The sequence below is a fragment of the Kitasatospora sp. MAP12-44 genome, from assembly GCF_029892095.1.
Taxonomy (GTDB): domain Bacteria; phylum Actinomycetota; class Actinomycetes; order Streptomycetales; family Streptomycetaceae; genus Kitasatospora.
This window is the reverse complement of sequence record NZ_JARZAE010000004.1, coordinates 1,953,136-2,009,016: the sequence shown is the minus strand read 5'-3', so window position 1 is coordinate 2,009,016 and position 55,881 is coordinate 1,953,136. Positions and strand designations below refer to the sequence as shown.

Genomic DNA, 55,881 nt, shown 5'->3' with positions numbered 1-55,881 from the left:
CAGCCCTACCGACGGGCCCCCGCCGCGCGTTGCGAGCGGGATCGTCCCCGTTTCGCCAGGGCACGACCCGGCTGTCGGCCGCCCGGGCCCTGCCCATTGCCTCCGAGAGGCAGTCCGCGATGAGTACACCCTGCCCGAGGGCACCCCTGCCCGCCGTGCGGACGACCGCATGCTGCGCCGCGCAGGCGACCGAGCAGGCGATCGAGCAGGCGATCGCGCCGGCACCCGACACACCGTCAGCCCGGTGGTCCCGGCCCGTGACGAGGCCCGCAACATCCGCTGGGTGTTCCGGCTCTACGGCGCCCGGCCCACCGACCTCTGCTACGGCTACTGCGCCTTCCGGCGCAGCTTCCTGCAGACCCTTGACCTGCGCGCCACCGGCTTCGAGATCGAGGCCGAGATGGTCGCGCACGCGCTGCGCTCGGGACTTCGCCTCGCCGAGGTCCCGAGCCTCGAACTCCCCCGCCGCAACGGGCGATCCCACCTGTATGCGGCCTCCGACGGCCGACGGGTACTGCGGACCCTCATCGCCGAGCGCCCCCAGCAACGGGGTGACGCCCGGCCCGCACAGACCACGGCCGTGGGGGAGCGATGAACGGCTCCGACCGGCGCGCCGACGCGGCCTGTCCCCGCCTCGCCGCCCGTGACTCGCTCTACACCCCCGTCCACGTCGTCGAACTGACCTGGAGGCCCCCGGTGAGCTCCGCTCGCCCGGTGGCCTCGGGCCAGTGGACCCGGACGGACGCGTGTTGGCGTTGGTGCGGCTGCATGGACACCCGCTCGGACTGGTCCGTGCCAGCGGCGCACCCGGCGATCGTGCCGGACTGCGCCGGGCGCTGGTCGAAGCCGCCCGTCGCGACCTGCCCCTCACCCTGACCCACTGCGGTACCCAAGCCACCGCGACGCCCGAGGCGCTGCCCTGTCGGGTGGGCAGCACCCGGGCGCCGGCGGGTCCGCTCCCGGTCAGCGTCATCGTCGCCACCCACAACCGGGTGGGCCGGCTGCGGCAGTGCCTCGACTCCCTGCTGCGGAACGGCTATCCGCGCTACGAGGTGATCGTCGTGGACAACGCCCCGTCGAGCGACGACGCGACGACGCTGATCGCCGAGCGCTACGGGTAGCTGTGGCCGTCGGTGCCCTGGGTGGTCCGGCGCTCAGCCGTCAGGGTCAACGCGCCGTTGCCGACGCTCACTTGGCCGGGCAGGCGCCACTGCTGAGGGCCTCTCACCGCCGGCCCGAGGCCACGACCGCGGCGCTGATCCGACGCGCGGCGAAGCCGGTCCCGCAGACGAAGCGCAGCACCGGACCGAAGGTGGCGGCGGCCGACAGGCCGGTGAAGTACAGCCCGGGCACCGAGGATTCGAACTCCGCCGAGAGCAGCGGCGCACCGCGTGTGCAGGTCAGCGCCCGGCGCAGCGCCGGGTCGAGCAGCTCCAGCCGGTCCACGTCCACCCGGTAGCCGGTGGCCGCGAGCACATGGTCGACCTCCAGCACCTCCTCGTGCCCGGCCGCGCCGCGCAGCTCCAGCCGGACGCTGCTGTCGCCGCTGCCGCTGCCGCTGCCGTCGGCCACGGCGCGCTGCAGGCTGCGCCCGGTCAGCTGGGCGAACCGGCCGTCCACCCGATCGCGCAGCCACCACGCGCCGGAGGGCCCGAGCACGGAGTGCAGCAGCCTGGCCCGGGTCTCCTGCGGCAGGTAGCGGTAGGCGTGCGGCGCGTGCGCGAAGGCCACCAGTGACCAGCCGGGCCCCAGCGGCGAGGCGGGCTTGACCAGGCGCACCGGCAGCGGCCGATCGGTGGGGCTGTCGGTGGGCGGCGGCTCGCCGAAGAGCAGCCGCCGGGTGCGGGCCACCAGGGTGGGCTGGGCGCCCGCCTCGTGCAGCAGGGCGGCGCTCTCCAGGGCCGACTGGCCCGCGCCGACCACCGCGACCCGGCGGCCCGCGAAAACGCGCAGGTCGGGGTGGTGCGCCGAGTGCGAGACCCGGCCGTCGGCGAGCAGTGGCTCCAGCACGGGGGGCAGGTACGGGTAGGGGCCCAGGCCGGTGGCCAGCACGACCCGGCGGCTGCCGAAGGTCTCGCCGGAACCGAGTGTGATCGTGAAGCCGGACTGCCGGTAGCTGATCCGCTGGACCGTCTCGCGCTCCAGCTCGGGCACCTGGTTCTGCTGGAACCACTGCCCGTAGCGGATGAACTCGTCGATCGGCACCGGGTGCTGGTCCTCGCCGGAGGGGCGGCCCTCCTCGGCGCGGAAGTCCTGCAGCCGCCCGTACGGGCCGGGGGCGGCGATCGAGGAGGCGCGCGGGGTGGACTTCAGGAACATCCCGACCGGCATCCTGGCGACCCAGCTGTCCATCGGCTCGCCGAACACCCGCAGCGGGACCTTGCGCGCGCGCAGGTGGGCGGCGGTCGCCAGGCCGTACGGGCCCGCCCCGACGACGGTGACGGGGATGTCCGGCTGCTTGCCCATCTGGCGTCCTCCTCACATCCGGCCCCCAGGGCCTGCCACAGCGCCCTCGTACCAGAATGCGCCGTCCCGGGCCGCACAGCACGTCACCGGCTCGGCCAGGCGCGCTGCGGGGGAGCTGGCGGGAATGGCAGCAGGGCCCCAGGGCCCGGCGAATCGAGGTCGCCATGGACGCCCGCGGGCCTGAGCTGGACCGCACGGTCCCCGCGCTGCCGGTCAAGGTCAGCCGCTATCCGCAGCACCACGGCGGTCTCGGCGCGATCCGCACGCTGGGCCGGTGCGGGGTGCCGGTGTACGCGATGGTCGAGCGCAACTTACGGGCGGTGAAAACTAGTTGCGCGGCCGGATCGCCCGGGCGCTGAGCTGGCGGGACTGCTGCCAGGGCCCTGCTGTCAGGGCCTTTGCTGCCAGGACCCTTGACACCTCGTCATGTCCAGGTCAAATTTGCAGAACACTTGCGCGAGCCTCCACATGACCCTTTGCGCGAGCCTCTGCACGACCTTCCGTAGGACATCGACGACGAGGGGCCCCCACACGTGAAGAACTCCCTGCTCGGCGCGCTGGTCGCAACCCTGCTCGCCGGCACCGGCGCCCTGGCCGGCGCGGCGGCGCCCGCCCAGGCCGCGACGCCCGCGGTGACCGTCAGCTACGCCGGAACGGTCGCGCTGAGCGACTGCTCCGGCTCGGTGGTGCGGATGCCCAACTCGGTGAGCACCGATCCCGCTCTGGTGCTCACCAACGGCCACTGCCTGGAGACCGGTATGCCCAACCCGGGCCAGGTCATCGTCAACCAGCCCTCCACGCGCAGCTTCACGCTGCTGAGCGCCTCGGGCGGCCGGCTCGGCACTCTGCGGGCCACCAAGGTGGTCTATGCCACCATGACCGACACGGATGTGACGCTGTATCAGTTGAACACCAGCTACGCGGCGATACAACAGCGCTACCACATCAGTCCGTTGACCATCTCCGCCAGCCACCCGGTGGCCGGCGACTCGATCAAGGTGGTCTCCGGCTACTGGAAGACCACCTACTCGTGCTCGATCGACGGATTTGTCTACAACCTCGATGAGGCCGGCTGGACCTGGAAGGACTCGGTTCGCTACACCTCCACCTGCAACACCATCGGCGGGACGTCCGGTTCCCCGGTGATCGACACCGCCACCGGCCTGCTGGTCGCGGTCAACAACACCGGCAATGAGAACGGCGAGACCTGCACCCTCGACAACCCGTGCGAGGTCGACCAGAACGGCAATGTGACGGTCCATCAGGGAACCAACTATGCCGAGGAGACCTACCTGCTGACCGCCTGCTTCGCACCCGGCAATCAGCTCCAACTGGACCTGCCGGGCTGCGCGCTGCCCACCCCCTGACGCCGAGGTTCAGGCCGCGCTCGCGCCGAGCATCCGCAGGACCAGGACCCCGTAGCGCTCGCCGAGCTGCTGCGGGGTCTCGCTGCTGCGCTCGCTGTACCAGCGCGCCACGTCGATCCCCAGCGAGGTCACCGCGCGGGCGGCCGTACGGGGCTCGGGGGTGTTGAAGACGCCGGCCGCCACGCCGTCCTCGATCACCTTCTTGACGGTGTCCTCGATCCGTCGGCGCAGCTCGGCGACCACCTCGAAGTCCTCGGCCGGCAGCGCGCGCAGCTCGTAGTTCACGATTCGCCCGACCGTGTGGCCGCGGGCGTGCCAGGCCGTGAACTCCTCCACCAGGCGTCGCATCCGGCACAGCGGGTCGTCGCTGTGCGCGGCGGCCTCCTCGACCAGGGCGAGCGTGGCGGCGTGCCCCTGGCGGCTGATCTCGGCGAGCAGCGCGGCCTTGGAGGGGTAGTGGATGTAGAGCGCGGCCGGGCTCATGCCGGCGGCGGTGGCGATGTCACGGGTGGTGGTGGCATGGAAGCCGCGGGTGGCGAAGGACTCCACGGCGGCGAGCAGCAGGCGCCGCGCGGCCTCGGGACGCTCCCCGGACCACAGGTCGGCGTGCTGCTGGCTGGTCATGTCGTCATCCTCGCATGGGCGATTCGGGCTGTTGACAGTGTGGCCTGCGGCCAACATGCTAAGCAAGCGCTTAGTTACCTTCAGGTCAGGAGTTGAGGACGGCGATGACGGATTCGTTCAAGGGGCAGGTGGCACTGGTCACCGGGGCCAGCCGGGGAATCGGGTTGGGCATCGCCAGGGAGCTGGTGAGCCGCGGGGCCAAGGTCTGCATCACCGCGCGCAACCCCGAGCCGCTCGCCGAGGCGGTGCGCGACCTGGGTGGCCCCGAGCACGCGATCGCGGTGGCGGGCAAGGCGGACGACCCGGCCCACCAGCAGGATGCCGTCGACCGGACCCTCGCGGCCTTCGGCCGGCTCGACCTGCTGGTCAACAACACCGGCATCAACCCGATCTTCGGCCCGGTGCTGGAGACCGACCCGGCCGCCGCCGCCAAGATCCTGGCGGTCAACGTGCTGGGCCCGCTCGCCTGGACCCGGCTCGCGCACGCCGCCTGGATGGGCGAGCACGGCGGCGCGATCGTCAACGTCTCCTCCATCGCCGGGCTGCGCACCTCGCCCGGGATCGGCATGTACGGCGTCAGCAAGGCGGCGCTCTCCCGGCTGACCATGGAGCTGGCCGGCGAGCTCGGTCCGGGCATCCGGGTCAACGCGGTGGCGCCCGCGGTGGTCAAGACCCGCTTCGCCGAGGCGCTGTACGTCGGGCGTGAGGAGGAGGCGGCCGCGCCGTACCCGCTCAAGCGCCTGGGCGTGCCCGAGGACGTCGCGGGCGCGGTGGCCTTCCTGCTCTCCGCCGACGCCGCCTGGATCACCGGCCAGACCCTGGTGGTCGACGGCGGCGTGACGCTGGGCGGTGGGCTGTGACCGGCGCCTATGGTGATCAGCGGATCGTCGTCACCGGCGCCGGGAACGGCATCGGGGCCGCGCTGGCCGCCGCGTTCGCCGCCGAGGGCGCCCGCGTGGTGGTCAACGACCTGGACGCCGACGCCGCTCGCCACACCGCCGCTGAGATCGGCGCGCTCGCCGTCGCCGTCCCCGGGGACGCCGCGACCCGCGAGGGCGTCACCGCGCTGATCGAGGCGGCCCGCGCCGAGCTCGGCGGCATCGACGTCTACTGCGCCAACGCGGGCGTCCCCGTGGGCGGTGGGCCCGAGGCGGCCGAGTCCGTCTGGGCGGCAGCCTGGGAGGTCAACGTGATGGCGCACGTACGCGCCGCCGACCTGCTGCTCCCCGACTGGCTGGAGCGCGGCTCCGGCCGCTTCGTCTCCACCGTCTCGGCCGCCGGGCTGCTCACCATGCTGGGCGCGGCGCCGTACTCGGTCTCCAAGCATGCCGCGCTGGCCTTCGCCGAGTGGCTCAGCGCCACCTACCGCCACCGCGGCATCAAGGTGCACGCGCTCTGCCCGCTCGGCGTGCGGACCCAGATCCTCACGGACGCCGGCGAGTGGGGCCAGGCGCTGCTTGCGGCCGACGCCATCGAGCCGGACGACGTCGCCCGGGCCGTGCTGGCGGCGCTGGCGGCCGAGCAGTTCCTGATCCTGCCGCACCCCGAGGTGGCCGACTACTACGCGGGCAAGGCCGCCGACCCCGGCCGCTGGCTGGGCGCGATGAACCACCTGCAGCAGAAGATCACCGGCCAGAAGACCATCGGCCAAAAGGTCATCGGGGAGAGCGTGTGAAGGCCTGGCAGGTAGGCGAGTTGGGGTTGCCGCGGGAGGTCATGCGGCTGGTCGAGGACGTCCCGGTGCCCACGCCCGGGCCCGGGCAGCTACTGGTACGGGTGCGCGCGGCCGCGGTGAACTTCCCGGACGCGCTGATGTGCCTGGGGATGTACCAGGTCAAGCCGCCGCTGCCGTTCACCCCCGGCGTCGAGCTCTGCGGTGAACTGGCCAGTGGGGAAAGGGTGATCGGCAACCCGGTGCTGCCCGGCGGCGCCTTCGCCGAGTACGCGCTGATGGACGCCGGCGCGGTCTTCGCTGCGCCCGCGGCACTCGACGACGCGCAGGCGGCCGCGCTGCACATCGGCTACCAGACCGCCTGGTTCGCCCTGCACCGGCGCGCGGCGCTGCGTCCGGGGGAGACCCTGCTGGTGCACGCCGCCGCCGGCGGGGTCGGCAGCGCGGCCGTGCAACTCGGCAAGGCCGCCGGGGCGACCGTCATCGGCGTCGTCGGCGGCCCCGAAAAGGCGGCGGTGGCCCGCGAGTTGGGCGCGGACCTGGTGATCGACCGGAAGAGTGAGGACTTCGTCGCGGCGGTCAAGCAGGCCACCGGCGGGCGCGGCGCGGACGTGGTCTTCGACCCGGTGGGCGGCGACGCCTACACCGGCTCGACCCGCTGCGTGGCCTTCGAGGGCCGGATCGTGGTGGTCGGCTTCGCCAGCGGCACCATCCCGGAGCCCTCACTCGGGCACGCGCTGGTGAAGAACTACTCGGTGCTGGGCCTGCATTGGGGCCTCTACAACACCAAGGACCCGCAGGCCGTGCGTGCGGTCCACGAGGAGCTCGGCAAGCTCGCCGAACAGGGCGTGGTCCGCCCGCTGGTGAGCGAGCGCCTCCCGTTCGACCAGGCGCGGCGGACGGCGTCCAGCGCGTCGCCGAGGGCACCACGACCGGCCGCGTGGTGATCCTGACCTGACCTGACCGTATCGACATGGGCGGAGAAGGCAGGATTCGAACCTGCGTGGGCTTGCGCCCGACCAGAGCCAGAGCCCTGGTCCCCGATAAACCACTCCGGGCACCTCTCCTCGTGCGCCGGAGCCCCGATCCTGCGGGCTCCTCCGCACACCTATGACTATTCACTACGGCCCTGACCCCACCCTGACCCGCCGCTGACACCACGACAGCCTCCGCGCCACACCGGCCGGAGGCGGCAGGCTGCGCCGTGTCAGCGGACTGAACTCCTCGCGGGTGGTCCGCTGACCTCCCGCGAGGAGTTCAGTTCAGTTCCTGGCTCAGACCGTCGCTTCGAGGGTGACGGAGATGTTCCCTCGGGTGGCGTTGGAGTACGGGCACACCTGGTGGGTTGTCTCCACGAGCTGGTCGGCGGTGGCCTGGTCCAGGCCGGGCAGGTGCGCCGACAGGGCGACCTGCAGCGAGAAGCCTCCGTTGTCCAGGGCGATCAGGCTCACCGTGGACCTGACGGTTGACTCGCCCAGCTTCAGCTTCTGCTGACCTGCTATCAGGCGCATCCCGTTGTGGAAGCACGCGGCGTAGCCGGCGGCGAAGAGCTGCTCGGGGTTGGTCTTGTCGCCGCCGGGGCCGCCCATCTCCTTCGGGACCGCGAGGAGTTCGTCGAGCACTCCGTCGGAGGTGCGGACCTCGCCGTTGCGGCCGTCGCCGGTCGAGAGTGCTTCGGTGGTGTAGAGCGTGGACATGGGGTCTCCATTCACAGGTGTTCAGGAAGGGTGGGCTGGTTCTCGGTTGCCGGACGAGTGTGTCCGACAACGGCAGGGGTGGTGGCAGGGGTGATGGCTTGGGCGAGCAGGGTCAGCGCGGCCTGCGAGGCGGAACCCGCCACGGCGGTGACAGCGACGAGTCGCTGTCCTTGCTCGTTCGGGACCGCCATGGCCTGCTGGGTGACATCCATCGCTCCGACGAGCGGATGCCGCATCCGGTAGGCCGCGATGTCCCAGGCGCGGACCCGGTGCTCGGACCACAGGTCGGTGAACTCCTGGCTATGCATGACCAGTTCACCGATCAGTGCGGCCAGCAGTGGATCGTCGGGGTACCGGCCTACGGCCAGTCGCAGTCTCCCTACCGCGTCTCTGGCCTTCTTCGGCCAGTCCTCGTACAGCTCCCGGGTGTGGGCGTCCCGGAAGACCAGCCGTGCTGTGTTCGGACGCCGGGCCGGGTCCTGCGGGCTGCTGGGGTCGAGGTGCCCGGCGAAGAGCGCATGCCCGGTGCGGTTCCAGGCCAGTACGTCGCTGCTGCGACCGAGCACGACGACCGGAGTGTCCCCGAAGGCGTCGATCAGCTGCTGGGTCGTCCTGGTGACGCGCTCGGGTGTCGACGGCTTGCGGGTTCGGTCATGACCGCCTTTCCGCCCGACACCGGCGAGGTCGTACAGGTGACGCTGCTCGGTGTCGTCCAGGCGAAGTGCCCTGGCGAGCGCATCCAGTACCTCCGTCGACGCGCCCCGCGACAGCCCCTGCTCCAGCCGCGTGTAGTACGACTCGCTCACCCCCGCCAACCGGGCGAGCTCGTCCCGGCGCAGTCCCGGCACCCGCCGCCGCTCGTCGAACTCCGGCAACCCGACGTCCGACGGCTGTAGTTGCGCCCGACGCGTCCGCAGGAACCGTCCCAACTGCGACTTGCTCTTCATGGACTCGAGTATGGACACGGGCAGCGGCGCGTGCCTGCCCCTGCCAGTGTCAGGCAACGCGGCTTGAGATGGCGGGCTGGGCATCCGTTCGAGAACCCGGCTGACCTAACAACCGGCCATCCGGGACCGCTGCCGTTCATCCCCGGCGTCGAGCACTGCGGTGAACTGGCCTCGGGTGAACGGGTGATCGGCAATCCCGTGCTGCCCGGCGGCGCCTTCGCCGGCTCGACCCGCTGCGTGGCCCCGACCGGGCGCATGGTGATCCTGACCTGACGTGTGGTCCTTGCGGAGAAGGCAGGATTCGAACCTGCGTGGGCTTGCGCCCGACCAGGACCAGAGCCCCGGTCCCCGATAAGCCACTCCGGGCACCTCTCCTCGTGCGCTGGAGCCGCGATCCTGCGGGCTCCTCCGCACACCCATGACTATCCACCCCGCCTCTGACCCCGCCCTGACCCGCCGCTGATACCACGACAGCCTCCGCGCCGCATCGGCCGGAGGCTGTCGTGCTACCCGCAGGTCAGCAGCTGGCGGGGCCGTCCGTGCTTGCCTCGGATCGGTGGCAGGAGCTGGGTGACGTCTTTGCGGTTGCCGCCGGTGCGCTGGCAGATCGGCGCCGCTTCGCTGATCAAGGCCCGCTGCCACGCGAATGTCCGACTGGGCCTCGTATGGACGGCCTGCACAGTGATCCCGGATTGCCGTGTCAGGTCAGATGGTCCAGCTGACGGGGTAGGTGGCGATCGGGGTGAACGTCACGCCGACCGCCTCCATCTCCCCGCGCGCGACGACGACCATCTCCTTGAGGTGATTCAGCTGAGCTGCATGCTCTTCGCAGTCCCAGACGCTGACGTGCAGCATCGAGCCGTCCGGCGAGACGCCCGCGTAGAAGTGGATGAGCCCCGGTAGTTGCTTGACAGCAGGGATCAGGTACTCCGAGGTCTTCGTGTTCATGGCGTCGACCTCGGTGAACCGGCTCGGGTCGAACGTGGCGCGCGAGGCGCGGACGACTGCGGTCGCGGGCAGCGACTCGGTCATGGCAATCCCCTCCGTGGATGAATTACGCTTCCATCAACATCAACGAGGATTGACACACCGTCATTCCCGGCAGCCCAGAAGCCTCATTTCTCTCGTCAAGTCCCTCGGGCTGCAGTGGGGTTGCTGCCCCGGCGTGACATCGGGAAGATCATCTGGCGCGAGGTCGGCGCGGTATGCCGACGGCTGGGCCCTGGTGCAACTGCGGCGCAGACCACCGCCCGGACCGGGACTTGTCCTCCTGATCCGAGCCGCACCACGACGGCCTCTCCGAGCCCCCGACGGTCTTTGCCGATGGCTACACCGGTTACCTCTACCTGGGCAAGCCCAACGAACTCGAATGCTACGACGGCGACGCGAACTGTGTAGAAGCCGCCTTCATCGGTCCGGAAATCATGCCGGTCCGTGACTCCAAGGACCCGGACGGGCCCGCGCTGCTCTTCTCCGCCAACGCGTGGCAGGCGTTCGTGGACGGCTTGCGCGCCGGGGACTTCCCCGCCGACTGCTGACCCAGCCCGACCCAACAGCCCCCGGTCGCCGCGCGGCACGGGGGTTGTTGCATGGGCTCTCGCGTCGACCGGTCGCCCGCGCAAGGGTGCCGGATGGGGTGATCGGTTCTTTTACCGCTGTTCCAAGGGCTTGGTCCAGCGGCGCCACTGGGGCTCGGGGGCGTATCCGGCGGCTTGCCAGGTGTGTTGGCCGAGTTCGTTGTGTTCCAGGACCATTGCGTCGGCTCGGCGGCCGCCGAGAGTGGTGAAGCGTTGCTCTGCCGCTGCCAGCAGGGCGCTGGCGATGCCCTGGCGGCGGGCGGCGGGGTCCACGGCGAGGCGGTAGAGGTGGCAGCGCCAGCCGTCCCAGCCTGCGATGACCGTGCCGACCATCCGGCCGGCGTGCTCGGCGATGAGCATGGCGTCGGCGTCGCGGGCGATCAGGCGGCCGACGCCGGCTTCGTCGTCGCTGATGCTCGTCCCCTCGGCGGCGGACTTCCAGAAGTCCAGCAGCGCATGGACGTCGTCGGGGGTGGCGGAGCGGATGGTCAACTCGGTCATGGGTAGAGACTGGCAGACCCGCTGACCTGCGGGTCCACCAGTCTCAGATATCAGACGTGCTCTATGCCGGGAGGTCCACCAACTCGGCCAGGACGGCGCGGTGGTGGGCCGGGGTGCCGAGGGCGAGGTGGTCGGCCTTGGCGCGCTTGAGGTAGAGGTGGGCCGGGTGCTCCCAGGTCATGCCGATGCCGCCGTGGAGCTGGATGCACTCCTCGGCCGCGCGGACCGCCGCCGTGCCGCAGTGCGAGGCCGCGACCGCCACGGCGACCGGTGCGTCCGCGCTCGCGGTGGCGAGGGCGTCGGCGGCGGATCGGGCCGCGGCGCGGGCGCCGACCACGTCGAGCCAGAGGTCGGCGAGCCGGTGCTTGAGGGCCTGGAAGGAGCCCAGTGGACGGTTGAACTGGCGCCGCTCGCGCAGGTATCCGACCGTGCTGGTCAGGCACCACTCGGCGATGCCCAGCTGCTCGGAGGCGAGCAGGCCGGCGCCGGTGAGCAGGGTGTGCGCCAGGACGGCGGGGTCGGCGGTGAGTGGGCGGGCCGGGGTGCGGTCGAAGGTGAGGTCGGCGAGTGGGCGGGTGAGGTCCAGCGAGGTGCGGGCGGTGAGCTCGTAGCCGGTCTCGACCAGGTGCAGCGAGCCGTCGGCGGCGGGCACCACGAGCAGGTCGGCCGAGCGGGCGTCGGCCACCGAGGTGACCCGGCCGCTGAGCGTTCCGCCCGGGCCCAGTGTCACCGACGAGGTGAACGGCCGACCGGGGGCGGTGGAGAAGGGGGCGGTGGAGAAGGGGACGGCGAGGGTGCCGGTCCGCGAGCCGTCCGCGAGCGAGCGGACGGCGTCGTCGCCGGCCAGCAGCAGGGCGGTGGTGGCGAGCACCGCGCTGCCGAGGAACGGTACCGGCGCCACCGAGCGCCCCAACTCCTCCAGCACGACGGCGGTTTCGCGAAGGGAGGCGCCGGCCCCACCGTGTGACTCGGGCACCTGGAGCCCGGCGGCGCCGAGGTCGGCGGCCAACTTCCGCCAGAGCGCCGGGTCGTAGCCGTCCGAGCCCTCGATGCGGGCCAGTACGGCGGAGACCGGGCTGTGGTCCGCGAGCAGGTCGCGCACGCTGGCGCGCAGCTCCTCCTCGATCTCGGAGTAGAGCAGGTTCGGGTCGGCGGTCATTGCGCGAGGTCCTTCCAGGGCACGTCCTTGTCGGTGCGCGGCTCCGCGGGCAGGCCGAGGACGCGTTCGGCGATGATGTTGCGCAGGATCTCCGAGGTGCCGCCCTCGATGGAGTTCCCCTTGGCGCGCAGGTAGCGGTAGCCGGCCTCGCGGCCGTTGAAGTCGACCAGTTCGGGGCGGACCATCGTCCAGTCGTCGTAACTCAGCCCCTCCTCGGCCAGCAGCTCGACCTCGAAGCCGGTCAACTCCTGGGCCAGCCGGGCGAATCCGAGCTTGGTGCCCGCTCCCTCCGGGCCCGGTTGGCCCACCGTCAGCTGCTGGCGCAGGCGTTCGCCGGTGAGCCGCAGCACCTCGGCGTCCACCCAGTGCTTGAGCAGGCGCTGGTGCAGCTCGGGGGTGCGCAGCTCGGGGCGGCTGCGCCAGGTGTCGGAGACGATGCCGACCAGGCCGCCCTCGCGCGGGGTGCGCTGGCCGCCGATGGAGACGCGTTCGTTGTTGAGGGTGGTCTGCGCGACCTGCCAGCCCTCGCCGACGGCGCCGAGCCGGTGGCTGTCCGGGATCCTGACGCCGGTCAGGAAGACCTCGTTGAACTCGGCCTCGCCGGTGATCTGGCGCAGCGGGCGGACCTCGACGCCGGGGTCGGTCATGTCGCAGACGAAGTAGGTGATGCCCTGGTGCTTGGGCAGCGCCGGGTCGGTGCGGGCGATCAGGATGGCCCAGCGGGCGGTGTGGGCGCTGGAGGTCCACACCTTCTGGCCGTCCACCGTCCAGACGCCCTCCGCGCTGGGGACCGCGCGGGTGGCGAGGGCGGCCAGGTCGGAGCCGGCGCCGGGCTCGCTGAAGAGCTGGCACCAGACCTCCTCGCCGGTCCAGAGCGGGCGCAGCCAGCGGGCCTGCTGCGCGGCGGTGCCGTAGCGCAGGATGGTCGGGGCGGCCATGCCCAGGCCGATGCCGATCCGGCGCGGGTCGTTGTCGGGGGCGTCGGCGGCCGCCAGCTCGGCGTCCACCGCGGCCTGCAGGGCGCGCGGCGCACCGAGGCCGCCGAGGCCGACGGGGAAGTGCACCCAGGCGAGGCCCGCGTCGAAGCGGGCGCGCAGGAAGTCGAGCGGGTCGGTGGTGGCGGGGTCGTGTTCCGAGAGCAGTGCTCTCGTTCGAGAGCGAAGCTCTTCGATGGAAGCGGTGCTCACGCCCGGCCCTCCTGGTACTTCTTCAGCTCGCGACGGGCCAGCGAGCGGCGGTGCACCTCGTCCGGTCCGTCGGCCAGCCGCAGGGTGCGGATGCCGGCCCAGAGGTGGGCGAGCGGGGTGTCCTGGCTGACCCCCGCGGCGCCGTGAGCCTGGACGGCCTTGTCGAGGATCCACTCGACCGTCTGCGGGACGATGATCTTGATGGCCTGGATCTCGGTGTGCGCACCCCGGTTGCCCACCGTGTCCATCAGCCAGGCGGTCTTCAGCACCAGCAGCCGCGCCTGCTCGATCCGCACCCGGGACTCCGCGATCCAGTCCTGGATCACCCCCTGCGCGGCCAGCGGACGCCCGAACGCCACCCGCTCGCCGACCCGCCGGCACATCAACTCCAGCGCCCGCTCGGCCATCCCGATCGCCCGCATGCAGTGGTGGATCCGCCCCGGCCCGAGCCGCGCCTGTGCGATCGCGAAGCCGGAGCCCGCCTCGCCGATCAGGTTGCCCACCGGCACCCGGGCGCCCTCGAAGAGCACCTCGGCATGCCCGCCGTGGTCACTGTCGTCGTAGCCGAAGACGGTCATCCCGCGCTTGACGACGACCCCGGGCGTGTCGCGCGGCACCAGGATCATCGACTGCTGCCGGCGCGGGTCGGCCGTGGGATCGGTCTTGCCCATCACGATGAAGATCCGGCACTCGGGGTTCATTGCACCGGTGATGTACCACTTGCGGCCGGTGACCACGTACGAGTCGCCGTCGCGCTCGATCCGGGTCTCGATGTTGCTCGCGTCCGAGGAGGCGACCTCCGGCTCGGTCATCGCGAAGGCGGAGCGGATCTCGCCGGCCAGCAGAGGCTCCAGCCACTGCTTGCGCTGGGCCTCGTCGCCGAACTGGGCCAGCACCTCCATGTTCCCGGTGTCGGGGGCGGCGCAGTTGAGCGCGGCCGGCGCGAGTTGCACGCTGCGGCCGGTCAGTTCGGCCAGCGGCGCGTACTGGAGGTTGGTCAGGCCCGCGCCCAACTCCCCGGGCAGGAACAGATTCCACAGTCCGCGCCGCTTGGCCTCCTGCTGCAGCTCGCCGAAGACCGCCGGCACCGCCCACGGATCCCGTGCGGGGTCGGCGAGTTGGGCGGTGAGCAGTGGCTCGGCCGGATACACGTGCTCGTCCAGGAAGGCGGTGAGCCGCCCCCGAAGCTCCTCGGTGCGGGCGTCGTAGCCGAAGTCCATGGTCAGCGCTCCTTCAGGGCGGTCAGTCCGTGGTCGACGAAGAGCGGCACCAGCGCGCCGACCCGGTCGAAGCCGGAGCCGACGGTTCGGCCCTGGCTGTAGCGGTAGTGGATGCCCTCCAGCACCACGGCGAGCTTGAACGAGGCGAAGGCGACGTACCAGTTGACGGCCGCGATGTCGCGCCCCGAGCCCTGCGCGTAGCGGGCGGCGAGCTCCCGGCCGGTCGGGAACCCGGGGGCCAGCGCCACCCCGGGCAGCACACCGGCGAAGCGGTCGGCCAGCTCGGTGTAGGTCACCAGCAGCCCGAGGTCGGTGAGCGGGTCGCCGAGGGTGGACATCTCCCAGTCCAGCACGGCGGTGATCCGGTCGTCCGGCCCGACCAGCACGTTGTCCAGCCGGTAGTCACCGTGCACCAGCGTCGGCGCGGGGGAGGCGGGCAGCGCCTCGGCCAGCAGGCCGCGCAGTTCGTCGATCCCCGCCACCTCGCGGCTGCGGGAGGCGTCCAGCTGCTGCCCCCAGCGTCGGACCTGGCGCTGCAGAAAGCCGTCGGGCCGCCCGAAGTCGGCCAGCCCGACTTCCTGCGGGTCGATCGCATGCAACGCGACGAGCGTGTCGAGCAGGTGCTCGGCCAGCGCGCGGACCCGGATCGGTCCGAGCGCGGCCAGGGCGGCGCTGTCGCGGTGCGCGGTGCCGTCCACGAACTCCATCAGGTAGAACGGCGCGCCGATCACCTCCGGGTCGGTGGTCAGCCGCACGGTGCGCGGCACCGGCACGGCCGAGCCGTGCAGCGCGCTGATCACGCGGAACTCGCGCCCCATGTCGTGCGCGGTGGCCAGGACGTGCCCCAGCGGCGGCCGGCGCAGCACCCAGCGCGTCGTGCCGTCGGTGAGCCGGTAGGTGAGGTTGGAGCGGCCGCCCTCGATCAGCTCGGCATGCAGCGGCCCGGTCCCGAGGTGGGCTTGCAGTCGTGCGAGGTCGAGCCCGGGGGGAGTGTCCGTCATAGGGTCCTCGGCAGGAGTGGGAGATGACTGACTAAGCGCTTGCTTAGCTTCCCGCCGACGGATCGCGATGTCAACGGCGACGGCTCTCGGCGGCTGGAGGGAACGCGAAAGCCGCGCCCACCCTGCGGGGGTGGACGCGGCCGGCCGGGGTCTGGCTCAGTGGCCGTCGGAGCGCCGGCGGTGCAGCACGAAGGTCTCCAACGGGCTGATGGCGCCGTCGGGTTGAGCAACCGTGTAGTAGGTGACGTGGATGCTGGTGGTCGCGCCGGGGCCGGTGCCCGGGTCGACGGTGAAGGCCGCGAAGCCGTACGAGTGGTCCTGGTCGCGCACGCCCACCCACGGGGCATCCTCGTAGACGTAGACCGGCGGGCGCTTGCCGGTGCTCGCCACCGGGCCGACGCCGGTGATCACCTTGGCCTTGGCCGGCGCGAAGAACTTCTCGTTGGTCGGGGAGGAGGTCCCGCCGCCGCCGAGCACCATGTGCACGGTGCCCTGCGAGGTGTCTATCACGTCGGTCGCGGTGGAGACCGGGTTGGGCGTCAGGGTCTCCGAGCCCGACACGGTGCCGCGAACGGCCAGCGAGCGCTCGTAGTTGTGCTCATGGCCGCAGACCACCAGATCGACCTGGTAGCGGTCGAAGAGCGGCCCCCACTGCTCGCGCACGCCGCGGTCGGCGCCGTTGGCGTCGGAGGAGCTGATCACCACTTGATGCATGCAGACCACCACCCAGTCGATCGACCTGTCGGCCCGCGCCTTGCGCAAGTCCTGCTCCAGCCAACGCTGTTGGGCTCCGCCGCTGTAGCCGTGCACATAGGCGTCACCGGCGTCCTGGTAGGCGACGTCGTCGTTCTGCAGCACCACGACGTGCACCGAGCCGACGGTGAACGAGTACCAGAGGCCGGCGAATTCGGCGTCGCCGCCGTTGCCGGGCAGGTCGAAGCGGGTCTGGAAGGACGAGAAGCCGATCGGGCCGTTGCCCTTCTCGTTCTCGTGGTTGCCGGCCGCCGGCATCCATGCGCGGTAGCGGGCCGAGCGGGTGTTGTTGGCGAAGAAGCCCTGCCAGGTGCGCAGCCGGTCGGGGCTGATGTTGGCGTAGCAGAGGTCGCCGTTGAGCAGGTGGAACAGCGGGTCGACCTGCTCGATGCCCGCCACGATGTCCGCCGAGGCCGGCGAGGCGATGCCACTGGGGACGACGGTGTAGCCGCCCTTGCCGTCGGGCTGCCAGGTGGTGTCCGGCACGGCCTGGTCGCCGAAGCTGGTGAAGGTGAACGGGTGCCGGCCGTGCGGCGCGGTGCGGAAGGTGCCCGCGTCCGGGCGGCCGCCGTCGTGCAGCGCGGCGTAGGTGTAGGCGGTGTCCGGGCTGAGGTTCTGCAGCCGGGCGTGGTGGGTGTAGACCGTGCGGCCGCTGGCGCCGTCGGTGTAGGTGCGCGTCTCGGCGTTCACGCTGCGCCCGAACCCGCCGTCCAGCGTGCCGAATTGGACGTGCGGGTGGCGCACCGGGCTGTCCGTGCTCCAGGAGGCCGTCATCGCACGGGCCGGGTCGGCGCCGAAGGTCAGGTGCAGGCCCTCGACCGGCGGGGCGCCCAGCGCCTCGGGCCGGGTGAGCAGCAGCGGCGAGTTCTGTGCAGACGGAGCCGGGGTGTCGGCCGCCGCGTCCGGGGCGGCGGCGAGCAGCGGCACCGCCGTCAGCGCTCCGCCGACTCCGGCGAGCCGCAGGGCCGTACGGCGGCTCAGACCGCCCGCCTCGGCGGAGTCGGGGGTGCCGTCCGCCGGGGTGGCAGGGGTGTCAAACGGGGCATTGGAGGCATTCTCCATGCGAACTCCTCAAGTCCTGATCACCGATGGCCGCCCACGGTAGGGGACTTGGCCAGCAATCCGGTGAACTGCGCCCAGCGCTGCCCTGAACGGTTACAGTGTCCTCATGCGCACACTGCTGCCGATCAGCTGGTGGCCGTCCTAGGACGGCCGCGCATTTCCGATGCCCAGGGTCGTCCGGACGGACGGCCCTTCGTCATCTCCACTGGCAGGGCCCGCCGGACGGCCCGCACCCAGTCAGGAGAGACCGATGAGCAGCTTCCCGATGAGCCCCACCAGCGTTCCGCGCGTACTGACCGGCGACCGCCCGACCGGTCCGCTGCACCTCGGCCACTACTTCGGCACCCTGCAGAACCGGGTCCGCCTGCAGGCCGAGGGCGCCGAGCTGTTCGTGGTGATCCCCGACTACCAGGTGCTCACCGATCGAGACGTGGCCGACCGACTCGCGTTGCACGTCGAGGAGTTGGTGGTCGACTACCTGGCCGTCGGGCTCGACCCCGAACGCACCGTGATCTTCACGCACAGTGCGGTGCCGGCCCTGAACCAACTGCTGCTGCCCTTCCTCGGCCTGGTCAGCGTGGCCGAGTTGCAGCGCAACCCGACGGTCAAGGATGAGATCACGCACTCCCGGCAGTCGGCGGTGAGCGGTCTGATGCTCACCTACCCGGTGCACCAGGCGGCCGACATCCTGTTCTGCAAAGCCCAGTTGGTGCCGGTCGGGCAGGACCAGCTGCCGCACCTGGAGGCCACCCGGACCATCGCGCGCCGCTTCAACGCCCGCTTCGCGCCGGAGGGTTCGCCGATCTTCCCGGAGCCGCGCGCACTGCTCTCGCAGGCCCCACTGCTGCTCGGCACGGACGGCGACAAGATGAGCAAGAGCCGCGGCAATGCCATCGCGCTCGGCGCGAGCGAGGACGAGACGGCGCGGCTGATCCGCGGCGCCGTCACCGACGGCGAGCGTCGGATCAGTTACGACCCGGTGGGCCGTCCCGAGATCTCCAGCCTGCTCCAACTCGCGGCGCTCTGCCGGCAGTCGGACCCGCATACGGTGGCAGCCGAGATCGGCGACGGCGGGGCGAGCCGACTCAAGAGCGTGGTCACCGAGGCGGTCAACGAGTACCTGCGCCCGATCCGGGCCCGGCGCGCCGCGTTCGCCGAGGACCGCGGTTACCTTCGCAAGGTGCTGGCCCGGGGCAACGCGCGGGCCGTGGAGATCGCGGATGCGACGCTGGCCGAGGTGCTGGAGGCGATGGGGATGCGCTACTGACCGGATGGGGATGCGCTACTGACAGTCGGGCACTCTGGCGGCCCCCGGGGCTGGAGGAACATCCAGCCCGGGGGCCGTCGTGATCTCCGGTACCCGGAGCTATTGACTACCGGAGGCGCTCTTTCTACATTTTGTGCAACGCGAAAATGAATTTCCGCGATACGGATTCTCGCCCATCCGCCAGGTGGGGTGAGGCCCGTGTGTGAGCTCATGGGCCGGACCTGTCGCCGCAGGGACCGGTAGGCGAACGGTACCCCCGCCGATCGCCAGGGTCGTCCCAGCGTCACCCGTGCCCCGTCCCGCAATCGGTCGTCGTTCCCGGACCCGAAGCCATCCGTGGTGTGCCACCCAGCTGTGGAGGACGGAAACTCATGAGTCGACAGAACACCGCGAGCACCGCGAGCGCCGCGTCGCAAGCCGGTACGCCGGCGCTGCACCCCGTGGACGAGATGCTGCCGGCCGGCAAGATGACCGCCGTCGCGTTGCAGCACGTGGCCAGCATGTACGCCGGAGTCGCCGCGCCGCCGCTGATCATCGGCGGCGCGGCGGGTCTGACTCCGGCCCAGCTGACGACGCTGCTCGCGGCCAACCTCTTCATCGCGGGGGTTGCCACGCTGCTCCAGACGCTGGGCTTCTGGAAGGTGGGCTCGCGGCTGCCGTTCGTCAACGGCGTCTCGTTCGCCACCGTCTCGCCGATCCTGGCGGTGATCGCGGCCAAGCAGGGCGCCGCGCTGCCGCTGATCTTCGGCTCGACCATCGTCGCCGGCCTGTGCTGCTTCCTGTTCGCTCCGGTCTTCTGTCGACTCGTCAGATACTTCCCGCCCGTGGTCAGTGGCACGGTGATCACCCTGATCGGCGTCTCGCTGCTGCCGGTCGCGGGCAACTGGGCGCAGGGCGGCAACGCCCACGCGCCCGGCTACGGCTCACTGGCGAACCTCGGCCTGGCCGGGCTGACGCTGCTCTCCGTGCTGCTCTTCAACCGCTTCCTCACCGGCTTCCTGCAGCGGATCTCGATCCTCTTCGGCCTGCTGGTCGGCACCCTGGCGGCGATCCCGCTCGGCCGGGTCGACTTCCACGCGCTGCGCAGCCTGCCGGTCTTCGAGCTGCCGCACCCGTTCGCCTTCGGCGCCCCGAAGTTCGAGATCGCCTCGATCGTGGCGATGCTGGTGGTGATGGTGGTCTCGATGACCGAGTCCACCGCCGACATGATCGCGCTCGGCGAGGTGGTCGAACGCCCGGTCGACGACCGGACCATCGCCGGGGGCTTGCGCGCGGACGGCCTGGCGACGGCCTTCGGCGGTGTCTTCAACGGCTTCATCTGCTCGGCCTTCGCGCAGAACATCGGCCTGGTCGCGCTGACGAAGATCCGCAGCCGCTTCGTGGTCGCGCTCAGCGGCGGCTTCCTGATCCTGATGGGACTGATGCCGGTGGTCGGCGGCCTCGTCTCGCTGGTCCCGCAGCCGGTCCTCGGCGGCGCGGGCGTGGTGCTCTTCGGCTCGGTGGCCGTCGCGGGCGTCCGTACGCTGGGCAAGGCCGACCTGAGCGCCGGGTCCAACGCGGTCATCGTGGCCGTCAGCCTGGCCTTCGGCATCTTCCCGATCGCCTACCCCGACTTCTACCATGCCCTCCCGCAGCAGCTCGCGACCGTCCTCAGCTCCGGCATCTCGGCCGGCTGCCTGCTGGCCGTCACCCTCAACCTGCTCTTCAACCACCTCGGCCGCGGCCGCGAGATCCCCCCGGCGCACGTGCCGGAGGAGCAGATCACGGCACTCGGCCGGGTCGAGCAACTGAGCGAGCAGGCCTAGTACTTGCAGCGGACCCGCCGCTCGGGTGCGGGTGCGGGTGCGGGTGCGGCGGCCGGCGCCGGCAGCTCGAAGCACTGGCTGCCCGCTGCCCGTCAGATGGCGGAGTCGGCGGCCCGCAGCTCCCGTACCAGAGCGCGCACGACGGCGGAGCCGGCGAGCTCCGGTGCGGTCACGTAGCCGACGCGGCGCGTCGGGCGCTCCGGACCGAGATCGGTGATCTCGATTGAGTCCGGTGCTCCGACCAGGGAGAGTGCGGGCATGATCGCCATTCCGTGCCCCCCGCTCACAAGCGAGAGCACTGCTCCGTCGTCCTCGGCCTCGATCGTGGCCCTGGGGATCCAGTCCTGCGCGCCCCACCAGGCGCGGGTGTACGAGCCGCAGTTCTCGGCCCAATCGACGAGCGGCAGCGAGCGCGGAGCCGGGTGTCCGGCCGGATGCACCAGGGAGTAGCTCTCCTCGAAGAGTCCGCTCGCCACCAGCCCCGCCGGCAGCTGCGCTCCGTCCAAGGTGGCGATGGCGAGATCCGCCCTCCCGTCGGTCACCTCGCCCGCCGTGCCGCGCCCGAGCTCGCGGACGATCCGCACCTGCGGCTCGATCCCGGGATACCGCGCGTGCAGCCGCTGCAGGACCGGCGGCAGCAGGTGCAGTGCGGTGCTGCGGAAGGCGGCGATCCGCAGCGGGCCCTCCGGCCCCTGCGTCGCCTCGGACCGGGCGGCTCCCCGCGCCTCGGCGACGAGCACGTCCAGCAGGCGCAGGATGCGGCGCGCATGCGCCACAGCCTTCTCGCCCGCCGGAGTGGGTCTGGCACCGCTGCGGCCGCGTTCGAACAGAACGGTGCCGATCTTGCGCTCGCTGCCGCGCACCGAGTGGGAGACCGCGGACTGTGTCAGGCCGAGCGCCTCGGCCCCGGCAGAGAAGCCGCCGGCGTCCGCGACCGCCACCAGGACGCGCAGTTCGTGCGGTGCGAGATCGGTGTCGGTCGTGCGGGCCACAGGGCGCTCACCTCAGGGTATGAGAACTGCTCATGGAACGGGGCGTCACATGAGCCCAACCGCCTGCCCGAGGGGGCCATTCCCGTTCTACGGTCCCGTCATGACCGAGAACGCGATCACCGTCCAGCAGACCACCCGCCCCCACGGCTTCCCCACCAGCAAGGATTTCGCCTTCGTCGAGTCCGCGATTCCCGATCCTGTGGTCGGCACCGCGCTCGTGGAGAACCTCTACTGGTCCGTCGACCCGTACCACCGCGAGATGATGGACGACGTGCCCGGCGGCTTCGCGCTCCACACACCGCTCGAGGGCCGGACCCTGGGGCGCGTCGTCGCCTCGCGGACGCCGGAGCTGACCGAGGGCGAAATCGTGTTCCACCGGCAGGGCTGGCGCACGCACTCCGTGGTCCGACCCGAGGAGATCCGCAAACTCCCCCGCTTCGACGGGGTCCCCCTGACGGCCTACCTGAGCGTCCTCGGCGGCACCGGACTGACCGCCTACGTGGGCCTCACCCGCATCGCCCGGCTGCGCGAGGGCGACGACCTCTTCGTCTCCGCCGCGGCCGGCGGCGTCGGCACGGCCACCGGCCGGTTCGCCCGGCTGATGGGCGCCGGCCGGCTGGTGGGCAGCGCGGGCTCGGCGGCCAAGGTCGACCACCTGACCCGGGAGGTGGGGTACGACGCCGCGTTCGACTACCACGACGGCCTCGCCGCTGAACTGCTCGCCAAGGCTGCACCGGACGGCATCGACGTCTTCGTCGACAACGTCGGCGGCGAGCAACTGGCCGCCGCGGTGGGCGCACTGCGCGAGTTCGGGTGCATCGTCCGGATCGGCACCATCAGCCGATACAACACCCCGGACGCGCCCCCGCCGCACTTCAACTACTCGGACATCGTCGAGAAGAGCCTCCGCATGGAGGGCTTCCTGGTCAGCAATTACCGCGACCTGCAGGACGAGCTGTACGAGTTCGCGGTCCCCCATCTGCAGAGCGGCCGGCTCGCGCTGGACCAGACGGTGGTGGACGGGTTCGAGCACATCGTGGACGCGTTCCTGGGCATGCTGAAGGGCGAGAACACCGGAAAGATCATCGTGCGGGGCCACGCATAGGCCTGCGTCGTCTCCGACGTCACCACTCACCTCCGGGCGGCGCTCCGCTCGGCCCGCAGCTGCTTCAGGCGGGCCACGTCGGCGGCGTGGCCGAAGCCCTCGGCGGCGCTGCGGTCGGGGGTTTCCAGGATCAGCGGCACGCCCTCGGTGGCGGGGTGGGCGAAGAGCTCGCCGAAGGGGTCCGCGCCGATGTGGCCGTCGCCGATGTTGGCGTGCCGGTCCTTGCGGGCGCCGACCACGTCCTTGGAGTCGTTGGCGTGGATCAGCCGCAGCCGGCCGGGGCCCATCGAGGCCTCCAGCGCGTCCAGCGCGGCCGCGACCCCGCCGGGGGCGGCCAGGTCGTGCCCGGCGGCGAAGGCATGGCAGGTGTCCAGGCAGACGCCGACCCGCGGGTGGCGGTCCAGGGCCTCGGCGTACGCGGCGAGGTCCTCCATCCGCGAGCAGAGCGAGCGGCCCTGCCCGGCGGTGGGCTCCAGCAGCAGCCAGGGCGCGTCGGCGCCGAGCGCGTCCAGTTCGTCCAGCAGCGGGCGGACGTCCGCGCGGACCTGGGCCATCGCCTCGGCGTAGCGCGAGCCGCCGTCCGGCGCGCTGCCGACGGCTGAGCCGGTGTGCACGACGACGCCCAGCGCGCCGATCGCGTGGGCGCGCAGCAGCGAGTGGCGCAGCGAGGCGGTGGAGCGCTCGCGGGTGGCGGGGCTGTCCGAGCCGAAGTTGATCAGGTAGGGCGCGTGCACATAGGAGGGGATCGAGCGCTCGGCGCAGGCCGCGCGGAACGCCTCGTCCTGCGCGGGGTTGCCGGCCGGGGTGGCCCAGCCGCGCGGGTTGGCGACGAAGACCTGCACCGCCTCGCCGCCGATCTGCTCCGCGTAGGCGAGCCCGGTGCCGACCAGGCCGCGCCCGGCGACCGGGACGTGCGCGCCGATCGGGTTGCGAGCGGTCGGCGACACGGGACTCGGCGACATAGGACCAGGTGCGGCGTTCATCCGGAGAGGATGTCACGCGGGGCCGGACGTGGCCGAGGCCGCCCCGGTCTCCCGGGACGGCCTCGACTGTGGAGCTGGTGGAGCTGGTACTGCCAGGTGGAACTAGTTGACCGTGTAGCTGTACGGGATCTGGGCGAGAACCGAGCCCGTGGTCCCGAGGAAGCTGTTCGAGGTCGCCACCCCGGCCGGGCCGGAGACCACGTACAGCACACCGTGAACGGTGCTGCCCTTGGCGCCGGTCGGCGTGATGGTGACCTGCAGGCTGCCGGTCGCGCCGGGCGCGACGACCACCGGGGTCGGCTGCGCGGCGGTGGCGTTCACCGCGACGGCGAACGGGTCGCCGGCGTTGGAGGTGAGCGCCGGGTCGAACGCCAGGGTGTGGGCGGTCGCGGTGATCGTCGACGTACCGGCCGGGGCTCCGGCGTCGGAGAACGGGCCGATCTGCTGGACGTAGGTGCCCCAGAGGCCGTTGATGATCGGCTGGGAGGCGCTGCCGTTGTCCGTGACGACCGAGATGGTCGAGCCGTCCTGGGCCTTCTTGAGGTCACCGAAGAGGTCCGGCGAGCCGGCCGTTCCGGAGAGCTCCAGCTGGGCGGTGGTGGACGAGGCGGCCACGCCGGTCAGCTTGGTGGTGCCCGGGGGGACCATGAAGCTGGGGACGGCGGAGGTCGGGGTCAGCGGCAGGGCCACCGTGCCCGAGACACCCTGCGGGACGAGCGGGAGGTCGACCAGGTTGTTCAGTCGGCCCTCCGCGCCCAGCTGCTGGGTGGCACCGGTGTTGTTGGTGTACTGCACGTTGACCGAGACCGGCTGACCGGCCTTCAGCTTGGTGCCGGCGCTGTTCGGCAGGCCGGCCGCGGTGGCCGCGTCCTGGTCGAAGCCGATCTTGCCGGTGTAGGTCTGGCTGAGCTCGGAGCCGCTGACCGGGTTGAGCACGACCACGACGAAGCGCCAGCGGCCGGCGGCCGGGTTGACCGTGGTGGTCGAGACGCCCAGGCCCGTGCTGGTGACGGTGCCCTGGGCGTTGATCACGCCGTTGCTCTCGATGTCGGCCGGGGTGCCGTTGGGCGTGACCAGGGTGCCCTGCAGGAGCAGGTTCGGGTCCTGGCCGAGGGTCAGGCCGACCTGGATGTCCTTCTTGCCCTTCGGCACGTCGAACGCGTAGGTGAAGCTCTGCGCGGGCGACGAGGCGCGGCCGTTGCCACCGGTGATCGTGCCGCTGAAGGTGCCCGAGTTGTTGGAGACGGGAACCAGGCTGCGCAGGATGACCGGGACGCTGGTGGTGTAGCCGTTCGAGCTCGACACGGTGATCGACTGGGCGGCGTCACCGCCGGTGGCCGGGGTGGTGAGCTGGACCTTGAGGGTCTTGCTCTGGCCCGGGTTCAGCGTGGTGACCTGCGGGCTGACGTTGCCCGCGGGGACCGCGCGCTGGGTGGCGGTGTCCAGCTGGACGTTGCCGGTGAAGCCCGCGGTGCCGGCCGGGGTGTAGAGGATCCCGGTCCAGGTGCCCGCGGCCGGGCTCGGGACGTCGACCAGGCCGAAGTTCGGCGACACGGCGCCGCCCTGCGGACGGGTGTTGGTCTCGTAGCGGCCGGACGGGTCGAGCAGCGTCAGGCGGACCACCGGGGTGACCGTGTTGGCGCCGTTCTGCTGCGCCGCACCGGGCCACGCTATTGACGCGGCCAGTCGGTCGGCGCCGGCCGGGACGTTGAACGTCACCTTGTGCGAGACCCAGGGGGCGCCGTTGGTGGCGTAGCTGAACTGCGGGTCGGTGGACGAGTTGAGCGCCACCGTCTGCGTCGCGTCCGACTGCGGGACGAACGTGCGGGTCGCGCCGCTGACGGTCGCCTGCTTGCTGCCGGTGTTCACCACCGTGACGTTCGCGGTGTGGGTCGAGCCGGGCTGGCCGGTGATGTCGACCTGGCCGGAGGTGACGGCGACGGTCGAGCTCAGGTTGGCGTTGGTGCCCGCCTGGTAGCCGGAGGCGGCCTCGGCCGCGGCCCGGACGTTCAGCAGACCCGCGCCCTGCTCCTGGGCCGGCAGGCCGAGGTCCTGGGCGGTGCCGGTGAGCAGGGCCTTGACGACCGCGGGGGTCGGCGAGGCGCCGTGGTGGCCGTTGCGGTAGGCCTCGATGACGACGGCGGCAGCGCCGGCGGTCATCGGGGCGGCCTGGCTGGTCCCGCCGAAGGGCTGGATCGAGGCCGGGCCACCGTTGTAGTTGGTGCACTCGGTGTACTTGGTGGTGTCGGGCGAGCAGAGCGCCCAGTCCGACTCACCCGGCGCGACCAGGTCCACGGTCTTGCCGGCCTGCGTGATGCCGCCGGAGGAGAGCGCGGAGATCCGGTTGTTGGCCCAGGTGCCGTTGGAGAACTGCGCGGCGCCGTAACCGGTCTGCTGGTAGTTCTCGTTGTCGGTCGACGCACCGGCGGAGATCACCAGCGGGTCGGTCGACGGGGTGCCGATGGTGCCGTTGACACCGGCGTCACCGCTGGAGACCGTCACCGTGACGCCGGCCTTGACCGCCATGTCGTTGAAGAGCGAGATGGTGTCGTGCGCGCCGCTGTCCGGAACGATGTTGCTGCCGAACGACTCGTTGAGCACGTCGACATGGGCCACCGAGACGGCGTAGTCGATGGACTGCAGGATCGCCGAGTTCGGGAACAGGTCGCCGCCGGCCTTGAGGGCCACCAGCGAGGCGCCGGGCGCGATGCCCTGGACGCGGATGTTGCAGCCCGCCGGGAGCGGGTGGCTGGCGTTGACGAACTTCGAGACGTCGTACACCTGCCGGCCCTGCGCGATCATCGCGGAGGCGTCACCGAAGGCCTCGGCCGCGCCGCTGGGTGCGTCCCAGCCGTCGCCCGAGAAGTCCTGGTGGTCGACGATGGCGCTGGTGCCGTCGGCCCGCTTGAAGTCCGGGTTGTTGACGTCCAGTCCGTCGGCGATGTAGGCGACCTTGACGCCCGTGCCGTCGGCGATCTGGTCGGCGCCGGGGGCGCCGGCGGTGCTCGCCACGTGGGTGGAGTACAGCGCCTCCGGCTCCAGCAGCGGCTTCGACGGGTCGGTCGGGCAGACCGTGTTCGTCGCGTTCTCGGCGCTCGGCGCGACGTCCGCCTTGGCGGCGGGCGCGGCGGGCGCGGCCTTGGCGGCGGCCGCCTTGCCGTCAGCGGTCGTGGTGGCGGCGGTCGGCGGGGTGACGGTGACCGTCTGGTCCGCGACCACGGAGGCGACCGCGGGGTTGGCCGCCAGCGCGGCGCGCAGCGCCGGGCTGACCGTGGCGGAGAACGCGTTCCCGACCACGAAGCTCTTGATGTCGGTGCCGCCGTTGGCCTTCACCTGTGCGAGCAGGGGGGCCTGCGCGGACTTGGCGGCCTGCTTGCGCGCACCGAGGTGGCCGGCGTCGGCCGGGGTGCTGGTGAGCTGGTCCTTCATAATCACGATCACACCTGCCGGTGCGCCACTCTCCGAGAGCGTCTGAGCGCTCGGAAGGGTGGGCAGCGGAGCGCCGTTCGCGCTGGTCCCGATGGCGAGGACCACGGAGGCTGCGGTGAGAGTGACGGCTGCTAGCTGAGCTTTACGCCAGCCGATCATGAACATCCCTTCGTCTGATAAGACGTCAGGGGGCCTGCTCCAGAGCACGCATCCGGGGTCGGAAGCGTGTGTGCTCCTGGAACGCCCGTCCCGACAAGCTCACGCATTCCAGCGCATGTACAGCAAGCTGACAAGGGGGTAAAGAGGGCAAAGATCGGCCGCTTGACGCCCGTTCCCGTCCGATAAACGGTCAGGTGCAGGTCAGAAGGGGTGCGATGCCCCCACGGGCAGTGTTTCAATTTGATCAAGCCGACACGCCACGTTCACACCTGTGATGGATTGTCGACAGGTCGCCAAGGTCACCTGCGGGGGGTCTGACGTGCGTCGGGAGGCTTGGGCCGCAGGCGCCCCCGGGGCCTGGGCCTCCACCGCATCAGCACGATCGGCGGGTGTCAGTCCGAGCCGGCCGGGAGCTCCAGCTCGAACCAGACCACCTTGCCGTGCCGGGTGCCGCGGCTGCCCCAGCGGTGCGCCAACTCGTTGACCAGGTGCATCCCGCGGCCCCCCTCGTCGTCCTCCAGTGCCCGGCGCATCCGCGGCGCGTGGCCGTCCGCGTCGGCCACCTCCACGGTCAGCACCCGGTTGCGGAAGAGCCGCAGCTGGGTGGGCGCGCCGGCGTGCACCAGGGCGTTGGTGATCAGCTCACTGGTCAGCAGCTCGGTGTGGTCGATCAGCGCGGACAGGCCCCAGGAGGCCAGCGTGCGGCGGGTGAACCGCCGGGCGTGGCCGACCATCTTGCGGTCGCCGGTGAGCGACAGGGTCGCCAGCCGGTCGGCGCCGATCGGACGGGCCTGCGCCATGATCACCGCGATGTCGTCCTCCCTGGTCCCGGTCACCAGGGTCGACAGCACCGCGTCGCAGCTTTCCTCCAGGCTGCCGTGCTGCTCGGCCACCGTGCGCCGCAGCACCTCCATGCCGACGTCCAGATCGCGGTCCCGGCGCTCCACCAGGCCGTCGGTGTAGAGCACCAGCAGGCCGTGCTCGGGGAGGGTGAACTCGACGGTTTCGAACGGGACTCCGCCGACCCCGAGCGGCGCGCCGGTGGGCAGGTCGAGCACCCGGAAGGTCCCCTTCGGCCCGCTCACCACCGGCGGTAGATGGCCCGCGCAGCAGGCCGTGCAGACCCGGTCGACCGGGTCGAAGACCACGCACACGCAGGTCGCGAACTGGCCCTCGCCGACCGCCGCCGCGGCCTCGTCCAGCCGCCGCATGACCCGCGCCGGGTCCATGTCCAGGGTGATCAACGTCTGTGCCACCGTGCGCAGTTGGCCCATCGTCGCGGCGGCCCGCAGACCGTGCCCGGTGACGTCGCCGACCACCAGTGCGACCCGCCCGCAGGAGAGCGGTATGACATCGAACCAGTCCCCGCCCACCTCGCTCAACTCGCTGCTGGGCAGGTAGCGGTAGGCGATGTCCAGGCCGAGCGTGGGGTGCACCTCCTGCGGCAGCAGGCTGCGCTGCAGGGTCAGCGCGGTGTCGCGCTCGCGCCGGTAGAGGCGCGCGTTGTCGATGCAGACCGCGGCCCGCGCGGCCAACTCCTCGGCCAGCGCCACATCCGAGGGGCCGAACGGCTGCGGGTTGTTGCGCAGCCGCATGAACTCCGCGCCGCCCAGCACCGCGCCGCGGGCCAGCAGCGGCACCATCAGGTACGAGTGCAGGCCCGACTCCAGCGCCGGCTGCACCCGGTCCGGGGAGGCGACGATCCGCGCCAGGTTCTCCTCGTTCACCTGCGCGACCAGGATCGATCGGCCGCTGCGCAGGCTCTCCGCGTACAGCCGGGCCGACTGCGACAGCCCGCCGACCGGGTCGGCGGCGCCGGTCAGCAGGCCCCCGGGGCTGTACTCGCCGACCGCCACTGCGCGCATCGTGACCGACCCGGAGGGCGGCACCGGCGCGGTCTCCTCACCCGCGAGCACGGACTCCATCAGGTCGACCGTGACGAAGTCGGCCAAACGGGGGATGACCACCTCCACCAGCTCCTCGGCGGTGCGCCGCAGGTCCAGCGTGGCGCCGATCCGGGTGCTCGCCTCGGCCAGCAGCGCCAGCCGCTGCTGGGCGGCGTGCGCCTCGTCCAGCGCCTGCTGGCGGGCCTTGGCGGCGTCCCGCTCCAGGGTGTAGAGCCGGGCGTTGTCGATCGCGACGGCGGCCCGGGTGGCCAGCTCCGCACCGAGCGTGACGTCCTCCACGGCCAGTGACTCCCGGTCGCCGCGACGCGAGTAGACCACCATGCCGAGCACCACGCCGCGGGCCACCAGCGGGGTGACGTGCACCGAGCGTGAGCGGTTGCGCAGATAGGCCCGCATGCGCTCGACGTGTGCCTCGTCGGTGAGCGGCGGCAGCTCCCAGGAGGGCACCACGACGGTCTGCCCGCTGCTCATCGCCCGGGCGTACGGCGAGTCGGGCGGGATCTCGTAGACCGCGTCGGGCGGCAGGTCCGCCAGCGGGTAGGTGGAGTCGGTGGTGGCCACCGCCAGCCGGCGCACCCGGTCGCCCGGGCCCGCCTGCTCGCCGCTGACCAGCCGCTCAAGCACGAAGACCCCGCTGACGTCCGCCACCCGCGGGACCATCGCGTCGGCCAGCTCCCGCGCGGTGCGCCGCAGGTCCAGCGTGGTGCCGATGGCGGCCGTCACGTCCACCAGCAGGGCGAGGCGCTCGGTCGCCCTGGCCGCGCGCTCCTCGGCCAGAAAGCGCTGGGTGACGTCCACGATGGTCGAGCTGACGCCGAGCACCTGCCCCGGCGGCTCCTCCAGCCGGAAGTACGAGGCCGACCACGCGTGGTCCCGGGTCAGGTCACCGGGCGTACGGCCGTGCGAGCGGGCGTCGATCACCGGCTCGCCGGTCTCCAGCACGTGCCGCATCACGTCCTCGACCTCGGCGCCGTTGATCCCCGGCAGGACCTCGGTCACCCGGCGGCCCAGGTGGTCGGCGACCGGGATCCCGTTGACCTCGGCCAGCGCCTCGTTGAGCCGTACGAAGCGCAGCTGGGGGTCGTAGACCGCCATGCCGATCGGGGACTGCGTGAAGAAGCTGTTCAGCAGCGCCAGGTCCGACTGGAGGCGGCGCACCGCGCTGACGTCCGAGACCACCGCCAGCACCAGCGGGCGCCCGTCCAGGCCGCTCACCAGATGGGTGCGGAAGGCCAGCAGCACATGGTGCCCGTCGCGGTGGCGCACCGGGAAGACCCCCGACCAGGGGCGCCCGTGCAGGATCTGCTCGAACAGCGCGAGCACCTGCGGACGGCGACTCTCGGCGACCAGCAGCTGGGCGGCCGACGAGCCGACGGCCTCCTGCGCGGTGTAGCCGAGCAGCTCCTCGGCCTCGGCGCTCCAGTGCAGGATCCGCCCGTTGGCCTCGACCAGGGCCGTGCCGATGGGCACGATCAGACTGTTGTCCAACTGCTCCGCGACCGTCGGCAGCTGGCCCGGCAGCTGGTCGGCGTCCGTCGGCAGCTGGTCCGGGTCCGTCCAGGGGCGCCCGGGATCGGCGTCCGTCGCAGGGCGACGAGCGCTCGCGCCATCCTTCGGCCGATCTGCCTGCATCCCAGGACCCCGCTCGGAGGTGACCGCCCCGCCCCGCCCAGCCATTTTCGCACGGGATCCCGCTCCCGCAGGGTGGTGCGGCGGCGGGCCCGGGCCCGCCGCCGCACCACCGGTCACACCCCCGGACGGCGCAAACGGCGCGGGTGGCGGGTGATGCTGTAGCCCGCCACCCCGGCCAGGGCGGCCAGCGCCCCGCCGGCCAGGGTCCAGCCCCAGCGGGTGTTCCACCGCGAGAACCAGCCGGAGTACCAGTGCGAGACGGCGGCCACCGGCGCGGCGGCCGACAGCTGCCCCGCCGCGGTCGGGCTCGGGACGGCGGTCGGCGCCGCCGTCGCGTCCGGCGCCAGGGTGGCGCCGGCGTTCACCGGTGGCACCAGGGCGGCCTTCAGCGCGCCGCCCTCGGGCTGCGCGTCGTCCGCGCTGCCGGTGCTGGTGATGTGCAGCTGGGCGTGGGCTGACAGACCGAGGTCCTGGGCCGGCGCGTCGGTCAGCGAGACCTTGACGTAGTACGTGCCCGGCAGCGGGTCGCCGGACCACGGTTCGGCCCACGAGCGGATCTGACGCAGCGTGCAACTGGCCGTCACGGTGGCCGTGGTGGGCGCCGCGATGGCGTTCTGGGTGCCCGCGGTGCAGGCCTGGCGGCGGCGCAGGCCGTCGAAGACCTCCGCCGTCCAGGTCTGCGGCCCGTGCCGGTCGGCGGCGGCCGGCAGGGTGACCGTCACTGTGACGCTCGGGGTCTGGCCCTCGGAGGCGGCGAAGGCCCAGTACAGGTAGTCGCCGGTGGAGACGTCGACCGAGGCGTCCTGGCCGGGGAGCAGCGAGGTCGCGGTCAGGAACGAGCTGCCGGCGGTGGCCGCCGGGGTGCTGGCTCCAGCGCTCGCGGACGGGGTGGGGGTGGGAGAAGGGGTGTCCGCCAGGGCCGGGGCGGCCGGGGCGAGGGCCAGCAGGCCGCCCGTCAGCAGGGTGGTCCAGGTGGTGGTACGCATCGTGGTACGCATCGTCAGTTCTCCCGCCAGACAGCGACCCGCCAGCGTGCCAGCCAGCCGAAGAGCAACCCGCAGAGCAGGCCGGCGCCGGTCAGCACCAGCAGCAGCGTCCAGCCGCGGCCGAGGCCGAGCACCGGGCCCTGCGGCGCGGGCGAGTCCGCGGTGAGGCCGACGGTCAACTCCAGCGGCAGGCCGGGGTCGGTGGCCACGCCCGCCTGCGGGGCGAGCGAGTTGCTGACGACCAGGCAGACGTCATTTCCGCCGGTGGAGCCGGTGGTGGGCACCGCGGTGGGCACCGCGGTGGCGGCGGTGGTGGCCGCCCAGCGCAGGCCGGTGGAGATCACGTCGGTCCGGCCGCTGCCGGCGTCCGAGCCGCGCACCAGCTCCTGGCCGCTCGCGTCGGTGGCCTGCAGCAGCACTCCGTAGTCGCGGGCCACCGCCCGGTCCAGCGAGACGCTGACCGAGGCGCGCAGCTCCTGGCCCGGCTGCACCGGGACCCGGTAGTAGCGGTGCTCGGAGAACTTCTCCCGGTCGCTGTAGACGCCGGGCGCCAGCAGCGGGGCGCCTCCGCAGGTGTCGGTGCCGGTCGCGGCGGCCGGCGTCTGGCGGTAGGTGTTGTCGGCCTGACCGACGATCTGCTGCAGCTTCTTGCTCAGCTGCGCCTGGGTGCGCACGTCGGTGTAGGTGCCGCCGGTCGCGTTGGCGATGCACAGCAGCTGGTTCTTGACGTTGTCGTCGTGCGCCAGGCCGAGCGTGTCGATCACCAGGTGGATGCCCTGGGCGGCCAGCTCGCGGGCCACGTCGCACGGGTCCGGCGGCGCGCAGTCGTCCTCGCCGTCGGTGATCAGCACGATCCGGCGGGTGGTCTGGCCGGGACCGAGGTCCTGGGCCGCGCCGCGCAGGGCCAGGCCGATCGGGGTCCAGCCGGTGGGCCGCAGGGTAGCCACGGCGGTCTTCGCCTCGACCTTGTCGGTCTTGCCGACCGGGTAGAGGGACTGGGTGTCCAGGCACCCCTTGCTCTTGTCGTTGCCCGGGTAGGTGGCGCCGAGCACCCGGATGCCGAACTCGGTCTGGTCGGGCAGGGCGTCCACCACCTCGTCCAGCGACTGCTGGGCGACCGAGAGCCGGCTGCGGCCCTCGATGTCAGGGGTCCGCATCGACCCGCTGTCGTCCAGGATGATGTCGACCTTCGGGGCCTCGCTGGCGGCGGCGGCCGGTGGGCCGCCGGTGGGTTCGTCGGCGACTGCCGGATACCCGCTGAGCAGCGAGGCGCCGGTTATCGCGAAGGCGGTCAGCAGGCTGGAGAGCCTCGCCACCGTTCGTCGTTTGATGATCACGGCCCGCATCTTATGGATCATCAGTTGCGATTGGCGAACCGGAGCGAGGTTGCGACAGCGGGAACACGGGTATAGCGGCCAGCTCCCTTGCGCCGCACGGGATTTGCCATGCCACCGCAAAGACTTCCCCATAAGTCCTACAAGATGATGACCCGTTGGCCGCGGTGCAGTCTCATGTGTCCCAGCCGTCGTCGACGGGATCAACCATCACCCCCAGGGACACCCATGCGACGTACCATCAGCCGCCGCACCATGTCGGCGCTCGCCATCACCGCCCTTGCCGCCTCCACCGCCCTCACCGGGGCGGGAACGGCCGGTGCGGCGCTGACGATCACCGCCGCCGGGCCGGCGCACCAGGCGCGCCCCGGGCAGCCGGTGCCCGCGGCCATCGGCCACCGGCTCAGCAAGGGCCAGTACCCCAGCCCGCTGAGCCTCGCCGACTGCCAGGCGCAGCTCCAGTCCTCCTGCTACGGCGCCACCCAGCTGGAGCAGGCGTACAACGAGCACCCGCTCTTCAACAAGGGCATCACCGGTGCCGGCCGCACCATCGTGATCGTCGACTCCTTCGGCTCGCCGACGATCCAGCACGACCTCGACGTCTACAGCGCGCAGTACGGCATACCGAGCACCACCGTCAAGGTCGTCCAGTCCGGAACCGTGCCGCCCTTCGACCCGGCCAACAGCGACATGACCGGCTGGGCCGAGGAGACGACGATCGACGTCGACATGGCCCACGCGATGGCGCCCGGCGCCAACATCGTGCTGCTGGAGACCGGCGTCTCGGAGACCGAGGGCACCACCGGCTTCCCGGAGATGATGACCGGTGAGGACAACCTGATCAAGCAGGGCGTCGGCGACGTGATCTCGCAGAGCTTCGGCGCCACCGAGAACACCTTCCCCGGCTTCGACCAGGGCGACTACTCCAGCCTGCTCAACCTGCGCTACGCCTTCAAGGACGCTGCGGTGCACGGTGTTTCGGTGCTGGCGGCCTCTGGCGACAACGGCTCGACCGACGCCGAGTCGGACGGCTCCACGCTCTACCCGTACCAGGTGACCTCCTGGCCGCCGTCGGACCCGCTGGTCACCGGCGTCGGCGCGACCACCGTCCAGCTGGACGCGCAGGGCAACCGGCTGAGCCCCGACACCGTCTGGGACGACCCGAGCACCATGAGCGGCGCCTCGGGCGGCGGCAAGTCCAAGGTCTTCAACCGCCCGCTCTTCCAGACCGGCGTGGCAGGCGTGGTCGGCAACACCCGCGGCGTGCCGGACATCAGCATGCTCGGCGACCCGCTGACCGGCGTCTGGACGTACAACAGCTTCGGCCCGAACGACCAGGGCTGGGAGCTGTGGGGCGGCACCAGCGTGGCGACGCCGATCTTCTCCGGCGTGGTGGCGCTGGCCGACCAGACCGCCGGCCACCGCCTGGGCAACCTCAACTACGGCCTCTACGCGCTGGGCGCCCTCCAGCAGGCGGGCGCCAAGGGCACCGGCCTGACCGACGTGGTGGGCGGCTCCAACACCTACAACGGCGTCCCCGGCTGGCCGGCAACCCCCGGCTACGACCTCGCCACCGGCTGGGGCACGGTCGACGCCTCGAAGTTCGTCCCCGCCATCGCCGCCCTGGGCTGACCTGACAGCGGGCTCTGAGACGCCGGCCGCCACCTCGGTGACGGCCGGCGTCCGTCGCAATTGTCGTCATGTTGACGATAATCCTGCGGTCGGGCTACCGTGCCGGGCATGAGAGTGATCCTGACGCGGGACAGCGTGTGCATGGGGGACGACTGCTACGCGCCGCACGAGTACGACGCGGCCTTCGACGGCGCGACCACTCTGGGCGATCTCGTGGACCAGGTGGTCGGAGTCCTGCCGCAGATGCGCGGTGCCCGCTGGGTGATGTTCCACGGCTGGAGCCGCGCCGACGGCACCCCGATCGCCGAGGTGTCACCAGAGTGGGCGGACCCACGCTTCACGGCCGAGGCAGACCGCCTGCTCCCCCTCGACTCGCTCGCCCCCAACGGCGAGGACCTGAGCCTCTTCTTCCAGTACCACCCCGGCAGCGTCCCCCTGTCAGCGCCGCCAGCCCCCGCCCCGAGCAGCCACGGAATTCAGTGGGCCTGGCTCAGTAGGAAGTTGAAGCGTGCCCGCAGCAGCTTCTCCAGCTGAAAGCTGTCGCCTCGGGTGGTGTCCTGCAGCAGCTCGGTGCTGATGCCGAAGGCCGACGCCCCAGCTGCTCAGCAGCGGCCCCGAGGCGCGGAACGTCGGCCCTGCCGACTTCCTGCGCAAGCAGAGTCCCCGACGCCCCGGTGATCAGGTCCGAGGGCCCAAAGTGCGGGAGCGGGTGCCCATCGAGATCAGGTGTTAGCGGCGCCACCTGCCATTCCGACCGCCGCCATCACCGTCGCCAGGCTGCTCTTGACCGCGATCCAGTCCGTGTCACCCCTCACGACCGCGAGCCGAAGCGCTTCCATGCCAGCTTCGTTGTGTTCGGCGGGCTGGGCCATGCACGCCCGCATGAAGTGCTTGAAGAGAGCAGGTAGCTGATCGGGCCGTGTCCCGCTCTTCCAATTCAGGGAGACAAGCGGGAGGAACCAGGTCTCGAACGCGGTCCTCGTGTCGGCGCTGGCTCCGTATGTCTCATAAACGGCCCGGAGGCTTCCCAACTGATCGTAGGGGAGTTGGCCGTGCAGGGCGTATTGAAGCCGTGTGCCCAGGTGTTGACGGAAGTGCTGGCCGTGGGCCGCGATGTGGTTGGCGGCGTTTTGGGTGATGGTCATCACGGCTGTGTCCGCGTGGTGCCTTCGTGCTGCGGCGAGGACGGTGGCATGGATGCCGACGCGCGGGTCCAGGACGAGGCCGGCGAGGCCGAGCGGTGAGAGGTCGATGCCGTGGTCGCGGGTGCGGGAGAGGATCAGGCGCTGGGCGACGTTACTGGCGGTGTTCTGCAAGTGCTTGGGCCGCTGCCGATGACTGGCGTGGATATCCGAGCGGTCGAGGACAGGGCGGCCCTTCGCAAGCTCGGCAACGAGGTGCAGTCCAGTGCGGTCCTCGCTGTCGGTGCTGCCACAGGCCTTGCAGGGGTGGTTATTGCTGCCGGTCATGTGGCCGCAGGCCCGGCAGGTAGGGACGGTCTCTCGGCTGATCATCAGGGTGCCGGCGCGCAAGTTGTGCTCGATCATTTCCAACGCGAGCTCCGCCACCTCGATCTCGGCGTCGGTCATGATTCCGGCTGCTGGGGACTGCCCAGGTGGGTACTTGGCTGCTATGAGGTCGGCCTCGAACATCTCGCGGGGGAGCTGCCTGCCGCTCGCGTGGCGGTGCCGCAGGTCTCCTGCAAGGGTCACGGTGTTCCACAGGTGGGGCACGGGTGGTGCCCCTGTGATTGCGTTCAGGGCGGCGGCGAGGCGGATGCCGACGGCCTTACCGGGCCGGGTCTCGAAGGTGAAGGGCCCGTTCTGGACGGGCCCGTTGAGGAACAGATGACACACGGGCTCCTCCTAAATCGGCGGGGTGATCGTTCCCGTCCAGGCGAACCGGTCGTCTCGCAGCTCGTAGTGGAGGATCGCGGAGTTGGGCATCTTGCCCTTCCTGTCCTCCGCGAGGATCTCGGGCAACGTGAGGTCTTCGAGCAAGGAGCGGAGCGCCAGGGCTGCGGTCTGGTGGGTGAAGGCGACGATCGTGCAAGGTGATTGCAGCTCGGTCTGCGCGAGCGCGGTGAACTCGACAGCCCGCTTTCGGACGTCTTCGGCGAGTGACTCTCCGCCACCAGGCGCGGTCCAGAAGTGCTTGCGCAGTCGACGGTCCTCGGCCAGCTCGGGGTAGGTGTCGAACAGCTCGCGCTTGGTCATGTAGGTGGCGTCGCCATAGTGCTGTTCGTCGAGGAGCGGGGTCTGCCGGGGCCACCCGTCGGGGAGGCAAGGCAGGGCGATCACGGCAGTGTCGATTGCCCTGCGATAGGTCGACGTGTAGACGTGCGGCTCGGGCCCGACGAGGTCCGGCAGCACCTGCGCGAGCCACTGCGCTTGCCGGAAGCCTCGCGGGGTAAGTCCGACGATGCTGCGGGAGATGCTGTGGGCCACCGCCCCGCTGTAGGGGCGCGGGTCCTGGTAGAAGCCGTTGTACTTGTCGGCGTTCTCGACGGACTCGGCATGGCGGACGATGAGCAACGTCATGGCGCGGCTCTACCCGGCCAGGTTGGCGACGTAGGAGCCACTGACGGTCCACGGGGTGAGTTCGATGCCGAAGCCGCTGCGCTCGCCGTCCTGCGTGTGGACGAGCTTGCCGGACAAGTGCACGGTGTCCCCAGTGCGGAACGCGCCGGTGTAGGCACCGAGGTACGAGCGCATGTGGGTGATCCTGCGGGCGAAGGAGTCGGGCTCGTCGATGGTCGAGCTGAGGATGGTCTTGACCTTGATCCCGTAGACCGCAGGGGTGGTCAGGCCCTCGGTGTGGTCGGTGATCTTTGCCAGGAGGGAGACCTCGCCGATCTCCTTGGAGGTCACCTGGGAGAAGGTCTTGTCGCGGTCGGCGCGGATGGGCTCGCAGTTGATGTGTGCGCCGGCGTTCGCCGTCAGCCCCTGGAGCTTGCGCCTCTCCTGCTTGATGAGGGCGTCGAATGAGCTGCCTTCCATGTACTTCGCGCGTCGGATGTACAACCGGGTCAGGTCGTCCCCGTCGTACGGCCTGATCAACTCGGCCTTCCTGAACAGCTCCTGCGCGGCCTCGTAGCCCTCCGGGCCGTAGCAGACGAGGTCGATGTCCGAACGCTCGTTGAAGCAGCCGACAAGGAAGGAGCCGGTGACGCCGATGAGCCCTTGCGCGCAGTTCGATGCGACCCACTCGGTGATCGCCAGGAGGTCCTTGCCTGCAGGGTTGTCGGCGACAGGGCCCGGCTCCTCGTGGATGGTTACCAGGGCCTGGCGGCAGGAGTAGTGGACGGCGATGTCGTCGCGCGGGATGCCGGTGATGACACAGCCGAGGGTGTCGGAGTAGACGTAGCACTCCGGCCTGTCGGCCAGGATGCCGAAGGACTTCGACACCACGCTGTTCTGCCGGTAGGTCTGGCCGAACAGTCGTCGGTCGCCCTTGTCGTCGGGGTGGTACTTGACGTAGCCGAGGTAGTGGCTGCCGGGGTGGCTGTCGCCGATGATTTTGAAGACGACTCCGTGATGGTCCATCAGGTAGTCGCGGTCCCGAACAGAGGGAAGTGGCCTACCAGTGCTCAGCGGTGAACCGTTCCAGAGTGGGGAAAGTGCCGGTGTCGATCGTGCTGGACGACTCATACTGATGAAGTCCCATCGTGAAAAGGGTACGGCGGTACTGCCACTTGATGTGCTTGTCGTGCTGGGCTGGGTCGGTGGGCCGCATGAGGGCGAGAAAGAAGAAGCACTTGACGAGTAGGAAGTCGCCCAAGTGCTCGCTCACCCGCTGTCCGATCAGGGAGGCGGTGGTGCCGTCCAGTGCGGCAATGTACGCGGCGCGCTGTTCGGGGCTGATGCTGTAGCCCTTGCCGCCGCCCTTGAAGGCGATGATGTCGAGCGCGGGGTAGACGTCGTATCCGAGCGGGATGGGGCCGTGGTGTTGCCAGTCGATGACGCCGGCTGCCAGGACGTTGGGAAGGCCGAAGTCGAGGTGCCCGTGAACAGTGGGTAGTAGCGCCATTCGGTCGAGGGCTCGCTTGACCGTGTCGTGGACTTGTGGGGTGTCGAAGTCCGGGTTCTCGTCGAAGACATCCTTGGCGAAGGCGGCCTTCTCGAACCAGGACGAGGCGGGCAGGGGGTGCCCAGCCTCGGCTTGCAGGAGCTTGGACGAGACGGCTGCCGCCGTGCTGATCACCTGGTAGCTGACCTGCCCGTCGCGCAGAGCGTCGGCCAGGGCCTCCTCGTGCAGTGAGGCGCCGCCGAGGGAGCGCTCGACAACGTAGTAGTTGCCGTTCTCCGCCCCGCTGTCGACGATCTCCGGGACCGGATAGCCGAGGTCGATGGCGAGACGCTGGAACTCGGTCTCCTCGCGCAGGTCGTTACCGCCGGTCCGCTTGTACAGCAGGCCGTCTGCCGACTTCCACACCGCGCCTTGGGTGGCTGTTCTGTCCTTCACGAAATCCCAGTGGCTCATTCATCCATCCTTCCGTAGAGCTGAGTTCAGGTGGAGCATGCGCGGCTGAACCCAGTGCGGCTCGGCGCTCCGCGCGAGGGGGATCGGGTACCACGACCGCGGGGACGGCCAGCTCCGCCCAGACCTTCTTCCCGTGGGTGGTCGGCTCAGCACCCCAGCTCTCCGACAGGCTCTCGATCATCAGAATTCCTCGGCCGCATGTCAGTTCGCTGTTGCCGAAGTTCGCCGCCCCGGTCGGCATCCTGCGCGACGGGTCGTAGACCTCGATCACCACTCGGTCGCCGTCCGGGGAGAGGTAGACGCCGGCCAGCAGCCGTCCGGGGGCGTGGATGACCGCGTTGGCAAGCAGCTCGCCGGCAACCACGGCGATGTCGTCCAGGCCGTCCCCGGTGATTCCCCACGATCGGGCGATGTCGACGACGGCTTGCCGGGCTAGTACTGCAACCGCATGTGCGTGACGATCTTGGCTCTGAGTCGTTGGTGTAGCTGTGTGCTTATGAGCTGACGGTTGAGCAGGTCGAGTCGTGGTCCGATGGGATAGCCGGGCTCCATGCCCGGTTCGCCCGTCGTTTCGGCAGGTCGGAGCCCCGCGCGCGGGCACTGGACTACCTGGAGGGGCTCATCGCCCCACTGGAGAAGAAAAACGGCTGGACACTGGCCGAACAGGTCGGGCAACTGCGCCCCGACGGCGTCCAGCGCCTGCTCAACCACTCCGACTGGGACGAGGACGCGGTCCGCGACGACATCCGCGACTTCGTCGTGGAGACCATCGGGGCCAAGGACGCGGTCCTGATCGGAGACGACACCGGCTTCCTGAAGAAGGGCACCAGGTCCGCCGGCGTCCAACGCCAGTACACCGGCACCGCCGGCCGCACCGAGAACTCCCAGATCGGCACCTTCCTGGCCTACGCCTCCACCAGGGGACGGGCGTTGATCGACCGCGAGCTCTACCTCCCGGTGTCCTGGACGGACGACCGGGAACGCTGCCGGGCAGCCGGGATCGACGACGAGGTCCCGTTCGCCACCAAGAACGAGCACTTCAAGTGGATGCTGCAACGCGCGATCGACGCCGGCGTCCCGTTCGCGTGGGTCACCGCGGACGAGGCATACGGGCAGGTCAGGCACCTGCGGGCGTGGTTGGAGGAGCGGCGGGTGGCACACGTGCTGGCCACCAAGGTCAACGACACCGTGGTCACCGCGGCCGGCGCCGACGCCCGGGTGGACCAGTTGGTCGCCGCCCTGCCCCGGCAGGCGTGGAAGCGTCTGTCCGGCGGAGCGGGCGCCCATGGTGAGCGGATCTACGACTGGTCCCGCGTCGCGATCCGCCCGTGGTGGGAGAACGGCTTCGGGCACTGGGTCCTGGCCCGACGATCCGTCAGCGACCCGACCGAGATCGCCTACTACGTCTGCTACGGCCCGGTCGCGTCCCGACTGAAAGACCTGGTCAAGGTGGCCGCGGCACGGTGGGCGGTGGAGGAGTGCTTCCAGGTCGCGAAGGGCGAGTGCGGCCTGGACCACTACCAGGTCAGGCTCTACCGGGCGTGGTATCGGCACATCACCCTGGCCATGGCCGCCCTGGCCTACCTGACCGCCGTCCGCGCCGCAGAAGCCGCAAAAGGGGCGGCACGGACGACGAGCAGGACCTCATGCCCCTCAGCGTCCCGGAGATCCGCCGGCTGATCGGGCACATCGTCGTCACGCCCCGACACCACACCAACGAGCACCATCTGCACTGGTCACGCTTCCGACGACGCAGCCAGGCACGAGCCCGCCGCTCCCACTACAAACGCCGAGGCCACAACCTCCAGGTGCGGTTGCAGTACTAGTGAGATGTCGTCCCGCTTGGTTCCGTTGAAGGCGATGCGCCGCGCGAGGGAGGGTGCGGTCATCGGTCACCGTCGCATGCGAGGGGAAGGGCCACGGCGTCCCGCTTGTTCGCGGTGTTGTCTCTCTGCACGTCCGAGCGGAAGGCCATTTGGCGCTTCTCCTTTGCCACTGGGTAGAGCCGCTCTCGCCGGAGACCACGGATGGCCTCGGGCATGCGGGGGTCGGGAACCGCGAGCTCCAGGGGTTGGTGAGCTGCTGACACCAAGACAACTCCATGACCGAGCCAAGTGGTTAGGTAGTACGTCGGGTGCGCATGATCCATGCAGATCGTGCATACCGAGTGTCCTGGTGCGGCTACGCTCGGCCCAGCAGGCAGGATCAGTATTGGCAGGAGAGGCCATGTCGCCGACGTCCAAGGGACACTCCGCAGCGGCCGGGATCGGAGAAGTGATCCGCCGCGCACGAGTGTTGAGCGGCCGGACGCAAGAGGACGTGGCCACCGAACTGGGCTACCACCAGTCGAAGATCAGCCGGCTTGAGCGCGGCACGGGGACACAGGACATGGACGTTCTGCGGGCGGTCGCAGCCGTGCTCGACATTCCGCTGGGGAGCCTCGGCCTGTCCTCCCATACCAGTGCGGACAGCAGGGCGGACGACATGCACCGTCGGAACTTCCTGGCCGCGAGCTTCGTCGCGCTCGCGGCGCCGGCAGCCCCTCCCCGGGTGGGCATGGAGCTTGTGCGGGCACTCCTGCCGGGACCGGTTCCAGTCAGCGCTCCGCCGCAGGCCCAGGCGGCGCTCACCGCTCGACTCTCCCAGGCCCGCAGGCTCTTCTACACCTGCCGGTACGCCGAGCTGGAAGACGCCCTGCCGTCGCTGATCGCCGACCTTTGCCAGGCCCAGGACGCTGTCCATGGCGGCGACCCGGCGCTGGCCGGACTGCTCGCGACGGCCTACCAGACCGCAGTGAGCCTGCTCCTCAAGCTGGGCGACCAGGGCAACGCCTGGCTCGCTGTGGGCCGGGCGATGGCGGAGGCCGAGCGGAGCGGCGATCCCGTCGTCATGGCCTCCAGCGTCCGTGTGCAGGCCCACGTGCTCGCCCGAGACCGGCACACCAAGCCGGCCATCACCCTTATCCGCCACACCGCCGATCAGCTCGCCGGCAGCTACGACCGGCGGCCTCCCGCCTACCTGGCAGCGTTCGGCCTCATGCTTCTTCGTGGAGTGACGGCCGCGAGCGCGGGGGGCGATCGCGCCACGACCGCAGAGTTCCTCGCCGAGGCCCAGGAGGTCGCGCGCTATGTCGAGCTCGACGCCCCGGACGCCTGGGCGAACTTCAGCCCGACCAACGTCGCACTGCATGCAGTGAGCGCGTCCGTCATCCTTGGCGATGCGGGTGCGGCACTCGAAGCCGCTCAGCCCCTGATGCGCCGACGCATCCCCGTTCCCGAACGTCGGGCGGCGCTCTGGGTGGAGGCTGCACGGGCCTACAGCCAGCAAGGCAGACTGGCCGAGGGATACAAAGCGCTGAGGATCGCGGAGAGCTGTGCGTCGCAGGACGTCCGCCGACGCCCTGCGGTGCTGGAGCTGGCCGGTGATATGGCCGCCCGCGACCGGTGCGGCGCTATCCCGGAGCTTCGCCGTTTCTGCCAGGAGTTGGGAGTCCAGGTTTGACCGATCAGCGCGAGCCGTTCCTGTACGTCGTTGTCTGTGCCTCGGGCATCGCGGACGACGTGGGCACGCTCATCACTGCCGCCCACGCCGAGGGCTGGAAGGTCGGCGTGGTGGCCACTCCCAGCGCGCTCGGCTTCATCGACCAGGAAGCCATCGAGCTCCAGACCGGCTATCCGATCCGCTCGGCCTGGCGCACGCCCAGCGTGCCGCAGCCGCTGCCGCCGGCGGACGCCATCGCGGTCGCGCCCGCCACGTTCAACACCATCAACAAATGGGCCGCCGGTATCTCGGACACGCTCGCGCTCGGCATCCTCTGCGAGGCGTACGGACTGGGCATCCCGACCGCCGTCCAGCCGTACGTGAACTCCGCCCAGGCGGCCCACCCCGCGTACGACGAGAGTCTGGCCCGGCTACGTTCGATGGGCGTCCTGATCGGCGACTACGTACCCCACAAGCCCAAGGCAGGTGGAGGCCGCGATCACTACAGCTGGACCCACGTCCTCGACCTGCTCCGCCCAGTCGTGAAGTCGAGAACAGAACGGCCGTAAGTCCAGGCCGCCGGGCCGCTGTCAGTGGTGGGTGGGGCCGAGGGTCCAGTAGATGGTGGAGAGGGTGGCCATCGAGATCAGGGTGGAGAACATCACCGAGTCGCGGGCCAGGGCTGTGCTCAGCTCGTACTGGCGGGCGTAGATGAAGGTGTTCTGGGCGGTGGGGAGGGCGGAGCAGAGGACTACGGCGAGTAGTTGGTGCGGGGGGAGGTGGAGGAGGAGGGTGCCGACAGCCAGGGCTGCCAGGGGTTGGACGAGGGTTTTGAGCAGGACGGCCACGCCCACCTCGGCGTCCAGGCGGCGGCTGGCTTCGCGGCCGTGCAGGGATATGCCGAGGGTGACCAGTGCGGCGGGGACGGCGGCGCCGCCGAGCAGGTCGCAGGTGTGGGTGAGGGCGGTCGGGAGGTGGAGGTGGGCGGCGGAGAAGAGGGCGCCGAGGGCTGAGGCCAGGATGATTGGGTTGCGGACCGGCAGCAGGAGGGCGCGGCGCAGGCCGCCGCCGGTGTCCAGCAGGGTGAGGATCACCGGGGTCACGAACAGCACCTGGAACAGCACCACTTGGGCGACGAACGAGGCGTCGCCGAGCACCTGGAGGGCCACCGGGATGCCGAGGTTGGCGGAGTTGACGTAGCTGGCCGCCATCGCGCCGATCGCCTGGTCGGCGAGCGGGCGGCGGAAGAGCCGGCGGCCGGCCAGCAGGCCGAGGGCCGAGACCACGGCGGTGCCGGCGGCGAAGGCGATCATCGAGGTGCTGGCGAAGGCGCTCAGCGGTGTCCTGGCGAGCATGGTGAACAGGGCGGCGGGCATCGCGACGTGGAAGACGAAGCGGCCGAGCACGGACTCCGCCTGCTCGCCGAGCAGTCCGCTGCGGGCGACCAGGTAGCCGACCGCGGTGAGGATCCAGATCGGGACGAAGGCGGCGAAGAGGGATTGCATGGGTCCTCGGGCTGGTTGATCCGTCGCTGGCCGGACGATGATCGCAGCCCGGGTGGAGAGGCGGTCCACCCGGGTGTCCACCCGGTGGAGGCACGGTTCCACCCGTGGGCGGAGGTGGCCCGCCGCGCTGCTGCCTACGGTTGGTGACGAAGCGTCAGTTCTTCCTACCGACAGGCGAGGTGGCCGCCATGGCAGTGCTCGGGTATCTGATCGACGTCAGCGTCTGGCTCTGGATCGCCGCCGAGGTGGTGATGCAGTGGCGGCAGTACCGCAGCGGCGGCAAGGCGGTGCGCACCGAGTGGCGCTCGCTGGCCGTGATCGGGGTGGCGGCGGCCGTCGGGGAGGTGCTCGCCGTGCTCGCGCTGTCCGCGCTGCCCGGCGCGGACTTCGGCGGGCGGACGGCGACGCTGGCGGCGGCGCTGCTGGTGCTGTGGGCGGGGGTCGGTTTCCGGCTCTGGGCGATCCGCAGTCTGGGCCGGTTCTTCCGCGGGGTGGTGCATGTGCAGGCGGACCACCAGGTGGTGCAAAGCGGGCCCTACCGGGTGCTGCGCCACCCTTCCTACACCGGGGTGCTGGTGGCGATCCTCGGCACGGCGCTGACCTTCGGCAACGTCGCCTCGATCGTGCTGCTGACGGGGTGCAACGCGCTGGGCGTGCTCTACCGGATCCGGGTGGAGGAGGCCGTGCTCAACGCCGAACTCGGCGACGCCTACCGGGAGTACGCCGGGAAGACCGCGCGGCTCGTCCCCGGGCTGTGGTGACGACAGCAGGGGGGACGAGCCGCGCGGGGTATCAATGGACCGGTCTCAGTCGGTCTGGTGCTCGCGGTCCTCCGCGAGCATCCGGCGGACCTGGTCGAGCACGGCGCTGGCATCAGGGTCGGGCTTGTCGGGGGACAGGGAGCCGCGCAGGGCGTCGGCGATCTCCTTGAACTGCTCGTCCCAGTCGTTCTGGTAGACCTGCTCGTGCTCCTCGGCGCCGCTCGGCTGGCGCAGCCCGACAGTGCGGTCCACGACCTTGCCGATCAGCGCGGTCATCCCGAACGAGAAGAGCCCGAGCACCAGCACCGCGACCAGCTGCTTGCCCAGCAGGTCCCAACCGCCGCCGTAGAACAGGCCCTTCTTGCCGGTCATCGTGCCGGTGGCCGCCAGGCCCACCATCACCATGCCGAACAGGCCGCCCCAGCCGTGGATACCGACCACGTCCAGGGTGTCGTCCACCCCGAAGCGGTACTTCCAGCTGATCGCGAAGGCACAGGTCAGACCGGCCAGGAAGCCGATGATCGCGGCCCAGGCCATCGAGACGCCGCCGGCCAGCGGGGTCATCGCGACCATGCCGGTGACCGCGCCCATGCACATGTCGAGCAGTCCGACCTTGCGGGTGCGCAGGTAGACGGTGACCGCCCAGCCCGCCATCGCGGCGCCCGCCGCCAGCTGGGTGTTCATCACGCCCATCGCCGCCGCGCCGGGCGTGCCCAGCGAGGAGCCGGTGTTGAAGCCGAACCAGCCGAACCAGAGCAGCGAGAGGCCGATCACCACCAGCGGCAGGTTGTGCGGACGGATCTTGGTGCGCTCGAAGTCCTGGCGCCGGCCGGCGACCAGGGCCAGGGCCAGACCGGCCGCGCCCGAGCTGAGCTCGACGACCGTACCGCCCGAGAAGTCGACCGCGCCGACTTGCCGCGCCACCCAGCCGCCGGGCGCGAAGACCCAGTGCGCCATCGGGATGTAGACCAGCAGGGTCCAGGCGCAGACGAAGGCGATCCAGCCCCGCATGGTCGCCCGCCCGGCGACCGACCCGCTGATCAGCGCGACGGTCACGATGGCGAACGACATGTGGAAGACCGAGAAGATCACGGTCGGGATGCCGTCGGTGGTGCTGTCCATCCCGACGCCGGACATGAACAGGTGGTCGAGCCCGCCGATCACGCCCAGCCCGCCGGCGTCCTTGCCGAACGCCAGGCTGTAGCCGACCGAGAACCAGATGATCGTCACCAGGACCAGGCAGACGAAGCACATCTTGAGCATCGCGATGACCTGGCTGGTCTTCACCATGCCGCCGTAGAAGAACGCCAGCCCCGGTGCCATCAGCAGCACCATGGCCGCGGCCATCATCAGCCAGGCGCTATTGCCCGTGTCGAGTGCGGTCACTTCTCCTGCTCCCGCCGTGACAGCACCTCGCGCAGGTCGGCGAGCAACTGGTGGTCCGCGACGGCCGGGTCGACCTCCTGCGCACCCGCTGCGCCGACCGTGACCGGCACGCGGGCCTGCATCAGCCGCGAGCGGATCTCCGAGATGGTCTCGTCGTCGTAGGCGAGCTCCTCCTCGTGGCCGGGGACGTGCTCGTACTCCTCGTCGGCCCGGAAGCCGACGGTCTTCTCGATCACCTTGGCGATCAGCCAGGTCGCCGCGAAGGAGAAGGACGCGCAGGCCAGTACGGCGACCGCCTGGCGCCACAGCAGGTCGACGCCGCCGCCGTAGAACAGACCCTTCTTGCCACTCATCTGGACGGTGGCGAACAGGCCGATGGCCACCGTGCCGACGATGCCGCCGAAGCCGTGCACGCCGACCACGTCGAGGGTGTCGTCGTAGCCCATCTTGTACTTGAAGTTGATTGCGAAGGCGCAGACCACACCGGCGATGAAGCCGACGGCCAGCGCGCCGAGCGGGGAGATCTCACCGCAGGACGGGGTGATCGCCACCATGCCGGCCACCGCCGCGCCGGCCACGCCCAGCATCTCGACGTGTCCGAGCTTCCACTTCTCGATCAGCGGCCAGCCCACCATGGCGCCGGCGGCGGCGAGTTGGGTGTTGAGGAAGGCCATCGGGGCGGTGCCGCCGGTCTGCAGCGCCGAGCCCGCGTTGAAGCCGAACCAGCCGAACCAGAGCAGCGCCAGGCCGATCACCACGAGCGGCAGGTTGTGCGGGCGGATGGTCTCGCGCTCGAAGTCCTTGCGCTTGCGCACCACGATCGCCACGGCCAGGCCCGCCGCACCGGAGTTGATCTCGACCGGCAGGCCACCGGCGAAGTCGAGCGCGCCCAGGTGGGCGGTGACCCAGCCGTCCGGGGCGAACACCCAGTGCGCCAGCGGCACGTACACCAGCAGCGTCCAGGCGATCGCGAACCAGATCCAGCCGCGCATGGTGGCGCGACCGGCGATCGAGCCGCTGATCAGGGCCACCGTGATGATGGCGAAGGCCATCTGGAAGCAGGAGAAGATCACGGTGGGGATGCCGGTGGAGCCCCACAGGCTGGTCATCCCGATGTCGTGCATGAACCAGTGCTTGGGGGTGCCGATCAGCCCCAGGCCGCCGACGTCCTTGCCGAAGGCCAGGCTGTAGCCGATCGCCAGCCACAGCAGGGTGACGACGGCCAGGCAGACGAAGCTCATCTTGAGCATCACCAGGACGTGCTTGGTCTTGACCATGCCGCCGTAGAAGAAGGCGAGGCCCGGTGTCATCAGCAGCACCATCGCGGTGCTGGCCATGAGCCAGGCGGTGTTGCCCGTATCGAGCGTGGTAGGCATCCGAGGGTCTCCCGGGTCGGGGGGCACCGTGCCGGGATGGCACGGTGACGGATCGTCAGGTTTTTCGCAGGTCCGGGGCGGGGGAGCCGATCAGCAGTCGGCGCACCGCGTCCCAGGCCTGGCGGACGGCCGCGGCGACGGCGGGGGAGTCGCCGCCCAGGACGCGCAGCCACGCGCCGCTGTCGGCCGGCAGCACGCTCACGCCGTACAGCAGCCCGCTGCCCGCCAGTGCGCCGTGCAGCGCGTCGGCGACCTCGGCGGCGGGCGCCAGCGGGGTGACGGCGTAGAAGGTGGACACCAGGTCGTGGGCGGCCAGCACCGCCGGGCCGGTGACGCCGGTGGTGTGCGGCTCCAGGCGGACGGTGTCCAGCGCGAAGAGCCGCCCGTCGGGGCGGCGCCACTCCAGGTCGGCGGCGAAGACCTGGTAGGCGTTGCGCTCGCCGTGCGCGAGGCGCCCGGCCAGCACCGTCTCGCCGGCCAGCACGGTGGCCGAGGGCGCGACGGTGATCACGGTGCGCTGGTAGAAGCGCGAGTCCCGGTAGGGGATGGTCGGTTCGGGCAGGTACTCGACGTAGGCGTCCTCGTCGGCGGTCAAGAAGACCTGCTGGGTCGCGTAGTCGGCGTCCATCCGGTGGATCTTGGTGGCGGCCTGGGTGCTCAGATGGACGGTGCTGCCCGCGCCGCAGTGCAGGTCCATCCGCAGCCGGTCGGCCTGCACGATGCCGCCGCCGGTGGACATCAGATAGGTGATCGCCAGGTCCGGCCGCTCGGGGTCGAAGTAGAGCGGGCGCATCAGCTGCAGCGGCGACTTCTGGTAGCGGGTGACCAGTTCGGTGCGCGGGCCGATCCGCTCGAAGCCCAGCTCCAGCAGGCCCACCTTGCCGGGGCGGCCCACCCCGAGCGCGTCCGGGCGGCCCGCCAGCCGGCGGACGGCGGCGGGGACGCGCTCGGGCTCGTAGTGCGCGGGGGTGAGCCGGTGCGAGGTCGCGTCCAGCAGGGCGCTGCTCACGCGGGGACCCCGCGGTAGGACTCCAGGAGGTCCGCGACCTGCTCGAGGCCGTCCCCGGTCAGGCTGTTGGTGAGCACCACCGGCCGCCCCTCGCGCACCTGGTGGGCGTCGGAGGTCATCACGTCCAGGTCGCAGCGGACGTAGCGGGCGATGTCGATCTTGTTGATCACCAGGACGTCCGAGTCGGTGATGCCCGGGCCGCGCTTGCGTGGCATCTTCTCGCCCTCGGCGGTGTCCAGCACGAAGAAGAACATGTCGACCAGCACCGGGCTGAAGGTCAGCGTGAGGTTGTCGCCGCCCGACTCGTAGAGCAGGGTGTCGATGTCCGGGAAGCGCTCCAGGAGTTCGGCGCCGGCGGCCAGGTTCATCGTCGGGTCGTCGCGCACCGCGGTGTGCGGGCAGGCGCCGGTCTCCACGCCCACCACCCGCTCGGGGTCCAGCAGTCCGGCGAGGTTGCGCCGCACGTGCTGGGCGTCCTCCTGGGTGTAGATGTCGTTGGTGATGACCGCGGGCCGGCGCCCGCGGGCGATCAGCACCGGCACCAACGCCTCCACCAGCGCGGTCTTTCCGGAGCCCACCGGTCCGGCGATGCCCACTCGCAGCACGTGGTCAGTCATGTTCTTCTGCTCTCTTCCTAGATGTCGGACGGGGATGTCGGACGGCTGGGTCAGGAAGCGAACATCCGTGCCTCCGCCCGCTCGTGGCGTCCGGACATGGCGTCGGCGACCGGGACGCAGCCGCCCAGGTCCGCCAACTCCCGTTCCAGCGCCGCCGCGGTGACCTCCTGGATCACCGGCGCCAGTGCGCGCAGGGTGATCTGGGCGCGGCGGTGGTCGGTCAGCCGCAGCCGTAGCGCGGCGCTGGTGAAGCTGACAGTGAAGGCGAACAGGTCGCTCGCCACCGCCTGTTCGGTCGGCACGGCGCCGGCCGCGTAGGCGACCCCGGCCGCCACGGCCTGGCAGCCGGGCGACCGCTTGGCCGCCACCAGCTCGGCGTAGCGCTCCAACTCCTCACCGCCCAGGGCGAGTCGGGCGGTGTCGAGCAGCTGCTTGCCGGTCCTGGTGGAGGCCAGCCGCAGCTCGCGGTTGAGCTTGCCGGCGTGCAGCCGCTCGTCGACCTCGACCACGCCCGGCCAGTCGCCGGCCCCGGCCGCCCGGTGGGCGAGCGCGAGCGCGGTGGCGTCCGCCGGGCCGACCGAGTGCCGCAGCAGGTCGGCCAGCAGCTCGGGCATGGTCTCCGCGGTGACCGCCTTGGCCTGTGCATAGCCTTCGAGGCTGTGCGAGAGGGTGTAGAGGCCGCTGGGGAACGCCGAGTCGGTGAGCTGGAGGCTGACCAGCAGGGCGTCCAGGGTGTTCGCCGTCATGCCAGGTAGAAGAGCTGGTTGAGGGGAAGGCTCTTCGCCGGCTCGATGGTGGCCGGCACGCCGTCCAGGGTGACCTTGTAGGTCTCCGGGTCGACCTCGATCAGCGGCGTGGCGTCGTTGCGCACCATGTGCTGCTTGCCCACCGTGCGGCAGTTGCGCACCGGTAGCACCCGGCTCTGCAGGCCGAGTTGGGCCGGTACCCCGAGGTCGACCGCGGCCTGGGACATGAAGGAGACCCGGGTGGCCTGCTTGGCGCGGCCCATCGCGCCGTACATCGGGCGGTAGTAGATCGGCTGGGTGGTGGGCAGCGAGGCGTTCGGGTCGCCCATCAGCGCCCAGTTGATCACGCCGCCCTTGATCACCAACTTGGGCTTCGCACCGAAGGAGTTGATCGGCCACAGTACGATGTCCGCCAGCTTGCCGGGCTCCAGTGAACCGATGTGGTCGGCGGTGCCCGAGGCGATGGCCGGGTTGATGGTGAGCTTGGCCAGGTAGCGCAGCACCCGGAAGTTGTCGTGGCGCTCGCTGTCGCCGGCCAGCTTGCCGCGCTGGTCCTTGCAGTGGTGCGCGGTCTGGAAGGCCCGCGCGAAGGACTCGCCGATCCGGCCCATCGCCTGCGAGTCCGAGGAGAAGATGCTGATCACGCCCTCGTCGTGCAGCACCGTCTCGGCGGCCACCGTCTCGGCGCGCACCCGGGAGTCGGCGAAGGCCACGTCCTCGGGGATGTCGTGGCTCAGGTGGTGGCAGACCATCACCATGTCGAGCAGCTCGTCGATCGAGTTGACGGTGTAGGGGAGGGTCGGATTGGTCGACGAGGGAAGGACGTTGGGCTCGCCGGCGATCCGCATGATGTCCGGTGCGTGGCCGCCGCCGGCCCCCTCGGTGTGGAAGGTGTGGATGGTGCGGCCGTCGATCGCGGAGAGGGTGTCCTCGTAGAAGCCGGACTCGTTGAGGGTGTCGGTGTGGATCGCCACCTGCACGTCGTACTCGTCGGCGACGTTGAGCGCGGTGTCGATCGCGGCCGGGGTGGTGCCCCAGTCCTCGTGCACCTTGAGCCCGCAGACGCCGGCCTCCACCTGCTCGCGCAGCGCCTGCGGCAGGGAGGCGTTGCCCTTGCCCAACAGGCCGACGTTGACCGGCAGTTCCTCCACCGCCTGGTACATCCGATGGATGTTCCACGGCCCCGGCGTGCAGGTGGTGCCGTTGGTGCCGTCGGAGGGGCCGGTGCCGCCGCCGATCAGCGTGGTGATGCCGTTGGTCAGGCCCTCCTGGACCTGCTGCGGGGCGATGAAGTGGATGTGGGTGTCGATGCCGCCGGCCGTCGCGATCAGGTGCTCGCCGGAGATCACCTCGGTACCCGGGCCGATCACCAGCTTGGGATCCACCCCGCTCTGCAGCCGGGGGTTGCCGGCCTTGCCGACGCCGGTGATGAAGCCGTCCTTGACGCCGATGTCGCCCTTGACCACGCCGAGGATCGGGTCGAGCACCACCACGTTGGTGATCACCAGGTCGAGCGCGCCCTGCAGCGAGGTGGCGGCCGGGTCCTGGGCCATGCCGTCGCGGATGCCCTTGCCACCGCCGTAGACGGCCTCGTCGCCGTAGTGGCCCTGGTTGAAGTCCTTCTCCACCTCGACCAGCAGGTTGGTGTCGGCGAGGTGGAAGCGGTCGCCGACGGTGGGGCCGAAGAGGTCGGTGTACTGCCTGCGCGGGATGATCGCCATCGCTCTCAGACCTCCTCGTCCGCGAGCCGGGCGCCCTTGAAACCGCGCTCGACGGCGCGGCGCAGGGCCTTGACGCGGGTGTCGGCCGAGCCGAGGCCGCCGTCCACCAGCGCGCTGAAGCCGACCAGGCGGCGGTGGCCGGCATAGGCGGCCAGCTCCACCTCGCGGGTGTCGCCGGGCTCGAAGCGCACGGCGGTGCCGGCGGGCAGGTCCAGGTGCATCCCGTAGGCGCGGTTGCGGTCGAAGTCCAGCGCGCGGTTGACCTCGAAGAAGTGGTAGTGCGAGCCGACCTGCACGGCGCGGTCGCCGGTGTTGCTCACCGCCAGGCGCACCTTGGCCCGGCCGGCGTTGATCTCGATCGGATCGTCTCCGTACAGGTATGCGGTTCTGCCTGACATGGCGCCTCTTTCTGCGTGCTTCCTGCTGCTACGGCGGGTGCTTCAAGACCGCGGGGGCGGTCAGCGCTGGTGGGTGTGGGGGGTCTGGTGCTGGTGCCGGTGGTCCTCGCCCGGGCCGTGCGAGTGCGCGTAGCCGTGGCCGTGCTCGGCGTCGAGCGCGGCGGCGATGCCGTCCTGCCCGTGCCCCAGCCGGTGCAGCGCGCTCGCCGTCCGGGCCCGCAGGACGGCGGCGACGGCGGGCGGGCCGAGCAGCGGGCCGCCGTCCTCGGCGCCCTGGACGGGCCGGCGGGCCGCCGGCCCGAAGCCAGCCGGCAGCAGCACGACGCGCCGGGCCCCCAGCCGGCGGCAGCGCTCGACGCCCTCCGCCAGGCCCGGGTCACCGCCGTCGAAGGCCACCTCCACCCGGCGGTGCGTGCCGTGCCGGCTGACCAGCCGGGCGATCCGGAACAGCTCGGCGTCCTGGAAGGGGCCGGACGGCGGCGCGGTGACCAGGATCGCGCAGTCCTCCCGGCGGGCTCCCGCCGTGCGGCCGGCGGCGGCACGCAGCCAGCCGATCAGGTGGCTCGCGGTGCCGAACGGTTCGGCCAGCGCGATCCGGGCCCGCCGGGCCGGTTCGGCGCCGGTCAGCCAGTGCAGCGCGCGGGCGGTGTCGGCGACCAGCGACGGGTCCCGGCCCAGCGTCATCGGCACGACGCAGACCGGGCGCTCGCTCTGCGCGAGGGCGTCGGTGACGGCCTGGCCCAGCGCCCGGCCGACCGGCACGACCAGGACCGCCGGGTCGCCGCCGACCAGTGGCCGCAGGGCGGCCGGGCCGCCGCTCTCGTGACCGGTGACCAGGACGAGCGTGGCGGCGGCCGGTCCGAGCGTGGCGGCGGGCTGCCCGGGGGCGGGGGCGGCCGGATCGGGGGCGGCGGCGGGCGTCATGGCTCAGGCACCGACGGGATCGTGGCAGGAGACGAGCTTGGTGCCGTCCACGAAGGCGGCCTCGATCTGCAGCAGCGGGAGCATCTCGCGCACGCCGGGCATGACGTCCTCGGCGGAGACGATCTTCTTGCCGATCTCCATGCACTCCGCCAGCGTGCGGCCGTCCCGCGCGGACTCCAGGATGCCTTCGCTGATCAGCGCGACGGCCTCGCTGTAGTTCAGCTTCACGCCGCGTTCGCGGCGGCGGCGGGCCAGGTCGGCCACCACGTAGACATAGAGCTTGTCGATCTCCCGTGGAGCGAGGTTCACGGTTGCCGTCCTTTCGGGGGTGGGGCCGTGCGGCCGACCCTGGTTCCGGGCAGGTCGGGTCAGCCGACCCCGACGGAGACGGGTGAGGTCGGGTCGAGGGGCGGACGGTCTGCGGGCCCGGGGACGTCCGCGCGGGGGTGGACCGCGCCGGGCGTCAGAATTTCACTATGCGGAATAGAACTTCCGCGTGCAACGAAAGGTAGAGCTGCCCGACAAGGGTCGTCAACACTTTGTTGAGAGCCTTGGCCGTTTCTTTAATCACGCCGGAGGTTGGGGTGCTGCGACAACTGCTGTGCGGGTCAAGGGAGTTGGGGCGCAACTCGACCGGTGGAGGGGTCGCGGTCGGGCGAGGCCGCCGTCGCGAGGCTGCGCCGCTTCAACACAGGATGACGGTCCGGTTTTTAGCCAACGTTGGCCTGACCGAGATCCAACGGTGGATCGAAGGAGCAGGTGAGATGTGCCACTCGCGGATGTGCGGCGGGTTGTGGTTGGTCAGCCGTACGCCTACCGTGTTCCCCGCCGTGGTGTTCGGGAAGACCGGTGACGGATCCTCAGGGGTCCCAGACCGGAGCGGCCCTCGCCACTGTGATCAGGAAGTCACCGCACCATTTCCCGCCTGCTGTGTCAGGGGCGGGCGGCCACTGGACAACCGTCCGGGAAGGCCGGGAGCGGGGGCGTTGGACCTGTCAGCCAGGAGACCGGCCACGGCACCGCGTGAAAATCCGCTCGACCCACCGGTCGGGCGGCACTCCCCATCGAGGTGCTGGAGAGGCTTCCTGAGATGCCCCTGCCCAAAAACGCCCCCGCGGCTGCCCCCGCAGGCCCCGCGCTCCCCGCGACCCCGCTGATCCGCTGGGAACGCAAGGACTGGATACGCACCGGCGGCCTGCTCGCCGTCATCCTGGCCATGCACGTGGCGGCCTTCGGCATCCTGATCGTGATGGTCGATCCGCACCACTACGCCATCGGCACCCAGGTCTTCGGCCTGGGCATGGGCGTCACCGCCTACACCCTGGGCATGCGGCACGCCTTCGACGCCGACCACATCGCCGCCATCGACAACACCACCCGCAAGCTGATGGCCGACGGTAAGCGGCCCATCTCGGTGGGTTTCTGGTTCGCGCTCGGCCACTCCACCATCGTGGTCGTGCTGGCCGGCGGCATCTCGGCCGGCGCGCACTTCGCCAGCACGCTGGCCGACGACAACTCCAGCGCGCACAAGGCTCTCGGCGCCCTCAGCACCAGCGTCTCGGGGAGCTTCCTCTATCTGATCGCCGCCCTCAACCTGGTGTCGCTCTTCGGCATCTACCGGGTGTTCAAGGCGATGCGCGGGGGCGAGTTCGACGAGCACGAGCTGGAGAAGCACCTGGACAACCGCGGCTTCATGAACCGCATCCTGGGCAAGCTCACCAAGTCCATCACCCGACCCGGCCAGATGTACCCCATCGGCCTGCTCTTCGGCATCGGCTTCGACACCGCCACCGAGGTCACCCTGATGGTGATGGCCGGCTCCGGCGCCGCCGCCGGCCTGCCCTGGTACGCGATCCTCTGCCTGCCGCTGCTCTTCGCCTCCGGCATGAGCCTGTTCGACACCCTCGACGGCACGTTCATGAACTTCGCCTACCACTGGGCCTTCTCCAACCCGGTCCGCAAGGTCTACTACAACCTGACCATCACCGGGCTCTCGATCGCCGTCGCCTTCCTGATCGGCACCATCGAGCTCGTCGGCGTCCTGCACGACCAGCTCGGCTGGAGCGACCCGGTCACCAACTGGATCTCCGGCATCGACCTCAACAACGTCGGCTTCGTCATCGTCGGCCTGTTCGTGGTGGTCTGGGCGGGCGCCCTGACCTACTGGCGCCTGGCCAAGGTCGAGAGCAGCTGGGCCCCGAAGTCTTCTTAAACACACGGATGACGACGGCAGGCCGCCACGGGAGGTTTCCGTGGCGGCCTGCCGGGTGAGGCGGGAGCGGTCAGAGGGTGGCGTAGAGGGTGAAGGGCTGGGTGGTGGTGCCCGCGGCGCTCTTGGCCGTGAGGGTGAGGTGGAAGGTGCCCAGGGCCAGCTCGCTGCCGGAGATGGTGGCGGTGCCGTTGGCGCCGGGGGTGAAGGTGAGGCCCGAGGGCAGGGTGCCGGTCATGCTCAGCGCCGGCGCCGGGTAGCCGGTGCTCCTGACGGTGAAGCTGAACGGGAGCAGCAGGCCCGCCGTGGCACTGGCCGGGCTGGTGATGGCCGGGGCCTGGTCGACGGTCAGGGCCAGCGGCTGGGTGGCGGTGCCGGTGGCGTTGGTCGCCGAGATCGTCAGCGGGTAGCTGCCGCCGGTGCCGGTGGCCGGGGTGCCGGCCAGGGTTGCGGTGCCGTCACCGTTGTCGGTGAAGGTGACGCCCGACGGCAGGGCGCCGGACTCCTTGAGGGCGGGGGCCGGGCTGCCGGTGCTGGTCAGCGTGGTGCTGAACGCCGTGCCGACGGTGGTGGCGAGGGCGGCGGGGCTGGTGATCGACGGTGCCACGTTGACGGTGACGGTGGTCGAGGCGCCCGCGCCGACCGCGCTCCAGCCGGAGAGCGTGCCGCCGTAGGACTCGCCGAAGGCCGCGCCGTTGACGGTGCTGCCGGTCGGCATGGTGAGCGGGACGGAGACCGGGGTGCCCGCGCTGTTGGTGACGACCACCGCGCCGTTCTGCACCGAGGCGGTGACCGTGCCGGCG

General features: G+C 71.0%; 49 protein-coding genes, 2 tRNA genes, 3 pseudogenes and 1 riboswitch (1 of these 55 only partly in view). Of the genes and pseudogenes, 20 read left to right on the top strand and 34 right to left on the bottom strand.

Annotated features, from left to right (window positions below; all coding sequences use genetic code 11):
* The first annotated feature begins 244 nt into the window (after positions 1-244).
* Both P3T34_RS09505 and P3T34_RS09500 read left to right on the top strand, forming a co-directional pair.
* Complete coding sequence (locus P3T34_RS09505) at positions 245-595, top strand: hypothetical protein (protein WP_280665565.1); 351 nt, start codon at positions 245-247, stop codon at positions 593-595.
* 151 nt (positions 596-746) lie between these two features.
* Positions 747-1,121, top strand: coding sequence for a glycosyltransferase family A protein (locus tag P3T34_RS09500; protein ID WP_280665564.1), 375 nt, complete (start codon positions 747-749; stop codon positions 1,119-1,121).
* Positions 1,122-1,224: 103 nt separating this feature from the next.
* Here P3T34_RS09500 and P3T34_RS09495 read toward each other — a convergent pair whose 3' ends face one another.
* Positions 1,225-2,466 carry an NAD(P)-binding domain-containing protein gene (locus tag P3T34_RS09495; RefSeq protein WP_280665563.1) on the bottom strand — a complete coding sequence of 414 codons (1,242 nt, stop codon included), beginning with the start codon at positions 2,464-2,466 and terminating at the stop codon, positions 1,225-1,227.
* A gap of 164 nt (positions 2,467-2,630) precedes the next feature.
* On the opposite strand from P3T34_RS09495, the pseudogene P3T34_RS09490 reads away from it, so the two are divergent.
* Together P3T34_RS09490 and P3T34_RS09485 are read left to right on the top strand one after the other, a co-directional pair.
* Positions 2,631-2,771, top strand: a pseudogene (locus P3T34_RS09490) (ATP-grasp domain-containing protein); the annotation flags it as partial.
* A 228-nt stretch (positions 2,772-2,999) separates the two neighbouring features.
* The gene (locus tag P3T34_RS09485; RefSeq protein ID WP_280665562.1) at positions 3,000-3,833 is read left to right on the top strand and encodes a serine protease; all 834 of its coding nucleotides are present in this window, start codon (positions 3,000-3,002) and stop codon (positions 3,831-3,833) included.
* A gap of 9 nt (positions 3,834-3,842) precedes the next feature.
* Here P3T34_RS09485 and P3T34_RS09480 read toward each other — a convergent pair whose 3' ends face one another.
* Positions 3,843-4,457, bottom strand: a complete 615-nt coding sequence (locus tag P3T34_RS09480; protein ID WP_280665561.1) for a TetR/AcrR family transcriptional regulator — start codon at positions 4,455-4,457, stop codon at positions 3,843-3,845.
* A gap of 104 nt (positions 4,458-4,561) precedes the next feature.
* Between P3T34_RS09480 and P3T34_RS09475 the strand changes: the two genes are divergently transcribed.
* From P3T34_RS09475 to P3T34_RS09465, 3 genes and pseudogenes are all read left to right on the top strand, one after another.
* Positions 4,562-5,317, top strand: coding sequence for an SDR family oxidoreductase (locus P3T34_RS09475; protein WP_280665560.1), 756 nt, complete (start codon positions 4,562-4,564; stop codon positions 5,315-5,317).
* Positions 5,314-6,132 carry an SDR family NAD(P)-dependent oxidoreductase gene (locus P3T34_RS09470; protein WP_280665559.1) on the top strand — a complete coding sequence of 273 codons (819 nt, stop codon included), beginning with the start codon at positions 5,314-5,316 and terminating at the stop codon, positions 6,130-6,132. Before P3T34_RS09475 ends, P3T34_RS09470 begins: the two co-directional genes overlap by 4 nt.
* Positions 6,129-7,087: pseudogene (locus P3T34_RS09465) on the top strand (NADPH:quinone oxidoreductase family protein). The gene P3T34_RS09470 and the pseudogene P3T34_RS09465 overlap by 4 nt, the downstream one beginning before the upstream one ends.
* 20 nt (positions 7,088-7,107) lie before the next feature.
* On the opposite strand, the gene P3T34_RS09460 reads toward P3T34_RS09465, so the two are convergent.
* The 3 genes from P3T34_RS09460 to P3T34_RS09450 all read right to left on the bottom strand — a co-directional run bounded on the left by P3T34_RS09460 (position 7,108) and on the right by P3T34_RS09450 (position 8,773).
* Positions 7,108-7,196: transfer RNA gene (locus P3T34_RS09460), tRNA-Gln, on the bottom strand.
* 207 nt (positions 7,197-7,403) lie between these two features.
* Complete coding sequence (locus tag P3T34_RS09455; protein ID WP_280665558.1) at positions 7,404-7,826, bottom strand: organic hydroperoxide resistance protein; 423 nt, start codon at positions 7,824-7,826, stop codon at positions 7,404-7,406.
* Positions 7,827-7,837: 11 nt separating this feature from the next.
* Positions 7,838-8,773 carry a helix-turn-helix transcriptional regulator gene (locus P3T34_RS09450; RefSeq protein ID WP_280665557.1) on the bottom strand — a complete coding sequence of 312 codons (936 nt, stop codon included), beginning with the start codon at positions 8,771-8,773 and terminating at the stop codon, positions 7,838-7,840.
* A gap of 126 nt (positions 8,774-8,899) precedes the next feature.
* On the opposite strand from P3T34_RS09450, the pseudogene P3T34_RS09445 reads away from it, so the two are divergent.
* Positions 8,900-8,995 (top strand): annotated as a pseudogene (locus tag P3T34_RS09445) (NADPH:quinone oxidoreductase family protein); the annotation flags it as partial.
* Positions 8,996-9,059: 64 nt separating this feature from the next.
* On the opposite strand, the gene P3T34_RS09440 reads toward P3T34_RS09445, so the two are convergent.
* Both P3T34_RS09440 and P3T34_RS09435 read right to left on the bottom strand, forming a co-directional pair.
* Positions 9,060-9,148, bottom strand: a tRNA-Gln gene (locus P3T34_RS09440).
* Between the two features lie 330 nt (positions 9,149-9,478).
* Complete coding sequence (locus tag P3T34_RS09435) at positions 9,479-9,805, bottom strand: hypothetical protein (protein ID WP_280665556.1); 327 nt, start codon at positions 9,803-9,805, stop codon at positions 9,479-9,481.
* A 392-nt stretch (positions 9,806-10,197) separates the two neighbouring features.
* Here P3T34_RS09435 and P3T34_RS39890 point away from each other — a divergent pair, with 392 nt between their 5' ends.
* Positions 10,198-10,311 (top strand): DUF397 domain-containing protein, encoded by a 114-nt coding sequence (locus P3T34_RS39890; protein ID WP_348534646.1) that lies wholly within the window; start codon positions 10,198-10,200, stop codon positions 10,309-10,311.
* Positions 10,312-10,422: 111 nt separating this feature from the next.
* Here the strand turns inward: P3T34_RS39890 and P3T34_RS09425 are convergent, their stop codons facing one another.
* The 6 genes from P3T34_RS09425 to P3T34_RS09400 all read right to left on the bottom strand — a co-directional run bounded on the left by P3T34_RS09425 (position 10,423) and on the right by P3T34_RS09400 (position 17,233).
* Entirely contained in the window at positions 10,423-10,851 is a 429-nt protein-coding gene (locus P3T34_RS09425) for a GNAT family N-acetyltransferase (RefSeq protein ID WP_280665555.1), read from the bottom strand.
* A 61-nt stretch (positions 10,852-10,912) separates the two neighbouring features.
* Positions 10,913-12,010, bottom strand: coding sequence for an acyl-CoA dehydrogenase family protein (locus P3T34_RS09420; RefSeq protein ID WP_280665554.1), 1,098 nt, complete (start codon positions 12,008-12,010; stop codon positions 10,913-10,915).
* Positions 12,007-13,197, bottom strand: coding sequence for an acyl-CoA dehydrogenase family protein (locus tag P3T34_RS09415; protein ID WP_280665553.1), 1,191 nt, complete (start codon positions 13,195-13,197; stop codon positions 12,007-12,009). The genes P3T34_RS09420 and P3T34_RS09415 overlap by 4 nt, the downstream gene beginning before the upstream one ends.
* The gene (locus P3T34_RS09410) at positions 13,194-14,417 is read right to left on the bottom strand and encodes an acyl-CoA dehydrogenase family protein (RefSeq protein ID WP_280665552.1); all 1,224 of its coding nucleotides are present in this window, start codon (positions 14,415-14,417) and stop codon (positions 13,194-13,196) included. The genes P3T34_RS09415 and P3T34_RS09410 overlap by 4 nt, the downstream gene beginning before the upstream one ends.
* Before the next feature lie 2 nt (positions 14,418-14,419).
* Entirely contained in the window at positions 14,420-15,418 is a 999-nt protein-coding gene (locus P3T34_RS09405; RefSeq protein ID WP_280665551.1) for a phosphotransferase family protein, read from the bottom strand.
* A gap of 156 nt (positions 15,419-15,574) precedes the next feature.
* A complete protein-coding gene (locus tag P3T34_RS09400) occupies positions 15,575-17,233 on the bottom strand; it encodes a metallophosphoesterase family protein (RefSeq protein ID WP_280665550.1) in 1,659 nt (552 codons plus the stop codon).
* 250 nt (positions 17,234-17,483) lie between these two features.
* Here P3T34_RS09400 and trpS point away from each other — a divergent pair, with 250 nt between their 5' ends.
* Entirely contained in the window at positions 17,484-18,500 is a 1,017-nt protein-coding gene (gene trpS, locus P3T34_RS09395) for a tryptophan--tRNA ligase (RefSeq protein ID WP_280665549.1), read from the top strand.
* A 371-nt stretch (positions 18,501-18,871) separates the two neighbouring features.
* Complete coding sequence (locus tag P3T34_RS09390) at positions 18,872-20,305, top strand: nucleobase:cation symporter-2 family protein (protein ID WP_280665548.1); 1,434 nt, start codon at positions 18,872-18,874, stop codon at positions 20,303-20,305.
* A 92-nt stretch (positions 20,306-20,397) separates the two neighbouring features.
* Here P3T34_RS09390 and P3T34_RS09385 read toward each other — a convergent pair whose 3' ends face one another.
* The gene (locus P3T34_RS09385) at positions 20,398-21,297 is read right to left on the bottom strand and encodes a LysR family transcriptional regulator (protein WP_280665547.1); all 900 of its coding nucleotides are present in this window, start codon (positions 21,295-21,297) and stop codon (positions 20,398-20,400) included.
* Positions 21,298-21,397: 100 nt separating this feature from the next.
* Here P3T34_RS09385 and P3T34_RS09380 point away from each other — a divergent pair, with 100 nt between their 5' ends.
* The gene (locus tag P3T34_RS09380) at positions 21,398-22,402 is read left to right on the top strand and encodes an NADP-dependent oxidoreductase (protein ID WP_280665546.1); all 1,005 of its coding nucleotides are present in this window, start codon (positions 21,398-21,400) and stop codon (positions 22,400-22,402) included.
* A 26-nt stretch (positions 22,403-22,428) separates the two neighbouring features.
* On the opposite strand, the gene P3T34_RS09375 is transcribed toward P3T34_RS09380, so the two are convergent.
* From P3T34_RS09375 to P3T34_RS09355, 5 genes are all read right to left on the bottom strand, one after another.
* Entirely contained in the window at positions 22,429-23,349 is a 921-nt protein-coding gene (locus tag P3T34_RS09375) for a deoxyribonuclease IV (RefSeq protein ID WP_280665545.1), read from the bottom strand.
* Positions 23,350-23,487: 138 nt separating this feature from the next.
* Positions 23,488-26,814: a S8 family serine peptidase gene (locus P3T34_RS09370; protein ID WP_280665544.1), complete on the bottom strand. Its 3,327-nt coding sequence runs from the start codon at positions 26,812-26,814 to the stop codon at positions 23,488-23,490.
* A 551-nt stretch (positions 26,815-27,365) separates the two neighbouring features.
* Positions 27,366-30,512, bottom strand: a complete 3,147-nt coding sequence (locus P3T34_RS09365) for a SpoIIE family protein phosphatase (protein WP_280665543.1) — start codon at positions 30,510-30,512, stop codon at positions 27,366-27,368.
* 113 nt (positions 30,513-30,625) lie between these two features.
* Positions 30,626-31,510 (bottom strand): peptidase, encoded by an 885-nt coding sequence (locus P3T34_RS09360; protein WP_280665542.1) that lies wholly within the window; start codon positions 31,508-31,510, stop codon positions 30,626-30,628.
* A gap of 2 nt (positions 31,511-31,512) precedes the next feature.
* The gene (locus tag P3T34_RS09355; protein WP_348534645.1) at positions 31,513-32,844 is read right to left on the bottom strand and encodes a VWA domain-containing protein; all 1,332 of its coding nucleotides are present in this window, start codon (positions 32,842-32,844) and stop codon (positions 31,513-31,515) included.
* Positions 32,845-33,060: 216 nt separating this feature from the next.
* On the opposite strand from P3T34_RS09355, the gene P3T34_RS09350 reads away from it, so the two are divergent.
* Complete coding sequence (locus P3T34_RS09350) at positions 33,061-34,464, top strand: S53 family peptidase (protein WP_280665540.1); 1,404 nt, start codon at positions 33,061-33,063, stop codon at positions 34,462-34,464.
* Positions 34,465-34,572: 108 nt separating this feature from the next.
* Positions 34,573-34,998, top strand: a complete 426-nt coding sequence (locus P3T34_RS09345) for a hypothetical protein (RefSeq protein WP_280665539.1) — start codon at positions 34,573-34,575, stop codon at positions 34,996-34,998.
* 188 nt (positions 34,999-35,186) lie between these two features.
* Here the strand turns inward: P3T34_RS09345 and P3T34_RS09340 are convergent, their stop codons facing one another.
* From P3T34_RS09340 to P3T34_RS09325, 4 genes are read right to left on the bottom strand one after another with little or no spacing between them, the layout of a single operon-like run.
* The gene (locus P3T34_RS09340; protein WP_280665538.1) at positions 35,187-36,320 is read right to left on the bottom strand and encodes a hypothetical protein; all 1,134 of its coding nucleotides are present in this window, start codon (positions 36,318-36,320) and stop codon (positions 35,187-35,189) included.
* 9 nt (positions 36,321-36,329) lie between these two features.
* Positions 36,330-37,004 carry a phosphoglycerate mutase family protein gene (locus P3T34_RS09335; protein ID WP_280665537.1) on the bottom strand — a complete coding sequence of 225 codons (675 nt, stop codon included), beginning with the start codon at positions 37,002-37,004 and terminating at the stop codon, positions 36,330-36,332.
* A gap of 9 nt (positions 37,005-37,013) precedes the next feature.
* On the bottom strand, positions 37,014-38,009 hold the full coding sequence (locus P3T34_RS09330; protein ID WP_280665536.1) for a nucleotidyltransferase domain-containing protein: 996 nt from the start codon (positions 38,007-38,009) through the stop codon (positions 37,014-37,016).
* Positions 38,010-38,043: 34 nt separating this feature from the next.
* On the bottom strand, positions 38,044-38,946 hold the full coding sequence (locus tag P3T34_RS09325) for a phosphotransferase (protein ID WP_280665535.1): 903 nt from the start codon (positions 38,944-38,946) through the stop codon (positions 38,044-38,046).
* Positions 38,947-39,483: 537 nt separating this feature from the next.
* Between P3T34_RS09325 and P3T34_RS09320 the strand changes: the two genes are divergently transcribed.
* The 4 genes from P3T34_RS09320 to P3T34_RS09305 all read left to right on the top strand — a co-directional run bounded on the left by P3T34_RS09320 (position 39,484) and on the right by P3T34_RS09305 (position 42,995).
* Complete coding sequence (locus P3T34_RS09320; protein ID WP_280671921.1) at positions 39,484-40,626, top strand: IS701 family transposase; 1,143 nt, start codon at positions 39,484-39,486, stop codon at positions 40,624-40,626.
* Positions 40,593-40,772 carry a hypothetical protein gene (locus tag P3T34_RS09315; protein WP_280665534.1) on the top strand — a complete coding sequence of 60 codons (180 nt, stop codon included), beginning with the start codon at positions 40,593-40,595 and terminating at the stop codon, positions 40,770-40,772. Before P3T34_RS09320 ends, P3T34_RS09315 begins: the two co-directional genes overlap by 34 nt.
* A 400-nt stretch (positions 40,773-41,172) precedes the next feature.
* Positions 41,173-42,447 carry a helix-turn-helix transcriptional regulator gene (locus P3T34_RS09310; RefSeq protein WP_280665533.1) on the top strand — a complete coding sequence of 425 codons (1,275 nt, stop codon included), beginning with the start codon at positions 41,173-41,175 and terminating at the stop codon, positions 42,445-42,447.
* Positions 42,444-42,995: a flavoprotein gene (locus tag P3T34_RS09305; protein WP_280665532.1), complete on the top strand. Its 552-nt coding sequence runs from the start codon at positions 42,444-42,446 to the stop codon at positions 42,993-42,995. The genes P3T34_RS09310 and P3T34_RS09305 overlap by 4 nt, the downstream gene beginning before the upstream one ends.
* Before the next feature lie 21 nt (positions 42,996-43,016).
* Here P3T34_RS09305 and P3T34_RS09300 read toward each other — a convergent pair whose 3' ends face one another.
* Positions 43,017-43,931 carry an AEC family transporter gene (locus P3T34_RS09300; protein ID WP_280665531.1) on the bottom strand — a complete coding sequence of 305 codons (915 nt, stop codon included), beginning with the start codon at positions 43,929-43,931 and terminating at the stop codon, positions 43,017-43,019.
* A gap of 188 nt (positions 43,932-44,119) precedes the next feature.
* Here P3T34_RS09300 and P3T34_RS09295 point away from each other — a divergent pair, with 188 nt between their 5' ends.
* Positions 44,120-44,692, top strand: a complete 573-nt coding sequence (locus P3T34_RS09295; RefSeq protein ID WP_280665530.1) for an isoprenylcysteine carboxylmethyltransferase family protein — start codon at positions 44,120-44,122, stop codon at positions 44,690-44,692.
* A gap of 45 nt (positions 44,693-44,737) precedes the next feature.
* On the opposite strand, the gene P3T34_RS09290 is transcribed toward P3T34_RS09295, so the two are convergent.
* The 9 genes from P3T34_RS09290 to P3T34_RS09250 are packed head-to-tail and all read right to left on the bottom strand — an operon-like array spanning position 44,738 to position 53,178.
* Entirely contained in the window at positions 44,738-46,078 is a 1,341-nt protein-coding gene (locus tag P3T34_RS09290; protein WP_280665529.1) for an ammonium transporter, read from the bottom strand.
* Positions 46,075-47,454 carry an ammonium transporter gene (locus P3T34_RS09285; protein ID WP_280665528.1) on the bottom strand — a complete coding sequence of 460 codons (1,380 nt, stop codon included), beginning with the start codon at positions 47,452-47,454 and terminating at the stop codon, positions 46,075-46,077. The genes P3T34_RS09290 and P3T34_RS09285 overlap by 4 nt, the downstream gene beginning before the upstream one ends.
* 55 nt (positions 47,455-47,509) lie before the next feature.
* Positions 47,510-48,463 carry an urease accessory protein UreD gene (locus tag P3T34_RS09280; protein ID WP_280665527.1) on the bottom strand — a complete coding sequence of 318 codons (954 nt, stop codon included), beginning with the start codon at positions 48,461-48,463 and terminating at the stop codon, positions 47,510-47,512.
* On the bottom strand, positions 48,460-49,080 hold the full coding sequence (gene ureG, locus P3T34_RS09275; RefSeq protein ID WP_280665526.1) for an urease accessory protein UreG: 621 nt from the start codon (positions 49,078-49,080) through the stop codon (positions 48,460-48,462). Before ureG ends, P3T34_RS09280 begins: the two co-directional genes overlap by 4 nt.
* Positions 49,081-49,130: 50 nt before the next feature.
* Positions 49,131-49,826, bottom strand: a complete 696-nt coding sequence (locus P3T34_RS09270) for an urease accessory UreF family protein (RefSeq protein ID WP_280665525.1) — start codon at positions 49,824-49,826, stop codon at positions 49,131-49,133.
* Positions 49,823-51,547, bottom strand: coding sequence for an urease subunit alpha (ureC, locus tag P3T34_RS09265; protein ID WP_280665524.1), 1,725 nt, complete (start codon positions 51,545-51,547; stop codon positions 49,823-49,825). The genes P3T34_RS09270 and ureC overlap by 4 nt, the downstream gene beginning before the upstream one ends.
* Before the next feature lie 5 nt (positions 51,548-51,552).
* Positions 51,553-51,945 (bottom strand): urease subunit beta, encoded by a 393-nt coding sequence (locus P3T34_RS09260; protein WP_280665523.1) that lies wholly within the window; start codon positions 51,943-51,945, stop codon positions 51,553-51,555.
* Positions 51,946-52,005: 60 nt separating this feature from the next.
* Positions 52,006-52,869, bottom strand: coding sequence for a cobalamin biosynthesis protein CbiX (locus tag P3T34_RS09255; RefSeq protein WP_280665522.1), 864 nt, complete (start codon positions 52,867-52,869; stop codon positions 52,006-52,008).
* A 3-nt stretch (positions 52,870-52,872) separates the two neighbouring features.
* Positions 52,873-53,178, bottom strand: coding sequence for an urease subunit gamma (locus P3T34_RS09250; RefSeq protein ID WP_280665521.1), 306 nt, complete (start codon positions 53,176-53,178; stop codon positions 52,873-52,875).
* Positions 53,179-53,683: 505 nt separating this feature from the next.
* Positions 53,684-53,900, top strand: a riboswitch (cobalamin riboswitch).
* Positions 53,901-53,959: 59 nt separating this feature from the next.
* Here P3T34_RS09250 and P3T34_RS09245 point away from each other — a divergent pair.
* Positions 53,960-55,081, top strand: a complete 1,122-nt coding sequence (locus tag P3T34_RS09245) for a HoxN/HupN/NixA family nickel/cobalt transporter (RefSeq protein WP_280665520.1) — start codon at positions 53,960-53,962, stop codon at positions 55,079-55,081.
* 70 nt (positions 55,082-55,151) lie between these two features.
* Here P3T34_RS09245 and P3T34_RS09240 read toward each other — a convergent pair whose 3' ends face one another.
* Positions 55,152-55,881: the end of a putative Ig domain-containing protein gene (locus tag P3T34_RS09240; protein WP_280665519.1), read on the bottom strand. It continues 2,336 nt past the right edge of the window; 730 of the gene's 3,066 nt are visible here — the last part of the coding sequence; its start codon lies beyond the right edge, outside the window — the gene reads right to left on this strand; it ends in the stop codon at positions 55,152-55,154.

Excerpts from the sequence above, each read along its gene's own strand:
- P3T34_RS09495 (WP_280665563.1), bottom strand. The coding sequence starts at position 2,466 with ATGGGCAAGCAGCCGGACATCCCCGTCACCGTCGTCGGGGCGGGCCCG.
- P3T34_RS09480 (WP_280665561.1), bottom strand. The coding sequence starts at position 4,457 with ATGACCAGCCAGCAGCACGCCGACCTGTGGTCCGGGGAGCGTCCCGAG.
- P3T34_RS09475 (WP_280665560.1), top strand. The coding sequence starts at position 4,562 with ATGACGGATTCGTTCAAGGGGCAGGTGGCACTGGTCACCGGGGCCAGC.
- P3T34_RS09455 (WP_280665558.1), bottom strand. The coding sequence starts at position 7,826 with ATGTCCACGCTCTACACCACCGAAGCACTCTCGACCGGCGACGGCCGC.
- P3T34_RS09450 (WP_280665557.1), bottom strand. The coding sequence starts at position 8,773 with ATGAAGAGCAAGTCGCAGTTGGGACGGTTCCTGCGGACGCGTCGGGCG.
- P3T34_RS09435 (WP_280665556.1), bottom strand. The coding sequence starts at position 9,805 with ATGACCGAGTCGCTGCCCGCGACCGCAGTCGTCCGCGCCTCGCGCGCC.
- P3T34_RS39890 (WP_348534646.1), top strand. The coding sequence starts at position 10,198 with ATGCCGGTCCGTGACTCCAAGGACCCGGACGGGCCCGCGCTGCTCTTC.
- P3T34_RS09425 (WP_280665555.1), bottom strand. The coding sequence starts at position 10,851 with ATGACCGAGTTGACCATCCGCTCCGCCACCCCCGACGACGTCCATGCG.
- P3T34_RS09420 (WP_280665554.1), bottom strand. The coding sequence starts at position 12,010 with ATGACCGCCGACCCGAACCTGCTCTACTCCGAGATCGAGGAGGAGCTG.
- P3T34_RS09410 (WP_280665552.1), bottom strand. The coding sequence starts at position 14,417 with ATGGACTTCGGCTACGACGCCCGCACCGAGGAGCTTCGGGGGCGGCTC.
- P3T34_RS09405 (WP_280665551.1), bottom strand. The coding sequence starts at position 15,418 with ATGACGGACACTCCCCCCGGGCTCGACCTCGCACGACTGCAAGCCCAC.
- P3T34_RS09400 (WP_280665550.1), bottom strand. The coding sequence starts at position 17,233 with ATGGAGAATGCCTCCAATGCCCCGTTTGACACCCCTGCCACCCCGGCG.
- trpS (WP_280665549.1), top strand. The coding sequence starts at position 17,484 with ATGAGCAGCTTCCCGATGAGCCCCACCAGCGTTCCGCGCGTACTGACC.
- P3T34_RS09390 (WP_280665548.1), top strand. The coding sequence starts at position 18,872 with ATGAGTCGACAGAACACCGCGAGCACCGCGAGCGCCGCGTCGCAAGCC.
- P3T34_RS09380 (WP_280665546.1), top strand. The coding sequence starts at position 21,398 with ATGACCGAGAACGCGATCACCGTCCAGCAGACCACCCGCCCCCACGGC.
- P3T34_RS09370 (WP_280665544.1), bottom strand. The coding sequence starts at position 26,814 with ATGAAGGACCAGCTCACCAGCACCCCGGCCGACGCCGGCCACCTCGGT.
- P3T34_RS09365 (WP_280665543.1), bottom strand. The coding sequence starts at position 30,512 with ATGCAGGCAGATCGGCCGAAGGATGGCGCGAGCGCTCGTCGCCCTGCG.
- P3T34_RS09360 (WP_280665542.1), bottom strand. The coding sequence starts at position 31,510 with ATGCGTACCACGATGCGTACCACCACCTGGACCACCCTGCTGACGGGC.
- P3T34_RS09355 (WP_348534645.1), bottom strand. The coding sequence starts at position 32,844 with ATGCGGGCCGTGATCATCAAACGACGAACGGTGGCGAGGCTCTCCAGC.
- P3T34_RS09350 (WP_280665540.1), top strand. The coding sequence starts at position 33,061 with ATGCGACGTACCATCAGCCGCCGCACCATGTCGGCGCTCGCCATCACC.
- P3T34_RS09345 (WP_280665539.1), top strand. The coding sequence starts at position 34,573 with ATGAGAGTGATCCTGACGCGGGACAGCGTGTGCATGGGGGACGACTGC.
- P3T34_RS09335 (WP_280665537.1), bottom strand. The coding sequence starts at position 37,004 with ATGACGTTGCTCATCGTCCGCCATGCCGAGTCCGTCGAGAACGCCGAC.
- P3T34_RS09330 (WP_280665536.1), bottom strand. The coding sequence starts at position 38,009 with ATGGACCATCACGGAGTCGTCTTCAAAATCATCGGCGACAGCCACCCC.
- P3T34_RS09325 (WP_280665535.1), bottom strand. The coding sequence starts at position 38,946 with ATGAGCCACTGGGATTTCGTGAAGGACAGAACAGCCACCCAAGGCGCG.
- P3T34_RS09315 (WP_280665534.1), top strand. The coding sequence starts at position 40,593 with ATGCCCCTCAGCGTCCCGGAGATCCGCCGGCTGATCGGGCACATCGTC.
- P3T34_RS09310 (WP_280665533.1), top strand. The coding sequence starts at position 41,173 with ATGTCGCCGACGTCCAAGGGACACTCCGCAGCGGCCGGGATCGGAGAA.
- P3T34_RS09300 (WP_280665531.1), bottom strand. The coding sequence starts at position 43,931 with ATGCAATCCCTCTTCGCCGCCTTCGTCCCGATCTGGATCCTCACCGCG.
- P3T34_RS09295 (WP_280665530.1), top strand. The coding sequence starts at position 44,120 with ATGGCAGTGCTCGGGTATCTGATCGACGTCAGCGTCTGGCTCTGGATC.
- P3T34_RS09285 (WP_280665528.1), bottom strand. The coding sequence starts at position 47,454 with ATGCCTACCACGCTCGATACGGGCAACACCGCCTGGCTCATGGCCAGC.
- ureG (WP_280665526.1), bottom strand. The coding sequence starts at position 49,080 with ATGACTGACCACGTGCTGCGAGTGGGCATCGCCGGACCGGTGGGCTCC.
- P3T34_RS09270 (WP_280665525.1), bottom strand. The coding sequence starts at position 49,826 with ATGACGGCGAACACCCTGGACGCCCTGCTGGTCAGCCTCCAGCTCACC.
- ureC (WP_280665524.1), bottom strand. The coding sequence starts at position 51,547 with ATGGCGATCATCCCGCGCAGGCAGTACACCGACCTCTTCGGCCCCACC.
- P3T34_RS09260 (WP_280665523.1), bottom strand. The coding sequence starts at position 51,945 with ATGTCAGGCAGAACCGCATACCTGTACGGAGACGATCCGATCGAGATC.
- P3T34_RS09255 (WP_280665522.1), bottom strand. The coding sequence starts at position 52,869 with ATGACGCCCGCCGCCGCCCCCGATCCGGCCGCCCCCGCCCCCGGGCAG.
- P3T34_RS09245 (WP_280665520.1), top strand. The coding sequence starts at position 53,960 with ATGCCCCTGCCCAAAAACGCCCCCGCGGCTGCCCCCGCAGGCCCCGCG.